Below are 57671 nucleotides of genomic sequence, written 5' to 3'. Positions count from 1 at the left end.
GCAGGCGCCCCCTCTCACAACCACGCCAATGCCGCCGCCCTCTCCAATACGTTCCGTACCGCCCCCTGGTCCCCCGTTTCGGCCCTCGGTACCTCCTCCGGGGCGTAGCGGCCGCCCACCAGGAGGCAGAAGTCGACCGGGTTCAGGGTCAGCTCGGCGGTGACGGGCTCGGCGTCGGAGCCCAGGACCCAGCGGGCCTCGGGCACGCCCGTGACCTCCAAGAACACCGGAGGGGCGCCCTGCAGGGCCAGGCCCAGGATGCGTACCGCCAGACGGACCAGCAGGCGCAGGTGCTCGTCGGGGGGCGGCGGTACGGGGAGTCCCACGGCGCGGCCGATGTCGTCCGTGTGGATCCAGGTCTCGAAGGCGCGCACCACGTAGTGGTCGGCGATGGGGAGCCTGAGGCCCATCAACGTCACCGCGCGGGCGGCGAGTTCGGGATCGCGGGCCTCGGGCGTGGCCAGCAGCGCGGTGGCCTGCGCGGCCCAGGTGGCGACCGTCTCCTCGGGCGTACGGCCGTGCTCGTGGGCGATGACGTCGGCGGTGCGCCGGTTCCAGGCTTCGCCCGGGCGGGACCCCTCCGGGATGCGTGAGGCGGGGACGCGCGCGTCGAGGCCGAGGCGTACGGCGAGGTGTTCGTCGGCGGCGACGAGGTGGGCGACGGTCGCGTGGGCGTCCCAGTCGTGCACGACCGGAGTGCTCCAGCGGCCGTCCAACTCCCCCACCAGCGCCTGGAGTCCGGCCACGGCGGCTGCGTACGGCGCGGCGTGCGGGGCGACCTCGGGGGTGCGGGGCCGGCGGGTGCGCAGGGCGAGGGCGAGGACGCCGTCCGCGCCGGCGGACGCGGGGCCGGGGTCGGGCGTGCCGTTCAGCAGCCGTACCGTCGCCCGGAGCCGTTCGGCCTCCGCCGCACAGGTCTCGCACCGGGCCAGGTGGGAGAAAACCGTCCGCTCGTCGCCGGGGAGCAGCGCGCCGACGGCCCAGGCGGCCAGCAGCTCCCGCACCCCGTCGTGGTCGTTGGTCATCGCGCGTCGCCCTTTCGCCCTGCCACTCCCACGATACGCAGGACCGGCCCGGCCTCGCCCGTTCCGCGCGCCCCCATCACACGCCCCTCGCCCGGGCCGTGTCCGGTGGATCCGCGAGGGACTCGGCGAGTCTGCGCAGAGCGGTGCGCAGCCGGGTCTTCGCGGTGCCCTCGGGGATACCCAGCTCCACGGCGGCCTGCCGGTAGGTGCGGCCCGCGAAGTAGGCGAGGTGGACCACCTCCCGCTGGGGGCGCGGGAGTTCGGCGAGGGCGGAGTGCAGCAGGAGGGAGCGTTCGCGGTCGACGACCGTCTCGTCCGGGCCGGGTCCGGTGTCGGGGATGGCGTGCAGCGCCGAGTCGTCCGTACCGGCGTCCTTGCGGTGCCGGGCCTCGCTGCGCACCCAGTCGACGGCCCGCCGGTGGGCGAGCATGGACAGCCAGGTGCGCAGGGAGCCTCTGCTCGCGTCGAAGCCGTACGGCCTGCTCCACAGCTGCGCGAAGACCTCCTGCGCCACGTCCTCGGCGGCGGCCGGGCTGCGCGTGACCCGGACGGCCACGCGCCTGACGAGTCCCCCGTACGCCGCGTACGCCTCGCGCAGCGCGGACTCGTCCCCGTAGACCAGCCGCCGATGCAACTCCACATCGTTGGACGGCTGTTCGAGCGTCGGCTCCACCGGCACCACCACCTCGTGCTGCCTTCCTAGCGTTCTCGCGGGGGCGGCGCCAGTGGTTCCGCCGGACCGGCGGTGGTTCGGCGCGTCGTGTCCGCCGGGGTTCACGCCGTGACCGCCGGGGGTGCGAGCCGCGCGACGCCCTCTAGGGCGTGTTTCGAAAGTCCCGTCTGCCCCGCGACGCCTGGCACGGCACCTCGCCGCGTTGTCGGGATCGTCCACGTACGCCCAGTACGCGGACGACCCTCCGCCTTGCGACGCACCGCACCAGACGCCGCGGGCCCCGCCCTCCGGGCGGACGACGCCACTTTCGAAACACGCCCTAGCCGGACAGGACGTCCAGCAGACGGTCGACGTCCGCGGCCGTGTTGTACAGGTGGAACGCGGCTCGCAGATTGCCCGCGCGGTTGGAGACCTCGATGCCCGCCGCGCTCAACCCGGGCTGCCTGACGCCCAGTCCTGGCACGGACACGATCGCCGAGCCGGGGGCGGGCACGGGGGCGTGGCCGAGCCTCGCGAGCCCGGCGCGGAAGCGGTCGGCGAGCGCGAGGTCGTGGGCGTGCACGGCGTCGACGCCGAGTTCCTCGATCAGCGCGAGGGAGTGGCGCAGTCCGGCATAGGTGAACAGGGCGTGGGTGAGGTCGAACCGCCGGGCGGAGTGGGCGAGTTCGGCCACCGGGCCGTAGCAGCTGTCCCACGGGTTCTCGCCCGCGACCCAGCCGGCCAGGATCGGCGTCAGCCCGCCGAAGTCCTCCGGTACGACGAGGAAGGCCGCGCCGTGCGGGCCCATCAGCCATTTGAAGCCGACCGCGGCGGTGAAGTCGTAGGCGTCGGCCTCCATGGGCAGCCAGCCCGCCGCCTGGGAGAAGTCGACGTACGTGCGAGCCCCGTGGTCCCGTGCCGCCTCGCGCAGGGCGGGCAGGTCGGCGACGCGGCCGTCGGCGGACTGGGCGGCGCTGACCGCGACGAGCGCGGTGCCCGGGCGGACGGACTCGGCGATCCGCTCCAGGGGCACCGTGCGCACCTTGAGGTCACCGCGGACGTGGAAGGGGTTCAGTACGGAGGTGAAGTCGTCCTCGGCGGTGAGGACCTCGGCGCCCGCGGGCAGCGAGGCCGCGACGACGCCGGTGTGGGCGGCGACCGAGGCCCCGGCCGCGACCCGGTCGGCCGGGACGCCGGCCAGCCGGGCGAAGGAGGCGCGGGCCTCCTCCACGTCGGCGTGCAGCGCGGTCAGGGGCCGGCCCTCGGCCCGTACCAGCGCGGCCTGCTGCAGAGCCGCGACGGTACGGGCCGGCAGCAGGCCGTTGCTCGCGGTGTTCAGATAGACGCTCTTCGGGGCGAACTCGGCTCGGACAAGGCTCTCGAACCTCTCGGCGGTCTCCATGGGACAACTGTGGGCCCCGGCGAACTCCCCGTCCATTGCGAATTTTCACGCATGATGCATAAGCAGTGCTTATACATCGCCCTCACCTGCCCTGATCAGACGCGCTGATCGCCGGATCAGAGACTGTCGTCAGCGCTGCGGCACCGCGCAGCCGTCGGGACCGCAGGCTTCGGCGTCCTCGGCCTGGATCAGCTTCAGCGGCGGGCGCTCGCCCCAGGCCTGGGTCAGGGCCTGGGCGAAGACCTCGGCGGGCTGGGCGCCGGAGACGCCGTACTTGCGGTCGAGGACGAAGAAGGGCACACCGTTCGCGCCCAGTTCGGCGGCCTCGCGCTCGTCGGCGCGGACCTCGGCGGCGTAGGCGTCCGGGTCGCCGAGCACCTTGCGGGCCGCGTCGGCGTCGAGCCCGGCCTCGACGGCCAGCTCGACGAGACGCGCGTCGGCGTCGGCGTAGACGGAGCGCTCCTCGGCGAAGTTCGCCCGGTAGAGGATCTGCAGCAGTTCGCTCTGCCTGCCCTGCTCCTTGGCGAAGTGGAGCAGACGGTGCATGTCGAAGGTGCTGCCGTGGTCGCGGCCCTCGGCGCGGTACGCGAGCCCCTCGGCGGCGGCCTGCTCACGGAGGTTGTGCTCGCCGGCCTGTGCCTGTGCCTCGCTCATCCCGTACTTCTTGCTCAGCAGGGTGAGCACCGGCTCGATGTCGCCCTTGGCGCGGTTCGGGTCGAGCTCGAAGGAGCGGTGCACCACCTCGACGCCGTCGCGGTGCGGGAAGGCCGCGAGCGCCTTCTCGAAGCGGGCCTTGCCCACGTAGCACCAGGGGCAGGCGATGTCGCTCCAGATCTCGACGCGCATGTCTCAGCTCTCTTCAGGTCGAACGGCCACGGAGACGCCCTCCGCTTCTTCGGTAGATGAACGTTCAAGCAGCCTGGGTCATTCCCCGGGGACGGTGTAGGTCAGGACGACGTGGTGGTCGCCCGGTGCGGGTGGGTCGTCCGGGTCGGGGGTCCAGCCGTGGGCGGTGTAGAAGGCCAGGGCGCGTCGGTTGTCCACGTGCACGGAGAGGGTGGCTCTGCGCTTGCCGTCGGCGCGCCACTGCTCGACGCAGGCGGCGTGCAGGTCCTTGCCGATGCCTCGGCGCCACAGGTCGGGGTCCACGTGGAACTGGAAGAGGTGCACCGTGTCGGTGGGGGCGCCCTCGTCCGTGCGGAAGGAGGCGATGGCGATGATCTGGCCGTGTTCGACGGCGCACAGCACGTGGCCGTCGGGCCGTTCGATGGCCCGGCGCCAGTTGGCGGCCCAGTCCGTGCCGTCCTCGGGCGTGCCGTCGGGGTAGTAGGTCGCTCTGGCCCGGGCATGGAGGGCGGTGACGGGGGCGGTCTCGGCGGGGAGGGCGGTTCGGATGACCCGGGCACCGGAGACGCGAGGTGGGGTGTTTTCGATCATACGGGGGAGGACGGTGGGGGTGGGGGCGTGGTTCCGGGGTGTCGTTCTCGCCCCCGCCGACGCGCCCGAGCACCCGAGCTCTCCCGCGTCAGCTCCCCGCCACAGCCGTCAGCTGCCGTCCCTCAAGCCCTCCGGCCAGGCGTCGCGGTACTCGATGTGGTCGAAGGTCACCACGCACCCCTCCCCCACCGGCGACTGGGTCATGAAGCCGATCAGGGCCGCCGAAGTCGCCGTCTCCCCGCCCAGGGTGAAGAGACGGGCGAAGATCCACTCCTTGCCGTCACGGGAGGCGTGGAAGGCGAAGGCGCGGCCTGTGCGGCTCACCCGCAGCCACACCGAACTGCCCTCCACCGTGAAGGAGTTGGCGTCGTCGGAGTGCCCACGGGTGACCACCGTGCACACGGTCGGCACATCCGGCGAGTACTCAAGGCAGAGCTTCGCCCAGGCCCGCTCCCCCACATGGACGTAGAGCACCCCCGCGTCGAACCCGGCGGCGAAGCCGACCGTGACCCGGGCGATCAGCTGGAAGTCCCCCTCCGGCGCGCCCAGCAGCCTGGGCGCGTCCGAAGCGGGGTCGAGTCCCTCGTCGGTGGGCGGCACGAACCGGTCCTGCCGAGCACCGGCCCACCCGGCGAGCACACCGTCCTCGTACGACCAGTGCCCGTCGGGCCCGTATGTACGGAGGGGGAAGGGGAGTTCGGGGAGTTCGAGATCCATTGGGGAAGTCTTCCAGCTCCCGGCCCCCACCCGCTCCGTTACGGGACTACCGCTCCAGGTTGCCGTTGAACCGCCGCGGCAGCCCCAGCGGGTTGTCGTCCCTCAGCTCCGGCGGAAGCAGCGCCTCCGGCGCCCCCTGGTACGCCACCGGACGCAGCCACCGCTCGATCGCCGTCCCGCCGACCGACGTGGACGTCGACGTCGTCGCCGGGTACGGACCGCCGTGGTGCTGGGCGGCGGCCACCGCGACACCCGTCGGCCAGCCGTTCACCAGGACACGGCCCGCCAGCGGGGTCAGCTCCGCGAGGATCTCCGGGCCGCGGCCCTCGCCGGCCGCCTCCTCACCGGAGAGGTGGACCGTCGCGGTGAGGTTGCCCGGCAGCCGGGACAGGACCGACTTGGCCTCGTCCTCGTCGTCGTAGCGGGCCACGACCGTGATCGGGCCGAAGCACTCCTCCAGCAGCAGGTCGTGCTCGCCCTCGGTCGCCAGCTTGGCGGCCGGGACCGTCAGGAAGCCGGGGCTGACCGTGTGCTCGCCACCCGCGCCGGCGGTCACCGGGGAGTCCACGTCGGGCAGCTCGGCCCGCTCGGCGACCCCGGCGAGGAAGTTGTCACGCATCCGGTGGTCCAGCAGGACACCCGCGTCGACGGCGCTGACCGCGTCGGTCAGGGACTTCAGCAGCTGGTCGCCCGCCGCGCCCGAAGGCGCCAGCACCAGGCCCGGCTTCACGCAGAACTGGCCGACGCCGAGGGTCATCGACCCGGCCAGCCCCGTGCCGATGGCCTCCGGGCGCTCGGCGGCCGCGGCCTCGGTGATGAGGACCGGGTTCAGGGAGCCCAGCTCGCCGTGGAACGGGATCGGCACCGGCCGCGCCGCCGCCGCGTCGAAGAGGGCCCGGCCGCCGCGTACGGAACCGGTGAACCCGGCGGCCGTGACCAGCGGGTGCTTGACCAGCTCGACGCCCGCCTCGAAGCCGTGGACGAGGCCGAGGACGCCCTCGGGGATGCCGTGCTCGGCGGCGGCCCGGCGCAGCACGACCGCGACCAGCTCGGACAGGGCCGGGTGGTCGGGGTGGGCCTTGACGACCACCGGGCAGCCGGCGGCCAGGGCGCTCGCCGTGTCGCCGCCGGGGACGGAGAAGGCGAAGGGGAAGTTGGAGGCCGAGTAGACGGCGACCACGCCCAGCGGCACCTTGTAGCGGCGCAGGTCGGGGATCGGCGGGGTCGCGGTGTCGTCGGGGTGGTTGATCACCACGTCGAGGAAGGCGCCCTCGTCGACGATGTCCGCGAAGGCCCGCAGCTGGAAGCAGGTGCGGGCCAGCTCCCCGGTGAGCCGGACCGGGCCGAGCGCGGTCTCCGCGTCGGCGGCCTCGACGAGCTGGTCCTTGGCCGCCTGGAGCTGGTCGGCGGCGGTGCGCAGGAAGGCGGCGCGGACCGTGCGGTCGGCGAGGGCACCACGGGCGGCGTGCGCCGCGCGGACGGCGGCGTCCACCTCCTGGGCTGTGGCCTCCACCGCAACCTGCTCGCGCTGCTTCCCGGTACGGGGGTCGACACTCCAGACTGGTGCTGCTGCCACCACGGGTCCCTTCACGTATAACTGGGTCATTCACCAGGTCGTTCGATATGCTGAACGCCGTCTCTGATGATGAATATGCTGTTGGAGACTATTTCCCGCCGAACGAAGGGGTCAAGGGCGATGTCGGCAGTCGAGACGGGCGGCGGAGCGCAGGTCAAGTCGGCGGTGCGGACCGTTGAGCTGCTCGAATACTTCGCCGGGCGCCCCGGAATGCACTCCCTGGCCGCAGTACAGGAGGCCGTCGGCTATCCCAAGTCCAGCCTCTACATGCTGCTGCGCACCCTCGTCGAGCTGGGCTGGGTCGAGACGGACGCGACGGGCACGCGGTACGGCATCGGCGTCCGGGCACTGCTGGTCGGTACGTCGTACATCGACGGGGACGAGGTGGTGACGCTGGCCCGGCCGACGCTCGACCGGCTCTCGGACGACACCACGGAGACCATCCACCTCGCCCGGCTCGACGGCACGAACGTGGTCTATCTGGCCACCCGCCAGTCCCAGCACTATCTGCGCCCCTTCACCCGCGTCGGCCGCCGACTGCCCGCGCACTCCACCTCGCTCGGCAAGGCGTTGCTCGCCACCCACACCGACGAGCAGGTCCGCAAGCTGCTCCCGGAGACCCTTCCGGCGCTGACCGAGCACACGATCACCGACCGCGAGAAGCTCATCGAGGAGCTGCGCCAGATCCGCGAGCAGGGCTTCTCCGTCGACCGCGAGGAGAACACGCTGGGGCTGCGCTGCTTCGGCGTGGCGATCCCGTACCGCACGCCGGCCCGTGACGCGATCAGCTGCTCGGTACCGGTGGCCCGGCTGACCCCGGCCCATGAACAACTGGTCAAGGACGCCCTGTTCGACGCCCGCGACCGGCTGACGCTGGCGACCCGCAGACTCTGACCCGGGCCCCTCAAAGCCCTCGGGGGCAACCCTGAGAGCGACCCCGGTTTCCTGAGGACCCCATAAGAAAACCGGGTGGAAGGGAACGGCCGCCCGCATCTCGCTCGTCTGACCGAGTGCGATGAACAAGACGATCAGGCGGACCGCCGTCTTCACCCTGCTGCTCGTGCTCGCCCTGTTGGTCAGGGCGACCTGGGTGCAGTTCTACGAGGGCACGGCGCTCGCGAACGACCAGAAGAACCGGCGCAACGCGATCATGACGTACGCGGCCCCGCTCGGGAACATCGTCGTGGCCGGAAAGTCCATCACCGGCTCCGCCCGGACGAAGGGCGGCGACCTCGCGTACAAGCGGACGTACACGAACGGCGAGCTGTACGCGGCGGTGACGGGCTACGCCTCGCAGGCGTACGCGCCCACGCAGTTGGAGGGCATCTACGAGGGCCTGCTGAACGGCACGGACAACCGCCTCAAGACCGTCATGGACACGGTCACCGGCAAGCGGGCCGACCCGGGCGACGTGATCACGACGATCGACCCGGATGTGCAGAAGGCGGCGTACAAGGCGCTCGGCGACAAGAAGGGCGCGGCGGTCGCGATCGACCCGGCCACCGGCAGGATCCTCGCGGTGGTGTCGACCCCGTCGTACGACCCGTCGTCGCTGACCGACGCCAACACCGCCGGTACGGCCTGGAAGAAGCTCAACGCCGACTCGGACAAGCCGCTGACCAACCGGGCGCTGCGTCAGCCGCTGCCGCCGGGGTCTACGTTCAAGCTGGTCGTGGCGGCGGCCGCGCTGGAGGACGGGCTGTACGCGTCGGCGGACGAGAAGACCGACAGCCCGGACCCGTACAAGCTGCCGGGCACGGAGAGGGAGCTGCGGAACGAGAACACGTCGGCGCCCTGCGAGAACGCCACGATCCGTACGGCGCTGCGGTACTCCTGCAACAACGTCTTCGCGAAGATGGCCGTCAAGCTGGGCCAGGACAAGGTGAAGGCGATGGCGGAGAAGTTCGGCTTCAACGACGAGGAGCAGGACGTGCCCGTACGGGCGTACACGAGCGTCTACCCCTCGGACATGAACGACCCGTCGACGGCCCTGACCGGTATCGGCCAGTACGACGTCACGGCGACGCCGCTGCAGATGGCCATGGTGTCGGCGGCGATAGCCAACGGCGGCAAGCTGGTCGCGCCGCACATGGTCTCCCAGATCACCGACAGCGGTGGCGATGTCCTCGAGGACTACGACTCCGACGCGGGCACCACGCAGGTCGTCAGCTCCTCCACCGCCGAGCAGTTGCAGTCGGCGATGCAGACGGTCGTCGAGGACGGCACGGGCACGAACGCGCGGATCAGCGGGGCGACCGTGGGCGGCAAGACCGGCACGGCCCAGCACGGCGAGAACAACAGCAAGACGCCGTACGCCTGGTTCACGTCGTACGGGAAGGCCGACGGCAAGGAGGTCGCCGTGGCGGTGGTGGTCGAGCAGTCGAACGCGGCCCGCTCGGAGGTCAGCGGCAACGGACTGGCCGCGCCGGTCGCCAAGGCCGTGATGGAGGCGGCGCTGGAGAAGTGAACCTCCGCCGCGCGAAGACCATCTGAAGAGAGGGGCCGCCCCATTCCCCCGAGGGGCGGCCCCTCACATCTCGGCTCCTACTTCACCCCGAACAGCTGCTGGATCGGGTCGATCGCGAAGTAGATCACGAACAGCGCCGAGGTCCCCCACAGCAGCCAGTGGACCTCCTTCGCCTTGCCGAGGACCGTCTTGATCAGGACGAAGGCGAGGAAGCCGGCGCCGATGCCGTTGGTGATCGAGTAGGTGAACGGCATCACGGCGATGGTCAGGAACGCCGGGATCGCGATCTCGTACTTGTCCCAGTCGATGTGCTTGACCTGGGTCATCATCAGGAAGCCGACCGCGACGAGCGCGGGGGCGGCGGCCTGCATCGGGACGATGGTCAGCAGCGGGGTCAGGAAGAGCGCGACCGCGAACAGACCGCCGGTGACCAGGTTCGAGAAGCCGGTGCGCGCACCCTCGCCGACACCGGCCGCCGACTCGATGTACGAGGTCGCCGACGACGAGGACGAGGCCCCGCCCGCGACCGCCGCCGCACCGTCGATGAGCAGGACACGGCCGAGGTTCGGGACCTTGCCCTCCTCGTCGAGGAGTCCCGCCTCGGCGCTGATGCCGACGACCGTTCCCATGGTGTCGAAGAAGTCGGACAGGATCAGCGTGAAGACCAGCAGGACGACGGTGATGACCGTGGTCTCGCCGAACGCGCCGAACAGGCTGAAGTCGCCGATCAGCCCGAACTTCGGGGCGGCCACGATGTCGTCGGGGACCTTCGGCGTGGTCAGGCCCCAACTCTTGATGTCGGCGATCGAGTTGATCACGATCGCAACGACGGTCATCACCAGGATGCTGATGAGGATCGCGCCCCTGACCTTGCGGGCGAGCAGTCCGACGGTCAGCAGCACGCCGAGGCAGAAGACCAGGATGGGCCAGCCGGAGAGCGCGCCGGTGGCGCCGAGCTGCACCGGGACGGTGGTGCCGGCGATGTCCGGGATGCGGCTGACGAACCCGGCGTCGACGAAGCCGATGAAGGCGATGAACAGGCCGATGCCGACGCTGATCGCCTGCTTGAGCGGCTGCGGGATGGCGTGCATGACGGCCTCGCGAAGGCCGGTCACCACCAGTACGCAGATCAGCAGACCTTCGAGGACGACCAGGCCCATCGCGTCGGACCAGCTCATCAGCGGGGCGATCTGGAAGGCGACGACCGCGTTGAGGCCGAGGCCGGCGGCGAGCGCGAGCGGCAGGTTGCCGCCGACGCCCATGATGATCGTCATCACGGCGGCCACGAGGGCCGTGGCGGTGACGAGTTCGGCGCCGTCGAGGGTGTGACCGAACTTGTCCTTCGCGTTCCCGAGGATGATGGGATTCAGGACAAGGATGTATGCCATCGTGAAGAACGTGGCGAAGCCGCCGCGTATCTCGCGGGCGAAGGTGGACCCTCGGGCGGTGATCCTGAAGAAGCGATCGACGCTGTTCGCCCCAGGTGGTTCGGCACTGGGCCGGGCGGCCACCTTCTGTGCGTCGGACATGGCGGTGCTCCTAGTGACATGCGTGTTCTACGCGCGGATGCTGGCTGGATTGTTCCCCCGTTGAACCCGATTCAGGTTTTCCCCGTGTTACGGAATCGGAGTTCGGCCTGCAAGACGGCGTTCGAAGTCCCGTACGAACGTCGCTAACGATCACTGCTACTCTTCCGGATCTCGCCCGGTCATTCCCGGACGATCACGTGTCATTCACATGACACGCACAGGCACCGGGCGCCCGGAGGGTGTCCGATCCCACATCCACAGCGAGGAGAGAGGTCGCCCGTGGGCACTGTCGTCGACGACGCAGCCTCCGTGGAGTTCCACGCCTTCTTCGAACGACACTATGCCGAACTGTCCCGGCTCGCCCACCTGCTGACGGGCGAGGCGGACGCCGCGGACGACCTGGCCGCGGACGCCCTGCTCGCGATGTGGCACCGCTGGGACCGGGTGCGTGCGGCCGACCATCCGGTGGCGTACGCCCGTGGCGTCGTCGCCAATCTGGCCCGCACGCGGATCCGCAGCGCGGTCAGGGAGCGGCGACGGATCACGCTGTTCTGGTCGCAGCGCGAGGAGAAGACGGAGAACCCCGACATACCGGGCGCCATCGACGTCCAGTCGGCGCTGCGCAAACTGCCGTTCCGCAAGCGGGCCTGTGTGGTGCTGCGGCATGCTTTCGATCTCTCCGAGAAGGACACGGCGCTCGCCCTCGGAGTCTCTGTCGGTACGGTGAAGAGCCAGACGTCCAAGGGCATGGCCGAGCTGCAGAAGCTGCTCGGCCCCGCGGACGCGCCGCGGCGGATGCATACTGCGGTGAGTGGCGGAGGAAGGGACCGATGACGGACGTGCACGAGGAGCTGCGGACCCGGCTGCACAAGGCAGCCGAGTCCCATGAGCCCGACCGCGCCCGCATCCTGGCCCGGATCGAGCGCGGCATGGTCACCCCCGAGGAGCGTCGGCGCAGCCGGAAGGCGACGCGTCCGCCGCTGTGGGGCTGGGTGCGGGTGGTGAGCGCGACGGCCGCGGTCGCCGCCCTGCTGGGGATCGGCGGGTACGCCGTCGCCTCGGCGGTGAAGGGCGAGCAGGAACCGGCCGACCGGACGGTCACGGTGTCGCCGACCCCGGAGCCGTCCCCGAACGCGACGAGCCGAGCGCCCGTCCAGCCGGCCCCGGACCCGAAGCCCACCGGCAAGGACGCGGACAAGAAGGCCGGTTCGACGCCGCCGAAGACCCCGGAGACGAAGGCCCCCGCCCCGCCGAAGCTGTCGACGTCGGCGGGCGAGGAGGACGGTCCGCTCTGGTCGGACGGCTCGGTCGACCCGCACAGCAACGACTTCTGGGCGCAGAGCAATGTCACCCTGAAGACGAGCGAGAAGCTCACCGAGCTGACCGTGCAGCTGCGGATCGCCGAGACCGGCGGGGTCTCCTCGGCCGGTGCCTGGCGCTCGCTGCCGGAGCAGGACTTCGACCTCACGATCGCCGAGGACGACGGTTTCCTGGTCTTCACCTGGGTGCTCAAGGACGGTCGTACGGTCCCGGAGGGCGAGTTCGTGTTCGCCGGGCAGTACAACCACGAGCGCGGCGGCCGTGACGCGGGCGCCGACACGTACGCGATGACGGCGAAGGCCGACGGTGAAGACCACGCGGTGGCGGGCGACTTCGAGGGCCAGGACGACGACGACTCGACAGACGAAGGCGATTCGTAAAAAGTTCTGAAGCCGCGGCAACCCTTTCCGCACCGGTGGCGACCACAGGGCACAGGAGTCACCACCACCAAGGATTCGGGTACATGACCGCACCTACAGAACAGCGCGTTCGGCACCGCCGTCGGGTCACGAGGCGGCGGGCCGTGATCGGCTCGGTCGCCGCGCTCGCCCTCACCGGCGGAGCCGTCGCCACGACGTCGCTGCTGTCCACGGCCGGCGCCGCCGCCGTCACCTGGCCCACGGCCAAGGGCAGCAAGGCCGTCTCCTCGACGATCGAGGTGTCGGGCACGTACGACGGCAGGCTGAGGAAGTTCTTCGGCAAGGGCGCGCTCGGCGACGGCAGCCAGGACGAGGGCCAGGACCCCATCTTCGAGCTGGCCGACGGCGCGGTCCTGAAGAACGTGATCATCGGTGTGCCGGGCGCGGACGGCGTGCACTGCAAGGGCAGCTGCACGCTGAAGAACGTCTGGTGGCTGGACGTCGGCGAGGACGCGGCCAGCTTCAAGGGCAAGTCGTCGAAGGCCGTGTACAAGGTCATCGGTGGTGGCGCGAAATCGGCGTCGGACAAGGTGTTCCAGTTCAACGGCGCCGGCAGGTTGAGCATCACGGGCTTCAAGGTGCGGAACTTCGGCAAGCTCGTGCGGTCCTGCGGGAACTGCGGGAAGCAGTACAAGCGGACGATCACCGTGAGCGACATCGACGCGACCGCGCCCGGGAAGTCGCTGGTAGGGGTCAACCAGAACTACGGCGACACCGCCACGCTCAGTAAGATCCGCATCCACGGCGACCCGAGGAAGAAGCTCAAGGTGTGCACCCGCTTCCAGGGCAACAGCTCCGGCGAGGAGCCCAGGCAACTCGGTAGCGGTGCGGATGGAACCAACTGCAAGTTCAAGCCATCTGACATCACGTACAAGTAAGTGATCTTTAAAACGATCCTTCGGCCGACCTTCCGAGAATGACGGAGCACCACCCTTGAGCACGCACAAGAGACGCCTCACGCGCAGACGTGTGCTCGGGGCCACCGCGATCGGCGTGGCCGCCACCGGCGCCGCCGTCGCGGGCGGCACCGGCCTCCTGACGTCCGCGTCCGCCGCCGGCTTCGGCCACTCCGACGACGGCAGGAACTTCGTCGTCGACACCGGCGCCGGCCTGGTCTTCAAGGTCTCCAAGACCACCGGCGACCTCACCTCACTCGTCCACAGGGGCAAGGAGTACGAGGGCTATGGCGGCAAGCACTCGCACGTCGAGTCGGGGCTCGGGGCCTCCACCGTCACCCTCAGGCAGTCCGGGTCGACGATCCTGATCAAGGCCGTGCACGGCGCGATCACCCAGTGGTACGCGGCCCGCAGCGGCCAGAACAACATCTACCTGTGGACGAACAAGGCGGACGCCTCCTTCACGGCGACCCGCTTCCTCGTCCGCCTCAAGCCGGGGATGTTCCCCAACGAGGGCTCCGACTCCTGGATCGAGGCCTCCGACAAGGTCATCGAGGCCGGGGACGTCTGGAAGCGCGCGGACGGCACGACCCACTCCAAGCACTACTCGGGAAAGCGGGTCATCGACTACGACCACATCGGCTTCACCACCGGCAAGGTCGGCCTGTGGATCGTCCGCTCCAACCACGAGAAGGCCTCCGGCGGCCCCTTTTACCGCTCGTTGCTGCGCCACTCCAACGACAAGGGCGCCGGGCTCTACGAGATCCTGCACTACAACCAGGCACAGACGGAGCCGGAACGTTTCGGCCTCCAGGGCCCGTACGTGCTCGCCTTCACCGACGGAGGGGCTCCCTCGTCGTCGTTGTCCCACGACAGGCTGGACACTTCCTGGGTCGACGGCCTCGGCATCACCGGCTGGGTCGGCAAGGCGAAGCGCGGCAGGGTGGCGGGCGTCGGCCTCAAGGGCATGGACGCCACGTACGCCTACACGGTCGGCTTCGCGAACGCGTACGCCCAGTACTGGGCGAAGGCCGCCGCCGGCACGGGTGCCTTCTCCTGCAAGGGGATGCTGCCGGGTACGTACACGCTGACCGTCTACAAGGGCGAGCTGGCCGTGCACACCCGGGAGGTGAAGGTGACGGCGGGCGGTTCGACCGCGCTGAACAGCATCACGATCTCCGGTGATCCGTCCACCGCGAAGACGCTCTGGCGACTCGGCGACTGGGACGGCACGCCGGGCGAGTTCAAGAACGCGAAGCTCATGACGTACGCGCACCCCTCCGACGGCCGCGCGGCGAAGTGGACGGGGAACGTCACGCTCGGCGGCGGCGACGCGGCCGCGTCGTTCCCCGCTTACATCTGGCAGGGCGTCAACGACGGTGTGCAGATCTTCTTCAAGCTGACCGCCGCGCAGGCCGCGGCCGCGCACACGCTGCGAATAGGTGTGACCGACGCCTTCTCCAACGGGCGTCCGCGAGTGACCATTAACGAGTGGGTGTCGGCCGTCCCTACGGCACCCAAACAGCCTTCGACGCGTTCCCTGACGACGGGTTCGTACCGGGGCAACAACCACACGTTCACCTACAACGTGCCCGCCGCCGCGTGGAAGACGAACGCCGGCGAGTACAACGTCCTGAAGATCAACATAGTCAGTGGTTCGAGCGGCACGGCGTTCCTCAGCCCGGGCACCTCGTTCGACTGCATCGATCTGCTGGCCTGAGCCCCCCTCAAGGCCGGCTGGTGCCGATTTGAGCCCCCCTCGGTCGGCACATGGAGCGCCCCCGCCGGTGACGACCGGCGGGGGCGTTCTTTTCCGTTGGCCGCAGGCTAGTTCATGATCGAGCCGATGGTCGTCACGCCCGTGGTCAGGAACGTGGTGGCCGGGAGTGAACCGTCCGACTCGCGTGAGCCGTACGCCGTCGCGGCGTTCGTCGACTTGAACGCGGGTGTCGCCACCCCGCTGTCCCAGTTGTTGGCGGCCGAGACCGTGCCCGAGCCCAGCCTGGACTTCCCCGACCCGTTGCCCACCGCCAGGTTGCGGGCCAGCCTGGCTTTCCCGGTCGCGAAATAGAAGCCGTTCTCCTTGTTGGCGTACGCGGTGTTGCGGTTGAGCCGGATCGCACCGGTGTTGGAGTTCTCGGTGAAGCCGTGCAGCGTGTTGTCCCAGGCCGCGTTGTTGTTGACGTCGTGCGCGACCGAGGCTCCGCCGCCGCCCAGCTTGAAGCCGTTGCCGTTGCCCTCGAAGGCTGAGTCGTTCCAGCGGTTCCTGCCGTTGCCGAAGGCCCAGGAGTGCTCGATGGTGACGGGCGAGGAGAACTGCCACAGGTCGAGGCCGTCGTCGGCGTTGTCGTAGAGCCGCGCGCCGGTGATCCTGTTGCCGGTGCCGGAGCCGAACTTGACGGCGATGCCGTCGGCGTTCTGCCCGTGGTTCGCGGCGTCGTAGTTGCCGTGACTGTCGAGGTTCTGCACGAGGTTGCCGGTGGTGCCGTCGCCGCGCAGGGTGAAACCGGAGTCGCCGTTGTCGGCGGTGACCAGGTTCTTGAAGACGCCGCCGACCGACGACGTGGCGACGAAGCCCTGGGCCGGGGAGTTCTGGAAGGTGATGCCCGAGACGGTCCAGTAGTCGCCGTAGATCCCGGCGAGCCAGGAGCCGGCGGCGAGCCTGGAGCCGTCTATCCGCACCTTCTCGCTGCCGTACGCGGTGAGCGTGATCCGCGCCGAGGCGGTGCCGTTCGCCGTGGACTTCAGGGTCTTGGCCGGCTTGTACGTGCCACCGCGCACCTGGATGACCGTACCGGCGGCGGCGCTCGCGACGGCCGACTCCAGCTGGGCGGTGCTGGAGACGGTGACCGTGGAGGCGGCGGCCACGGCGCCGTCGTCCGAGAGGCCGAGGTAGACCCCGCCCGCACCCGCGGCGACGGCCACGGCGGCGGCGATCGACAGGGTCCCGGTTCTTCGATGGCGTCCGATGCTCTGACGCACGGGCGTTCCTTTCTCGGGGACAGGTCTCAGAAAGACGAGGAACGAAGCGGGCCGGAGGGGCCGCCCCGGCCCGCTTCTGCTTCCTGGTCGCCGCCCGGGCGGGAAAGGTTGCCGCGTCCATGGCGAAAGCGTTCGAAATTTTCACTCAACTCTTCACACGTACACCGATTGACGCCCCCAGCCCCACTGATGACACTCCGAGGGCAGCACAACCAACACAATCCACCAGACCCCCACAGGATGTGTCATGAGTCGCACCGCCCGCACGATCATGCTCCCTCTGCTGGCCCTCCTCCTTGGCCTGCTGGCCGCGCCCCCCACTCCGGCCCACTCCGCCGACCGGCAGAAACAGGGAGCGAAGTACGCCGGTTACCTCTTCGCCTACTTCACCGGCGAGGGCACCGCGGACGGCGAGCAGATCCGCTACGCCCTCAGCCGTGGCAACGACGCCCTGCACTGGCGGGAGTTGAACGGGGGCAAGCCCGTGCTCACCTCCACCATCGGCGAGAAGGGCCTGCGCGACCCCTTCGTGATCCGCTCACCCAAGGGCGACAGGTTCTACATGATCGCGACCGATCTGCGCATGTACCAGAACAGCAGCGGCAGTTGGGACCAGGTCCAGCGGCACGGCAGCAAGTCGATCATGGTCTGGGAGTCCACGGACCTGGTCCACTGGACCGACCAGCGCCTGGTGAAGGTGTCCCCCGACAACGCGGGCAACACCTGGGCTCCGGAGGCCTACTGGGACAGGAAACTCGGCAGGTTCGTCGTCTTCTGGGCGTCGAAGCTGTACGCCGACGACGACCCGGACCACACCGGCTCGACGTACAACAAGATGCTGTACGCGACGACGAAGGACTTCCGCACCTTCAGCGCGCCCAAGGTCTGGAACGACCCCGGCTACTCGGTCATCGACTCCACGGTCGTCGAGCACAAGGGCACCTACTACCGCTACACCAAGGACGAGCGCGACCCGACCTCCTCCAGCCCCTGCGCGAAGTTCGTCACCGGGGAGAAGTCGACGTCGCTGACCTCGACGAAGTACGACTTCGTGGCGGACTGCATCGGCAGCGGCGCGATGGACCGCGGTGAGGGCCCGACGGTCTTCAAGTCGAACACCGAGGAGAAGTGGTACCTGTTCATCGACGAGTACGGCGGCCGGGGCTACCTCCCCTTCGAGACCACCGACCTCGACTCGGGCAGGTGGACCCCCTCGCAGAACTACCAACTGCCGAGCAGCCCCCGCCACGGCACGGTCATCCCGGTGACGCGCAAGGAGTACCAGCGGCTGCTGGCCGCCTATCCGGTGAGCCCGGCGCGGTCCTGAGGTCCGGGCGCGCCCGCGCCATCCGGCCGTGCCCCCGCCCGGCCCGAGGACCGGGCGGGGGCACGGCAACGCGCACGGCAACTCAGCTGACGAAGTACGTCGGGTTCGGCAGCTTGTACTTCTTGTCCGCGTAGCCGCCTTCGAGGTCGGTGTACTGGTCGCCGAAGTTGGCGATGATGTCGTACCCGAGGTCCTTCTCGATGTGCTTGCGGGTGCCGGACTTGTACTGCACCGTCGTGCAGGTCCAGGTGCCCGGGGTGGCGCAGGCGCTCAGATAGGACGGCGGGTTCGCCTTGTCCTTGAGGAACATGTGGTCGGCGTCGAGGTTCACATCGGCGCCGATCTTCTTCAGGTTGTCGACGGCGGCGGAGCGCTGCGCCTCGGCGAGGCCCGAGTTGTAGAAGACCGTCACGCCCTTCTTCTTGGCGTACTTGACCAGCTCGGGGCTGCCGAAGACGGCCGGGCGGTCGGCCTTGTTCACGTACTCGGCCCAAGTGGTCGAGTTGTAGGTGTAGTTCGTCTTCTTCTCGTAGTCGAGGCTGAGCAGCAACGTGTCGTCGATGTCGAAGACGACCGCGGGCTTCTTGCCCTTCTTCTTCGCCTTCTTGGCGGCCTCGGCCATGTACTTCTTCGCGGCCTTGTCGAGGGCGGCGAGGTCCTTGGCGTACGGGCTGTCCTTGGACGCCTGGTACACGCCGGCGCTGTCGAGCGTGGTGCCGTAATAGGTGTCGATGTCCTTGACCAGCAGCCCGATGTTGTAGGGCTCGTGGGTGGAGTTGGCCGTGGACTGTCCGGCCGTGGCGGCGCCGGCGCCGTAGAGACCGGCACCGGCGACGGCACAGGCCGCGGCGATCGCCGTGAAACGCAGTGACTTATGCATGACAGGTTTCTACGCGCGTCACCCCGGTGGGCGCGAGACCCGTTGCCTGATCGAGACCTCGTTCACGGGCAAAAATCGGGTCAAGCGCCCCGGGGCGGTGGGCCGACGGTCAGTCCATGGTGGCCCCGATGGTGGTGCTGCCGGTCGTCAGGAATGTGGTCGCGGGCAGCGCCCCGCTCGACTGGCGGGCGTTGAACGTCGTCGAGGCGTTGGTGGAGCGGAACGCGGGCGTCGAGATGCCCGAGTCCCAGTTGTTGCCGGACGACACGACCGACGAGCCCTTGCTCACCGAGCCACTGCCGTTGGAGACCGCCAGGTTCTTGCCGAGCCGGCCGGCGCCGGTGGCGAAGTAGTAGCCCCACTTGCCGTTGGCGTAGGCGGTGGTGCGGTTGATGGCGATGGCGCCCTTGTTGCTGTTCTCGGTGAAGCCGTTGCCCGCGTTGTCCCAGGCCGCCGAGTTGTTGATGACATGGGCGACGACCTCGCCGTCCCCGCCCAGCTTGTAGCCGTTGCCGTCGCCCGCGAACGCGGAGTCCGACCAGCGGTTCCTGCCGTTGCCCATGGCCCAGGTGTGCTCGACGGTGACCGGCGAGGAGAAGGACCAGAAGTCCAGGCCGTCGTCGGAGTTGTTGTAGAGGCGGGCGCCGGTGACCAGGTTGCCGCTGCCGGAGCCGAACTTGATGGCGAGGCCGTCCGCGTTCTCGCCGTGGTTGGCCGGGTCGTAGTGGCCGTAGGAGTCGAGGTTGCGGACGGTGTTGTTGGTGGTGCTGTCGCCGGTGAGCGTGAAGCCGGAGTCACCGCCGTTGATGGTCTTGATGTTGTCCCAGACCGTGGAGGCGCAGGACTGGCAGACGACCGCGCTGTCCGGCGAGTTCTGGAAGGTGATGCCGGAGACGGTCCAATAGTCGGCGGTCAGCTTGAAGATCCAGTCGCCGTCGGGGAGGTTCGAGCCGTCTATCTTCACGGTCTCGGAGCCGTACGGCTGGAGGTATATCCGGCTGGAGGACGTGCCGTTGGCAGTCGACTGGAGGGTCGCCGTCGGGTAGTACGTGCCGCCGCGCACCTGGATGGTGGTGCCGGCGGTCGCGTTCTTGATGGCGTTGGACAGGTCGGTGGAATTGCTGACGACGACGGTGGCCGCGTACGCCTGGGTGGGGAGTACGGCGAGGCCGGCACCGAGGCTCAGGGCTGCCAGGGTGGCGAGGGCGGTACGACGAGACATGGAGAGCGGTTCCCTTCTCGTGCGGGTGGGGGATGGTTCACAGAACGAGGTCGAACCAGTCGAAGACCTCGTCCTGCACGGGTGCGGTGCACTCATGGCCCAGGTCGGGCCAGGTCTTCAGGCGCAACCGCTCCTCGGCGTGGCGGGACCCCCAGACGGCGCGCAGCTTGTCGTACGCCACGCGAACGCCGTCGGCGGGGAACAGCGGGTCGAGCCCGCCGTTGAGGAAGAACATCGGCTTGGGGGCTCCGATGCTCGCCACGTCGGGGAAGTCGAGGTACCGGGAGAGCCCCGGGTGGAGCATGTAGTAGGAGGACTGGCCGCGCAGGATGTTGTTGCCGGGGACCATGACCTCCTTGAGGCCGGTCATCCAGCAGACGCTCGCCGCGGCGGCGATGTCGTCGCTGAGCGCGGCCGTCTGCCAGGCCCGGAAGGCGCCCATGGAGAAGCCGAAGGCGGCGACCCGGCGCCGGTCCACCCGGTCGAGCCCGGCCAGGAAGCCCGCGGCGCGCACGTCCTCCCTGGCCATGAGCCCGGCGAGCGAGGAGCCCAGGTTGTAGAGGTTGCCGGCGAGGGCCTGCTGCTGGTCGTAGGCGACCGGGCCCCGGTCGCCCCAGCCGAGCGCGTCCACGGCGAGGACGACGTAGCCGCGCCGGGCCAGTTCGTCGGCGACGAACCGTCCGCTGAAGTACCGGTCGGCCCAGGCCTGCGCGGCGGCCTGCCGGGTGTCGTCGTACCAGGGCCGGACCAGCTTCTCCTTCCCGATGTCGAACTTGGCTCCGTGGTCGTGCAGAAGGAGGACGGCGGGGAAGGGTCCGCTGCCCTGCGGGGTGAGCAGGGCGGCGCGCGCCCGGCCGTAGCGGGAGAGGGAGAAGGTGACCAGCTCACGGGTGTAGCCGTCGCCTTCGCCGCGCCGCTCGTCGAACTCCGGGTCGTACGGGGTGTCGTCCCGGCCTACGAAGAGGTGCTCCTCGACCTTCGCGCGGGCGGTCCGCCGCCAGGTGCGGAAGTCGCGGATCGGGGAGGTACCCCAGGCGAGCGGGAAGCGCAGCTCGTCCTTGAGGAGGGGATGGAAGTCGGGGAGGGCGCCCACCTCCGCGGCGACGGCCGGCTGGGCTCCCGCCCCGGCGAACAGGGCCGCCGCCCCCCGTCCCCACCACGAAGGCCCGCCGCCCCACCGGGTCACGGGCACCCATCGGGTCTCCAGTCCCCGAGATAGGTGCGCCTGGTGTGCAGCCGGGCCTCGGCGTCGGTGAGCTGGGGCCGGTTCTCCGGTACCGAGATCACCGCGCCCGGGCCGGAGTTGGCGTACTCGCCGAAGCGCATGGTCTGCCAGGGGTAGGCCTCGCGCATGTTGGTGTAGGGGGCGACGGCGTCGATCCCGGGGCCGACCCAGGTGTCCCTCACGACCAGGGAGGGCCAGGCGGTCGTCTCGTACGAGGGCACCCAGGGCCGGGCGATCTTGTACGCCGCGTCCTCGGCGCCGGAGGTGATCCGGCCGCGCAGGGCGAGGAAGCCGTAGGGGTTGGCGCGGGCGGTGGCGGGGGCGAACACCATGCCCTTGGGGGTGAAGGACACGTCCCGTTGGAGCGTGTGGAAGTGGCAGGACTCGAAGACGGCCCTGGCCCGCCCGAACACGAAGTCGACGTCGCCCTCGATGTGGCAGTCCCGGTAGTACTGCCGGTCGAAGGCGGTCAGGGCGGTGGTGTCCGCGAACAGCGTGTCCTGGTGGGCGAGCAGCCGTACGCGCTCGAAGTGCGACCGGTCGCCGGTGACGTACGCGGCGACGGCCTGGGTTCCGGTGATGTCGGGGTGGTCCGCGCGCAGCCAGTCGTTGGCGAGGGTCAGGTCCCGTACGGTCAGCCCGGGCGCCGCCGAGGTGAAGGTGGCGGACCCGGCGGTGCCGTACGTACCGCCCTCGGGGCGGGGTGTGCCGTTGGCCCGGTCGAAGACGATGACAGCGGCGCGGGGGTCGCGGGAGGCACCGCGAAGCGTCAGGTCGCCCTTGCTCGCGGGGATGTTGACGACTTCGCGGTACGTCCCCGGGTGTACGACGATCGTCCAGCCGGGGCCGTCGACGGCGTCCACGGCGGCCTGGACCGAGCCGCCGGGCCGGACGTGCAGGACCCGGCGGAGGGCTTCCCGTTCCGCTGCGAAGGCGGGGGTGGCGCCGGCTGCCACGAGGCCGCCGGCGAACCCGGTGAGCAGTGTGCGCCGGCGCATGTCAGCATCCCTTCAGCGGGGTCCAGTCGCCGAGGTACACCGCGCGGGTGTGGGCCTCGGCGTCCGTGGCCGTGAGCTGGGGGCGGTTCTCCGGTATCGAGATCACCGCGCCCGGGCCGGTGTTGCGGTACTCGGCGAACCTCTGGTCCTGCCAGGGGAAGCCGGCCGACATGTTGGTGTAGGGGGCCACCGCGTCGATGCCGGCGCCGAGACGGGTCTCGCGGACGGTCAGCATGGGCCGGGCGGTGGTGTCGGAGCTGGGCACCCAGGGGCGGGCCAGCTTGTAGTAGGCGTTCGGCGCCTCGCTGGTGACGCGGCTGCCGGTCACCAGATAGCCGCGCGGGTTGGCCCCCGCGGTGGAGGGTGCGAAGACGAACCCGTACGGGGCCCCGGTCAGGTCCGTGCGGGTCAGGGTGTGGAAGTGGCAGCGCTCGAAGACGGCGGTGGCCCGGCCGAACACGAAGTCCACGTCGCCCTCGGCGTAGCAGTCCCGGAAGTACTGGCGGGCGAACGTGCCGAGGGCCATCGAGTCGGCGTAGAGCGTGTCCTGGTGTCCGAGGAAGCGGCACCGGTCGAACAGCGACCGGTCGCCCTGCACCTTGATGGCGACGGCCTGGGTGCCGGTGATCTCGGGGTGGTCGGCGCGCAGCCAGTCGTTGGCGAAGGTGATGTCCCGGGCGGTGAACCCGGCGGCCTGCACGAGAGTGGTCGCCGAGCCCGTCGTGCCGTAGGTGCCGCCGCCGGGTTTCGGGGTACCGGCCGCGTTGTCGTACACGACGACCACGTCACGGGCGTTCCCCGAGGCCCCGATCCAGGTCATCTCCGTACGGGCGGTGCTCACGGCGACCGTCTCCCGGTAGACGCCGCGCGCGATGACGAGCGTGTACCCACTCCCGCTCGCGGCGGTCACGGCGGCCTGGACGGTGGTGAAGTCACCGGCGCCGCCCGCGTCCACGTACAGGGTCCGCTCGGTGAGCCGGGCGGCCGGTGACCCGTACCGCCCGAAGGGTGAGCGTGCCCGCGCGGCACGGGCGTCGGGTGTGACGCCCAGCGCGAGCGCCGCGCCGACGCTCGCCACGACGAACGACCGTCTGCCGATCCCGGCCGGCCGGGCGCTCATCAGCAGACCTTTCCGGCACCCGCGTGGGCGCCGACGATGCCCGGCACGGCACGCGGCGAGTCGACCTTCTTGCGCAGGGTCGGCGTCCACCCGGCACCGGACTGCAGGATCTCGCCGGGGACCTCGGCGTTGTGGACGGCGATCAGGTCGGTCAGCTTGCCGTTGACGTAGTTGTTCTGGGCGGTGAGCGGGGACTCGTTCCACTTCTTCAGCGCCTTGCCCACGCTCGCGCCGGACGGCAGCGAGATCGCGTTGTCACTGGCGTGGAGCTGCGAGCGGATGCCGACACCGAAGATGTAGTAGTCGTCCTTCTGTTCCTCGGTCACCACGTAGTGGTTGTTGTAGACGTCGACCTGTCCGAACCGCACCCGCGGGGAACGCTGCAGGATCCCGTCGAAGCGGTTGTGGTGCATGGTGACCTTGAGCTTGTCCGCGTCGGTGGTGGCGAGGCCGTCGCCGTTGCCGATCAGCATGTTCTTGTCGTGGTTCTGGAAGCGGTTCCAGGACACGGTCACGTAGTTGGAGCCCCGCACGATGTCCGTGAGCCCGTCGTGCTGCTGGAAGACCTTGCCGAAGTAGACCGGCCGCTCGCTGTCGGGGTAGCGCCCGTCGGTGAGCGTGTTGTGGTCGATCCACACGTGATCGGTGCCGTAGACGACCACGGCGTCGTACTCGGAGTTCCAGTTGCCGGTCCTGTTGTCGTCGGTCGGGTCCCACTTGGGGAAGCAGTCGAGGGGGGCCTCGATGGTGAGGTTGCGCAGGATGACGTTCGAGACGCCCTTGATCTGGAGGCTGCCGCCGAGGATGCCGGAGTTCTTGCCGACGCCGACGATGGTGGTGTTGCTGGGGACGGCGGCCTTGATCTCCGAGTCCTGGTTGGCGGCGGACGCGACCCGCGCGTCCTCCTGCGGGCCGCTGGCGACCTTGTCGTTGCCCCAGACGGCCGGGTCGTAGTCCTTGAGGTACTGCTGGAGGTCGTATCCCCCGGCGACGAAGGCCTCGCAGCCCTGGGAGACGGCGTCGATCATGCCCTTGACCTTGATGATCTTCGGCGCGTCTCCGCCGTCCCTGAGCGCGGCCTTGAACTGGGCCCAGGTGGTGACGGTGTACACGTGCGAGGCGTCGGCGGCCGAGCCACCGGTGGTACCGGCGCCCTCCGAGCCCCACCCGTCACCGGTGGTGAGAATTTCCCGACCGAGATCACGCGGGGCGGCGGACGCGACGCCGGTCCCGGTGACGCCGAGCACGAGCGCGGTGCAGCCGACGACGGAAGTCATGACATGGGCATGCCAGATACGGGGACGCATGGGTGCGGGTTCCTTTCGAAGCAAGGGGGTTCTTGAGGCGGTTCTGCGGGGGGGGACTACGCCTGGGGCCAGGTGATCCAGGACTCGGGGATCTCCTCGTCGAGCCGCCGTACATCCCGCCGGGCGAGCACCCGGCGACGCAGCAGCTCACTCACCACCAGCCGAGCCACCGCGATGGCCCCCGGCGGATTGAAGTGTGTGTTGTCCTGCTCGGTGGCGGTCCAGTTGAAGTACTTCTTGGTCTCCTCGACGCCGAGCCTCTGCCACAGGGCGATGGAGAGTGCCTGGATGTCGAGGAGCGCGACCCCCTCCTCCTCGGCGAGGGCGGTCATCGCTGCCGGATAGTCGCCGTGGGTCGGCACGGCGTTGCCGCCCGCATCGAACTTTCTGCGCTCGACGGAGGTCGCGAGCACGGGGCGGGCACCCCGGGCGCGGGCCCCGTCGATGTACTGGCGCAGGTAGTCCTGGTACGTGCTCCAGGGCTCGGTGTAGCGCGTGGGGTCGGCGACCTTGGAGTCGTTGTGACCGAACTGGATGATCAGGAGGTCACCGGGCCGGATGGCCTCCAGGACGACGTCCAGCCGCCCCTCGTCGATGAAGCTCTTCGAACTCCGCCCGTTGACGGCGTGGTTGGCGACGGCCAGTCCGGAACAGAGGAAGAACGGGAACGCCATGCCCCACCCGGTCTCGGGCGCGGCGTCGGCGTACTTCTGGGCGGCGGTCGAGTCACCGGCGATGAAGACGGTGCGCTCACGGCGGGCCCCGCCGGAGGAGGCGGCGTACGCGGGCCCGGTGGCGCCGAGGGCGAGGGGCACGGCCGCAAGGGCCGCGGTGGTGACCTGTCTACGGGTGAGGGACACGTGCGGGTGCCTTTCAAGAGTGGGGATGGTGCCCCCGCGCCCCTCTTCAGGGGCGCGGGGAACTGCGTGACCAGCCACAACCGAACCCGCAGCCGGCCACAGACGAACCGGACCGAGTTGTCAGCCCTTCTTCTTCTGCTCGCTCCACTCCTTCTGCGCCTCGTTCAGCTGATCGGCGAGCGAGTCGAGGAAGTCCTTCGCACTCGTCTGGCCATCCATCACCTTCTGGAACGCCGGCTCGTTGTCCGTCTTCGAGATCGTGTTCCAGTCCGGCAGGTAGTACGGCAACTGCACGATGGTCGTGGACCCGTCGCTCAGCGCCTCGGCGGCCAGCTTCGTCGGCTCGGCCTTCGAGATCCACGCGTCCTTCGCGGCCTCGGTGTTGGCCGGCACCTGCCCCGCCGACTCGTTGAACTTGGAGTTCTCCTCGTGCGAGGTGGCGAACTCGATGAACTTCCAGGCCGCTTCCTTGTTCTTGGAGCTCTTGAACAGACCGATGCCGTCGACCGGGTTGGAGACCTGGACCCGCTTGCCGCCGGGCCCGGTGGGCTGCGGGATGCCCCGGAACTTGTCGCCGAACGCCTTCACATGGTCCTGGTAGGAGCCCAGGTTGTGGTTGAGCATCCCGATCGTGCCGGAGTCCCACTGGGCGACCATCTTGGTGAAGTCGTTGTTGAGGTCGGCGGCCGGTGTGACCTTCTTGTAGAGGCCGACGTACTTCTCCAGCGCCGCCACGTTCTTCGGGTCGTTGACCGTGGTCTTCTCACCGCTCGCGTCCCAGAACGAGGTGATGCCGGACTGGCCGTACATCGCGTCCAGCGCCTGGGCGATCGAGCCGGCGCCACCGCGGATGGTGTAGCCGAACTCGTTCTTCTTCTTGTCGGTGAGCTTCTCCGCGGCCTCGTAGAACGTGTCCCAGGTGGTCGGCGCGTCGAGGCCCGCCTTCTTGAACAGGTCGGTGCGGTAGTAGAGGACGCCGTTGTTGGCGGAGGTCGGGATCGAGTACAGCTCGTCCCCGCCACCGGCCGACTTCAGCGACTCGACCATGGCCTCGTTGAGCTTGCCGTTCAGGGAGGACTTGGAGAGACGGCTGTCGAGGGGCTCCAGCGCCCTCTGCGCGGCGATCCCGGCGATCATCGCCGCGCCGACACCGCCGACGTCGGGGAGACCGCCGCCGTGGATGGAGGTGTCGACCTTCGACTGGTACTCCGTGGAGGCGATACCGACGTACTCGACGTCGATGTCCGGGTTCGCCTTCTCGAAGTCGGCGATGATCTCCTTCCAGATCTCGGTGCGCACACCGCCGTTGTTGTCCCAGAAGACGATCTTGCCCTTGCCGCTGCCTTCGGAGCCCTTGTCGCCGCCCGTCCCGCTGCCGTCGTCACCGCACGCGGTGGCGGTCAGCGCGAGCACGGAACCCAGGGCGACGGCCACGGCGGCACGCCTGCTTCTGCGATTGCTGATCTTCATTGAACGGCTCTCTTCTTCTGGATCCAACTGAGGGTTTATGAAGTTGTGGGGGGTCGCAGGCTGTAGGGCCTGGAGTTGTGGGGGCCTCTTCGAGGCGCGCCGGGCTCAGCGCCGGACGGTGTGCGGCGCCCAGCCGTCCACGCCCGCCAGGTACTTGCCGACCGTGTACGTCCCCGCGTCCGCCGCCGGCAGCTGCGGCCGGTCGGCGCCCGCGCCCGCGCCCGGCCCGTAGGCGCGGTACTCCGTGAACCGGGCGTCCTTCCACGAGAAGCCGCTCATGTCGGTCCACGGCGCGGACTTGATCGCGGCGGGCAACTCGGTGTCGCGGAACAGCACTTGGGCGATGGCGGCGGGCTCGCCGCCCGGGTGCCAGGGCCGGCCGAGGTGGAAGGACCCGGCAGGCGCGTCGCTGATCACCTTCGACTTCGTGATCAGGAATCCGTACGGGTTGTCCTTCCAGGTCGAGGCGGCCGTGATGTAGCCGTTGTTGGTGTCCGAGCCGCGGCTCAGCGCCTTGATGACGGACCGCTCGATGACCGTGGTCGCCCGGCCGTAGATGAAGTCGACATCGCCCTCGATGTACGAGTCGCGGATGTAGACCCGGCTGATCACGTCGAGCCGGGGGCTGTCGGTCATCAGGGTGTCCTGGTTGCCCAGGAACGCGGTGTCCTCGAAGACGATCCGGTCGCCGACCGTCTTCATCGCGAGGGCCTGCTCGCCGTTCAGCTCGTGCGCGGCCTCGTCGAAGTCGTTGCTGAAGGTGAGGTGGCGGGCCGTGACGTCGTTCGCGGCGATCCGTACCGTGGCGCTGCCGTTGGAGCCGCCGTACGCGGCGGGCGTGTCGTAGACGATGACGGTGTCGGCGCGATCCTGTCCAGTCCCCTGCAGCACCAACTTCGGCTTGCCCGCGGGAATGCGGACCTGCTCGCGGTAGGTGCCGGGCGCGATCCGGATCGTGACCGTGCCGTCGTTGCCGTCGGGCACGGCGTCCACGGCTGCCTGCACGGTCGGATACGCGCCCGGGACCTGAAGAGTCGTGTTCGTGCCGATCCGCTTCTGCGGCCCGGAGAAGCGGGTGACCAGCGCGGGCACGGCGGCGGCCGGGTCGAGCCGGTAGGCGTAGAAGTCCCTCGGGTCGAAGGCCTCACCCCAGACGTCCTGCCGCCCGCTGACGTTCTTCAGGATCGACCCGCGCTGCACCAACTCGGCTGTGGCATCCGCCTGGTAGGGATGCTGGACGCCGTCGTAGTAGCTGTTCTCGATGACCATCCTGGTCCTGCCGCGCGACCAGTTCCCGTACGTCCACACGGGGTCGCCGTCGGTCACCTGGGCCGAGAGGTAGTTGTTGTAGAGGTGCGCGTAGGCGCAGTTGTCGGCGGACGGGTTGCGCTGTTTGGTGCCGCTGAACCAGTTGTGGTCCACCGTGATCTCGGTCTGGACGTTGCTGGTCCAGCCGATGCCGAAGGCCTTGTTGTGGTTCTTGAACTGGTTGTAGGAGACGGTGATGTACCGGCTGTCCTTGCGGATGTCGAGCAGCCCGTCGCCCATGTGCTCGAAGCGGTTGTGGTCGATCCAGACGTGGTCGACGGTGTCCATCTGGATCGCGTCGAAGTCGGTCGTCTTGCCGTCCCAGTCGCCCTCGACGTAGGAGTCGCGGATCGTCAGATTGCGGATGATGACGTTGCTGGTGCCGGGGCCCAGGTGCAGCTCTCCGTGCACGATCTCGCCGGTGTCGCCGACGCCGATCAGGGTCTTGTTCGAGGCCACGACCACGTCCGAACCGAAGGGCTCGACGTCGATCGCCCCTTTGACCCGGATGACGTACGGCTCCGCAGCGGACGCGTACCTCACCAGGGACACCTGGTCGGTGACCGTCACCACCTTCCCTCCCTCGCCACCGGTGGTACCGCCGGCGAGGGACGCGAAGCCATGGGGCTCGTCGGCCCACCGGGGAGCCGCGGCGGGCTGAGCGGCCTCGGCGGGGGTGAACGCGCCGACGACGAACGAGGCCACCAGCACGGTGACGGCGGCGAGGGATCTCCCCCTGCCTGGCAAGCGCTTGCTACGGAGGTGCGTCATTGCGGCTCCCAACAGGCGGTACGGATGGCGTGCGTCGGGCTACGAGCGGGTGATGCGGAAGTGCGTGAACGTGGCCGCCCCGGCGTGGCCCCCGCCGGTGGGCGCGACCGCGAAGAGGCCGAGCAGGGCGCCGACCCAGCGCCAGGGGGTGGCGGCGAAGACCTGGCCCGAGGGCTCCCAGCCCTCCCCCACGTCGTACGAGAAGCGGCAGCGCGCCCCGGCGCCGGTCTCGATCCGCAGCCGGGCGCGGCCTTCTGGCGCCGGGCGCGGACGGCCGGCGTCCCGTTCCCGCTCGGCGACGGTCTCGGCGAACCGGTGGACGAGGTGCGCGGTCCCGTCGGCACCTCGCTGGAGCCCGATCCAGCTGAAGGCGTCGCCGAGCACCGCGAGCCCGGACCGCGCCCCCGGCTCCTCGCTGTCGAGCCGCAGCCCCACCTCGACGACGGCCGGGACGCCCGGCAGCCGCTGGGTGAGCACGTTCGGCAGTTTCCGCAGGTCATGGGCGTCGACATGGCGTACGCAGGTCAGCCGCAGCCCGTCCCCGGAGTGCTGGGTGGCCCAGCCGTCCTGCGGGTTGGCGGTCCACTGCCACTGCCGTCCGAAGCGGCCGCCGGGGAAGTCGTCGTCTGTGGCGGGCGCGGCGAGCGGCTGCACGGGCAGCGCCGGCTTGTCGTGTAGGGCGACGGGGGCGCCCGCGGCGCCGAGCACGGGCCAGCCGTCGTCACCCCAGGCCATCGGCTGGAGGTGGACGACCCGGCCGTACGCCCCCCGCTGCTGGAAGTGGAGGAACCAGTCCTGTCCTCCCCCCGTGCGCACCCAACCGCCCTGGTGGGGGCCGTTGACCTCGGTGTCGTGCTGCTCCAGGACGATCCGTTCCTCGTACGGGCCGAAGAACTCGCGGGAGCGTAAGACGCCCTGCCAGCCGGTCTCCACTCCCCCGGCGGGGGCGAAGATCCAGAACCAGCCGTCGTGGTGATAGAGCTTGGGGCCCTCCAGGGTGAACCAGCCCGGCAGCCGGTCCGCGTCGACGATCACCTTGCCCTCGTCGAGCAGGCCGGTGCCGTCGGGCCGCATCCGGTGCCCGGTGAGCCGGTTCTTGACACCGGAGCGGGACTTGGCCCAGGCGTGCACGAGGTACGCCTCGCCGGTCTCCTCGTCCCACAGCGGGCACGGGTCGATGAGCCCCTTGCCCTCCTTGACCAGGTGCGGGCGGGTCCAGGGTCCCCTGATCTCGGGGGCGTTGACCTGGTAGATGCCGTGGTCGGGGTCGCCCCAGAAGATCCAGAACCGGTCGTCGAAGTGCCGGAGCGAGGGCGCCCAGACTCCGCAGTCGTGGCGCGGGACCCTGAACTCGCTCGCGGGTTCGAGGAGTTGGAGCGCGTGGCCGACGAGCGTCCAGTTGACCAGGTCCCGGGAGTGGAGCAGGGGAAGACCCGGGACCCGGCCGAAGCTGGAGGCGGTCAGATAGAAGTCGTCGCCGACGCGCAGCACATCGGGGTCCGACCAGTCGGCGTCGAGGACCGGGTTGCGGTAGGTGCCGTCGCCCTGGTCGGCGGAGAAGGCGGGCGCGCTCGTGGACATGCCGGTCACCGGCTCACCGCCTTGCGTATGAGGGCCGCGGCCTCGCCCCGGTCGAGACGGCCGTCGGCGACGACGGTGACGACCCGGCGTACCAGGGTCTCCCCGGGCTCGATGGGCACGCGTTCGTCGTGCGCGAGGGACGAGCCGACGCCGGGGTACTCGTCGGCCCGGACGAACCACGGGTCGCGGCGGGTGGTGTCGGTGGCTCCGGCGAAGACGAGCGTCCAGTCCCCGCCGGCGAGGGCGAGCCAGTCGGCGCGGGTGCCGTGGACCTCCGGCTCGCCCTCGCTCTCGGCGGTGAACACACGCGGGGGCTCGGCCTCCTTCCTGGCCCGCCAGAAGAAGCCGCCGTACGCGGCTCCGGGGCGCCCGTTGGTGGCGGGGCTGCCGATGGAGACCGGCTCACCGGTGATGTTGGTGAGCGAGAAGGTGAAGTCCAACGCCCAGGCGGTATCGGTCAGTTCGGTGGCGGCGACCGTGCGGCGTTCGCGCAGCAGCTCGATGCCGGACGCCACCCAGCGCAGTTCCTCGACGAAGCCGTCGGGGTCGCGGAGCTGGAAGGCGGTGTGGCGCTGGGAGCCGTGGTTGTCGAGCTCGGTCGGGCCCTGGCCCTGGACGTAGGTCCGGCCGCCCCAGAAGTTGTACCCCTCGACGTCGGGAACGGCGACACCGACGCCGAGGTGGTGGAGGTGGTCGGCGGGGCTCAGCTCGGTGACCGCCGTACCGGAGAGGGTGGTGACCGGGTGGAGGTAGGGGCGTGGGGAGAGGCGGGCCGGCAGTTCGGACCGGGTGAGGTAACGGCCGACCGGGCGGCCCGCCACGCGCAGCACCAGGGAGTCGTTCGTCATCGTCACGTGCTCACCTCGTTCGCTGGAGCGTCGGGGAGCGCCCAGGGGGCGCCCAGCTCGGAGTAGAGGGCGAGGGTCTCGGCGGCGGATGTCACCAGGGAGTCGATGCCGTCGACGACCCGGCGGTTCTCCTCGGGGAGCAGGTGCCAGGCCGTGGCCGGGAGCGCGATCGGGTCCGGGGCGACGCGGATCGCCTCGACGACCTTCATGAACGCGCCGGTCGCGTCCGGCGGGACCAGCAGGTCGACGCCGTCGACGAGGTGGTCGACCAGGTTCTCCAGCAGGTCCGTGCGGCCGTAGTCGATCTCCTCCGGGCCGTGTCCGGCACGCTGGAGCAGTACGCGGTCCTGCTTGTACCAGAAGGTGATCCGGCCGCTGGTGCCGTGCACGACGACGTACGGGTCGTCGGGGTTCTCGGCGCACAGCGTGGCGGCGACGGTGATCCGGCCGCCGTCGGCCGTGGTGACGCGCACGCAGGACGTGTCGTCGGACTCGATGTCGTTGGCGCGCAGCAGCTCGGTCTCGATGCCGGTGACGTCCTCGGCGCGGGTGGCGCCGCCGAGTGCGAGCCCGGTGGCGACGGCGTGCGCGAGGGGGTTGGTCAGCGCCCCGTCGATCACGTCGACGCCGTTCATGCGCCGCTTGCCCGCCCAGGGCGCCCGCTTGTAGTAGTCCTCGGGCCGCGCCCAGGCCCCGGCGCCGCCGATGCCGACGACCTCGCCGATCGCGCCCTCGGCGACCAGCTCGCGGATCGCGGGCACGGCGTGGGAGCCCAGCGACTGGAAACCGATCTGACCGGTTACACCGGCGGCCGCCACCCCGTCCGCCATCCGGCGGAACTCGGCGTACGACGGGGCCGGGGGCTTCTCCAGCAGGATGTGCACGCCCCGCTCGGCCGCGATCAGCGCCAGGTCGGTGTGGGTGGGGATCGGGGTGCAGATGACCGCGATCGCCGCGCCGGTCGAGTCGAGGAGCGCGCCGAAGTCGGCGGACTGCTCGGGTGTGCCGAGGCCGTCCGGGATCTCGTCCGCGCCCAGCGGGGTCAGCTCGCAGATCCCGGCGAGCCGGACGATCCCCTTGTCCGCCAGCCGCCGGATGTTCTCCAGGTGCCAGCGGCCGTGGCCCCGGGCGCCCGCGAGGACGAGCGGAAGCGGAGTGTCGTACGAGGTCGTGTTCGGGTTCATCGGATCCTCCCTGCGCCCGCGCCGCGTGCCACCTCTCGGTCGGCCCTCTCGGCGCTGTCGATCTTTTGGTGCAGGGTAGGCGTCCAGCCGACGTCGGCCGTGAGATCACGCTCGCTGGCGGAGTTGTAGGCGTTGTAGATGGCCAGCAGGTCCACCGGATAGCCGTTGAAGAGGGTGCCGGTCTGGTGCAGGGCGGTGCCGTTCCAGCTCTTCACCAGGTCGGCGGCCTCGACATGACCGGGCGTGGTGAACGCGTTGTTCTCGGCGTACACGGCGGACTCGGTGGAGACCCCGACGGAGTAGCGGTAGTCATGGGCGTCGGCCGGGACGACGTACCGGTTGTTGTAGAGGTGCACCTGTCCGAAGCGGACGCGGGGCGCGCGCTGGACGACGTTCTCGAACTGGTTGTGGTGCAGGGTCACCCGCAGCTTGCCCCGGTCCCCGGTGGCCGTGTCGCCGTTGCCGATGAGGATCGCCTTGTCGTGGTCGGCGAAGCGGCTCCATGACACGGTGACCAGGTCGGAGGCGTTGGTGATGTCGAGCAGGCCGTCGTGACGGAGGAAGTTGCGGCCGAAGTAGGTCGGCTCGTCCTCGTCGAGATGGCCCTTGTCGGAGAGCGTGACGTGGTCGATCCAGACATGGCCGGCGCCGCGCACCCAGATGTTGTCGTACGCCGTCTTCCAGTCGCCCAGGCCGCCGGTGTTGGGCTGCCAGACGGGGAAGCAGTCGTAGGCGTCGCGGAGTTCGAGGTTGCGGACGATGACGTTGTCCGCGCCCCTGAGCTGGAGGCTGGCGCCCTTCAGGACCGCGCCCTTGAGGCCGACGATCGTGGTGTTGGAGCCCACGGCCAGCTCGACCCGTTCGGCCTGCTTGGCCGCCGAGGCCTGGCGGGCCTGCTCCTGCGGGCCGCTGGGCTTGGCGGAGCCCCAGGTGCGCGGGTCGTACGCGGCGAGGTAGGCGTCCAGGTCGTAGCCGCCGGTGGCGTAGTCGTCGCAGTCGAGCCGGTCGCCGTCGTCGGTGGTGTTGGCGTCGACGGTCCCCGCGATCCGGATGATCTTCGGGGTGGCGCTGCCGCCGTCGAGCGCGCGGACCAGCTCGCTCCGGGTGCGTACGGTGAAGACATGGGCGTCGTCTGCGGTGGAACCCCCCGTGGTACCACCGTCGGCGGCCGCCCAGCCGTCGTCCGTCGCGAGCGTGTCCCGGCTGATGTCCCGGGTGCCGGCCCCGGCCGGGGTGGTGAGCGCGAGGCCCAACATCCCTGCGAGGGCAGTGAGTTGTAGTGCTCTGCGGTGGGTTCTCATCCCTTCACCGCCCCGGCGCTGAAGCCCGTGATCAGCCACTTCTGGATGAAGGCGAAGACGATGACGACCGGTACGGCGGCGATGATGCCGCCCGCCGCCAGTGCGCCCAGGTCGACGCTGTCGGCGCTGAGCAGGGTGTTCAGGCCCACCGGGATGGTCTGCTTCTCCTGGTTGCTGAGGAACATCAGGGCGAACAGGAAGTGGTTCCAGGAGTGCACGAAGGCGAAGGAACCGACCGCGATCAGCCCGGGGCGCAGCAGCGGCAGTACGACCACCCGGAAGGCGGTGAACCGGTTGCAGCCGTCGACCCAGGCCGCCTCTTCCAGGGAGTACGGCACGTTCTTGATGAAGTTGCTGATCAGGATCATCGACAGCGGCAGCTGGAAGACCGTCTCGGCGAGGATGACACTGCCCAGCGAATTGATCATCTGCAGCTCGGCGAAGATCTGGAAGAGCGGGACGAGGAGCAGCGCGCCCGGCACGAACTGGGAGCACAGCAGCGCCAGCATGAACCCGCGCTTGATCTTGAAGTCGAAGCGGGCGAGGGCGTAGCCGCCGGCCAGGGCGACGACCGTGGTCATCACCAGGGTGGCGACACCGACGAGCACGCTGTTCTGGAAGTAGGTGCCGAAGCTGCGCTCGTTCCACACCTTCTCGAAGTGCTCGAAGGTGATGGGCCAGGGCACGAGCGAGGTCGAGCCGGGCTTGCGGAGCGCGAAGAGGAGGATCCAGTAGAAGGGGACGAGGGTGAAGACGAGATAGATGCCCAGGGGCGTGTAGATCTGCCAGCGCGGCACCTCGTCCCAGGCGCGGCGGTGCTTGCGGGGCCGCTGCGGGGGCTCCGTGGCCGAGGACGACGGCGCGGGTGTCACCGGAGCGGTCCTCTCGGCGTCCTTGGTGATCACTTGGACTCGCCTCCGAACTTGCTCAGCCGCAGATAGACGATCGAGCAGAAGAGCAGGATCACGAACGCGACCGTGGTCAGGGCGGACGCGTAGCCGAAGTTGTGGGCGTCGACGGAGGTGTTGGCGATGTACAGCGGGAGGGTCGTGGTCTCCCCCGCCGGTCCGCCGCCGGTCAGGGTGTAGAGGAGGTCGACGTTGTTGAACTCCCACACCGCGCGCAGCAGCGTGGAGAGGATGATCGCGTCCTTGAGGTGCGGCAGCGTGATGTGCAGGAACTGCCGGACGCGGCTGGCGCCGTCGACCTCGGCGGCCTCGTACAGGTCCTTCGAGACGGACTGGAGGTCGGCGAGGATGAGGATCGCGAAGAAGGGGACACCGCGCCACAGGTCGGCGACGATCGCCGCCGAGAAGACGGTGGAGGTGTCGGAGAGCCAACTGGTGCCGTACTCGCCGACGCCCATGTCCGCGAGGTAACGGGTGATGCCCGTCTGGGAGTTGTAGAGCAGCACCCAGATCGCGGAGGTCAGGACGCCGGAGACGGCCCACGGTGAGAAGACCAGCGCACGGCCGAGCGCCCGCCCCGCGAAGGTCTGGTTGACGATCAGCGCGAGGGCGAGACCGAACAGGAGCTGGAGGGAGACCTCGACGACGACCCACTTGGCGCTGAAGACCAGGGTGTCCCAGAACAGCGGGTCCTCGGTGAAGGCGTGGACGAAGTTGTCGAAGCCGGCGAAGCCGTTCCGCCAGGGCTTGGTGGGGTTGTAGTGCTGCAGGCTGTAGTAGAAGACGCTGATGACCGGGTAGGCGATGAAGCCCAGCATGAGCAGGGCGGCCGGGGCGATCAGCAGGTACGGGAGCCTGCGCGGGGTCGCGGAGGCACGGCGCCGCCGGGGTGGCGCGGGCGGTTTCGCCACGGCTGCGGCTTGGGCCATGACTGTTCTCCGTTTCTCGGTACGTCGTGCGTGCGTGGTGCTCCCGGCGTGCAGGAAGCGCTTTCTCGCTGTGCATGGGTGTGCGCGAAGTCGTACTTCGCACCGTTCAGCCCGCGTACGGGTCCTGCACCTTGCCCGGCCGGGCCAGAAACTCGAAGTCGCAGCCGGTGTCCGCCTGGGTGATCTGTTCGTTGTAGAGCGCGCCGTAGCCGCGCTCGTACCGGGTGGGCGGCGGGGTCCACTGCGCACGGCGGCGCTCCAACTCCTCGTCGTCCACGTTGAGTTGCAGGGTGCGTGCCGCTACGTCGAGGGTGATCGAGTCGCCCGTGCGGACCAGGGCGAGGGGCCCGCCGACGTGCGACTCGGGCGCCACGTGCAGGACGCAGGCGCCGTAACTCGTGCCGCTCATCCGGGCGTCGGAGATCCGCACCATGTCCCGTACGCCCTGCTTCAGCAGGTGGTCGGGGATGGGCAGCATGCCGTACTCGGGCATGCCCGGGCCGCCCTTGGGTCCGGAGCCCCGTAGCACGAGGACGCTGTCGGCGGTGATGCCGAGGTCCGGGTCGTTGATGGTCCGCTGCATGGTCCTGTAGTCGTCGAAGACGACCGCGCTGCCGGTGTGGCTGAGCAGGTGCGGCTCGGCGGAGATGTGCTTGATGACCGCGCCGTCCGGGCAGAGGTTGCCGCGCAGCACGGCGACTCCGCCCTCGGCCGCCACCGGGTTCTCCCGGGTGCGGATGACGTCGTCGTTGTGGACGAGCGCCCCGTCGAGCTGCTCACCCATCGTGTCGTACGAGACGGTCGGGCGGTCCAGATGCAGCAGGTCGGTGATCCGGGACAGGAACCCGGGCAGGCCGCCGGCGAAGTGGAAGTCCTCCATCAGGTACTTCTGGCCGCCGGGCCGGACGTTGGCCAGCACCGGGACGGTACGGGCGATGCGGTCGAAGTCGTCGAGGGTGAGCTTGACGCCCGCGCGGCCGGCCATGGCGATGAGATGGATGACGGCGTTGGTGGAGCCGCCGAGGCCGAGGACGGTGGTGACGGCGTCCTCGAAGGCCTCCGGGGTGAGGATGCTCAGGAGCTTCCGGTCCTTGTGGACCAGTTCGACGATCCGGAGCCCGGCGGCGGCCGCCATGCGGTCGTGCCCCGAGTCGACGGCCGGGATGCTGGAGGCGCCCGGGACGGTGACACCCAGCGCCTCTGCGGCGGCGGTGAGCGTGGAGGCCGTACCCATCGTCATGCAGTGGCCCGGCGAGCGGGCGAGACCGCTCTCCAGCTCGGTCATCTCGCAGTCACCGATCAGGCCCGCGCGCTTGTCGTCCCAGTACTTCCACATGTCGGTGCCGGAGCCGAGGACCTCGTTGCGCCAGTGACCCGGCAGCATGGGCCCGGCGGGCACGAACACGGTCGGCAGGTCGACGGAGGCGGCTCCCATGAGCAGGGCGGGGGTCGACTTGTCGCAGCCGCCCATCAGCACGGCCCCGTCGACCGGGTACGAGCGGAGCAGTTCCTCGGTCTCCATCGCGAGCATGTTGCGGTAGAGCATCGGGGTCGGCTTCTGGAAGGTCTCGGAGAGGGTCGAGACCGGGAACTCCAGCGGGAAACCGCCCGCCTGCCACACACCCCGCTTGACCGCCTGCGCGCGATCACGGAGGTGCACATGACAGGGGTTGATGTCCGACCAGGTGTTGAGGATCGCGATGACCGGCTTGCCCAGGTGCTCCTCGGGGAGGTAGCCGAGCTGGCGGGTGCGGGCGCGGTGGGAGAAGGAGCGCAGCCCCGACGAGACACCGCTGCCGTACCACTGGTGGCTACGGAGTTCCTCGGGGCGTTTTCCGCCGAGGGGCTCGTCCGTCGCGCCGTTCCTCGTGCTCTCGGTGTTCGTCACAGGGACCACCCGGCGGCTATCCCGGCGACCTCGGCCCGCTCGTCCTCGGGCAGTTCCCTGCTGGGCGGGCGGACCTCCCGGCGGCACAGGCCGAGCGAGGCGAGGGCCTCCTTGACGACGGTGACGTTGTTGGCGGAGCCGTTCGCCGCGCGCAGCTCCTCGAAGCGGCGGATCTGCTCCCAGACCTTCATGGCGCCCGGGAAGTCGCCCGATCGAAGCGCTTCGATCATGTTCAGCGAAACGGCCGGGGCGACGTTCACGAGCCCCGAGGTGAAGCCGGTGGCGCCGGCCGAGAAGTACGAGGGCGCGTACGGTTCCGCGAGCCCGGCCACCCATACGAAGCGCTCCAGCCCGGCGTCGCGGGCGAAGGCGGCGAAGCGGGCCGCGTCCGGGACGGCGTACTTGACGCCGATCACGTTCGGGCAGGCGTCGGCGAGTTCGGCGAGGCGGGCGCCGGTGAGCTGGGAGTTGCGGATGTACGGGACGACGCCCAGCTCGGGCACGGCCTCGGCGATGGCCCGGTGGTAGTCGACCCAGCCGCCCTGCGAGACGTACGGGTGGACGGGCTGATGGACCATCACCATCTGCGCGCCGACCGCGCGGGCGTGTTCGGCGGAGGCGATCGCGGTCGGCACGTCGTGCCCGACACCGACCAGGATCACGGCCCGGTCGCCGACCTCGTCCATGGTCAGCTCGGTGACCAGCCGCCGCTCCTCGGGCGTCAGCGCGTAGAACTCGCCGGTGTTGCCGTTCGGCGTGAGGGTGGTGACGCCTCCGTCGAGCAGCCGACGCAGCAGGGCCCGGTGGGCGCCCTGGTCGACGGTGCCGTCCTCGGCGAACGGAGTCACCGGGATCGCCACCACGTCGGCCAGGGCCGCCCGTTGGGTCTCGAACGTCACGCTGCTCATTGATGCCCTTCCTCTTCGAGGACTCGGAAACTCGTGGACTCGCGGACTCGTGGACTCAAGGACTCATGGACTCATGGACTCGGAGGATCACCGCTCCTCGTCGGCCTCGGGGAAGGCCCGTTCGACGAACGACGCGATGTGGGCGTGGAGGGCGGCGGCCGCGCCGTCGGCGTCGCCGTCGAGGGCGAGCCGCAGGATCTCGCGGTGCTCGCTCGCCTCCCGCTCCCAGGAGGGGTCGGCGGCCCAGGCGACGGCCGAGACGAGGGCCGCCTGGTCGCGCACCTCGTCGAGCATCCGGCCGAGCAGCGGGTTGCCGCACGGCATGTACAGCGAGCGGTGGAACTCCCGGTTGGCGAGCGAGCGTTCGGCGGTGTCCGTGGCCCGGTCGGAGCGGGCGAGCGCGTCCCGCGCCGCCTCCAGGGATGACCCGCGTCGCACGGCCCGCCGCAGGGCCTCCGGTTCGAGCAGCAGCCGTACGTCGTAGACCTCGCGCGCCATGTCCGCGTCCACCATGCGCACCGTGACGCCCTTGTACTGGCTCATCACGACGAGTCCGGTCCCGGCCAGTGTCTTCAGCGCCTCGCGCACGGGCGTCTTGGACACGCCGAACTGCGCGGCCAGCTCGGTCTCGACCAGGGCCTGACCGGGCGTCAACTGCCCGGTGAGGATGCGGTGCTTGATCGCGTCCAGCACGAACTGCGTGCGGGACGGGATCGGCGTGGGCACAGAGGTCATGCGCGCCTCTCGAATCTCACGTATGGGATCTCACGTATGGGATCTCCCATATCGCGTCTCATATATGACGTACGAAGTACGACGCGTTGAAGGTAGGAGGGGCCCTGTGTTTCGTCAATGCTTCTGACAAAAGAAGGTGCGGTTGCCGTCACACGATCTTGGTGTCGCCCTCACGCGCGGTGTCGGTCGGTCCCCCGAAGGCCATGGCGGCTCGCACCGTCGCCCGCTCCGGGGTGAGCGTCGGCCCCACGTGCGTGACGAGCAGTCGGCTCGCACCCTTCGCACAGGCGCCGGCGTCCTCGGGGGTGAGATGCACGCGGGGTTCGCCATCGCGATGCGCGTCGATGTCCGCCTCGCACAGGAACAGGTCGGCGCTCGCGGCGAGGGCGGGCAGCGCGTCGCAGGGCCCGCTGTCCCCGGAGTACGCGAGCACGCGCCCCTGGCATTCGGCGCGCAGCCCGTACGCCTCGGTGTCGTGGGCGACGGCGCGGGAGGTGAGGGTGAGGTTCCAGTGCTGGACGGTGTGCCCGTCGTACAGCGAACGGAAGTCGAAGACACTGTTCAGGAAAGCGGTGTCCGGCCGACCGAAGTATCCGGCGATCCGTCGGGCGCAGTCGGCGGGCGCGTAGACGGGGATCGGCGCGGGCAGGGTGAGCCCGCCGTACGCGAAGCCGTAGGCGGCGGCGAGCAGATCGGCACTGTGGTCCGCGTGCAGATGGGAGATCCAGATCGCGGTGAGCCGGGTGGGATCCGTGTGCCGCTGCAACTCGGCGAAGGTCCCGAACCCCGCGTCCACCCAGACCTCGGCACCCCCGCCGCGCACCAGATAGCCGGAGGCCGGGCGGCCGGGCTGCGGGTACGGGGAGGCGGTGCCGAGGACGGTGAGACTGAGGGGCATGGGGGGAGCGTACGGACACGGGACGGGGCTTGCGTCCCGTTTGGGTGTTCTTACGGCTTGCTGCTCCCGGGGGCCTCCTGCGCGCGCCCGGTGTGGTGCAGGATCTCGTCGGCCAGGCGGTCGTCGAGTGCCGTGGGCAGGGTGTGGCCCATGCCCTCGATCATGACCAGGCGGGCGCCGGGTATGGCGGAGGCGGTGGCTTCGGCGTGCGCGGGCCGGAACATCGGGTCCTCGGTGCCGTGCAGCACGAGCGTCGGCGCGGTGACGGAGGCCAGGTCCACGGTGGTGCCCGTGTCGGCGGCCCCGGCGAGCGTGTGGTTGAGCGCGGCCCGCAGATCACGCGCCCGCTCGTACACCTGCCGCTCCATCGCGCGGTACTCGTCCTCGGGGAACGGCAGCACCGGGCCGTGCAGCACCCGCCACAGCGGCATCCGGGCGGTGACGTATCCCTCCAGGCCCGCTTCCGGGTCGGGGAAGGCCGAGGCGAGCGCGGCCAGCAACTCGGGCCTGGGCGGCGGAAGTTCACCGGGGAGCGGAGGCAGCCCCGCCAGGACGCGCTGAACGGACGCCACCGTGTCCGTGCCGAGGGGCTGGGACGACAGGCTCGTCAGGGTCAGCACCCGGTGCGGGTGCGTGAGGGCCAGTCGCTGGGCGATGACGCCGCCGAGGGACGCGCCCACCAGATGGGCCCGTTCGGCTCCGAACGCGTCCAGGACTGCGAGCGCGTCGGAGGCCATGTCGGCGACGGTGTACGGCCGGGCCGCGAAGTCCACGACGGACGAGCGTCCGACGTCGCGGTGGTCGTAGCGGATGACCCGGCGCCCCCCGTCGACCAGCCGACGGACGATGCCGTCGTTCCACTGGACGCCCTGCGCCTGCGCGCCCATGACCAGCAGCACCGTCGGCCGGCCCGGGTCACCGAAGTCCTCGGCCCACAGTTCGAGGTCGCCCGCACGGACGATCCGCTCGCGCCCCGACAGGTACCCGTTCTTGAGTGTCTTCTCTTCATTTTCCTGCATGACCGTTCAAGATAATGACTTGGCGCGGAGACCGCACCCGATTTCCCGCATGTGCGCGAGGGGGCGAGGGGGCGAGGGGGCGAGTTGGACGCCATCGACGGATACGGGCACCCTGATCCCCATGGCCGGAGTCAAGGGGCAGGTGCAGAAGCGGGGCGTGGAGCGTCGCCGCGCCATGGTCGACGCCGCGATCGAGCTGTTCGCACGGCAGGGGGTGCGCGGCACCGGAGTGGCCGCGATCGCCGAGCGCGCCGGCGCCACCCCGTCCGCCCTCATCCACCACTTCGGCAGCAAGGACGGACTCGTACGAGCGGTCCTGGAGGAGGCCGACCGGCGCGCCCTGGCACGGCTGGACATCCCGCGGGACGCCGAACCCACCCTTGAGCAGGCCTTCGACTGGTTCCTGAGGGACGCCGAGCACACCGCCGCCACCGAACGCGAGCTGGCCGCCCTGCACACCACCCTCACCGCGGAGAACCTGGAGCCCGGTTCCGGGCTCCACACCTGGTTCCGGGACCGCGGCCGGGCGCTGCGGGCCCATCTGGTCTCCCTGTTCACGCGCGCGGTGGCCGACGGTTCGGCCCGCGCCGACCTGGACCCGGCGACCCTGGCCGCGGAGACGGCCGCGTTCATCGAGGGGGCCCATCTGCTGTGGCTCCTGGACCCCGAACAGGTGGACCTGACCGCCGTACACCGCAGCTATTTCGAGGGGTTGGCGTCCCGGCTCCGGCAACGCGACGACTCGGTGTTCTAGGGCACTTGCCCGATCCGCGCGGCGGCGCCTTAGCGCCACGATCACCTGCCATGACAGACACGAAGGCACGGCGGGCACGGGGGACCTGGGCGGTGGCGCGCGTCCTCAAGGACCGTGACGCGGGGCCGTATCTGGGTGCGGTGGTCGTCTCGGGCTTCGGTTCGTCGGCGATGTGGCTGGTGGCGGGCGTCTGGGTCAAGGACCTCACGGGCTCGGACGGCCTGGCGGCACTGTGCGCGTTCGCGCTCTGGGCCCCCACCCTCACCGGCCCGCTCCTCGGCACACTCGCGGACCGAGTGCGCCGCCGCCCCTTGCTCATCTGGACGAACCTGGCCCTGGCGGCCCTGCTCCTCCCCCTCGTCACCGTGGACTCGCGGGCCGCTCTCTGGCTCCTCTTCCCGGTCCTGTTGGTGTACGGCGCGGCGGGCGTCGTCCAGGACGCGGCCGAGTCGGCGCTGGTCGCCACGGCCGTGGACAAGGCGTTGCTGGGCGACTTCAACGGGCTGCGCATGACGGCCAACGAGGGCATGAAGCTGCTGGCGCCCCTGGCGGGCGCGGGCCTCTACACGGCGTACGGCGGCGCGACGGTGGTACTGCTGGACGCGACCACGTTCGTGGCGGCGGCGGGAGTGTACGCCTCGCTCCGCGTCCGGGAGCCGGAGCCGACGCCGCCGGTGACGGGCTGGCGCACCCGCACGGCGGAGGGCGCCCGCTTTCTGTGGCACCACGGGCGGCTGCGCCCCCTGGTCCTCGCCGGTGGCGCGACGATGCTGCTCTCCGGAGTCAACGGAGCGGCCGTGTACGCGCTGGTGGAGTCCCTGGGCCACACCCCCGCCTACGCGGGTCTCCTGTATGTGGCGCAGGGAGCGGGCTCGGTGGCGATCGGTCTGGCGGCGGGGCCCCTGCTGCGGCGGCTCGGCGAACGCCGCTTCGCCGCGTACGGGATCACCCTGACGGGCCTCGCCATGGCGCTCCGCGCGCTGCCCCACGACGTGGTGGCCCTCGCCTGCGCCGCGGCGATCGGTGTCGGGCTGCCGTGCGTACTGATCGCCGCGTTCACGGCGGTCCAGCGGGAGGCTCCGCCCGAGTTGCTGGGGCGGGTTGCCGCGACGGCCAACACGGTGCTGCTGGCGCCGACGGCGGTGGGGATGGCGGTGGGGGCGGCGCTGGTCGAAGTGGCGGAGGTGCGGGGGTTGTTGGTGGGGGTGGGGGTGGCGTGTGTGGTGCCGGTGGGTGGGCTGGTGTGGGGACGGGGGTGGTGGCGGGGGCCGAATGCCTCCGCACGGACATCGTCCTGAGAGAGCTTCGTCGCCCCCGCCGCCCCTGCCCGTCCCGTCCCTGGGGGCCACGCACCCAGACCCCGGGGAAGGTGTGTCGGCCGCCGCCCGGTGGGGCTTGTCGCGCGGTTCCCCGCGCCCCTGAAAAGCAACTGCGCGAGCAAGGCGGAACCCTTCGGATCACCCCACCTCCGCCAACGCCCCCCGCACAACCCCCAGATCCCCGTCCGACGCCAACCCCACGTGATAGAGCCGCAGTTCCGTCGCCCCCACGGATGCCGCCCGCACCGCGTCCTCCGCCAACGTCGCCGGGCTCCCGCCCATCCCCGACACGACAGGGAAGTTGGCGGCCAACACCGGCCCGGCAGCCGCCGCCCTCGCCTCCGCGAACGCGGCCACCGCCCCCACCCCACCCGCACACGGCACAACCACCCCGTCGGCCACCTCGAGGATGTGCGAGGCGTCCACCCCGGGGTTCGCCCCACAGCGATACGTCAACGGATCGGCGTGCAGCAGCACCTGGAAACCCGAAGGCGCGGCCGCCCGTACCGCCGTCACCGCCGCCTCCTGCAAGGAACGCGCGACCCCGTCCCGCCACACCCGCGTACCCGCCGCCCGCTCCGCACCGAGCAGCTTCTCCACCGACGCCCAGCCCTCGTCGGCCACCTCGCCCCGCCACACCGGCTCCAGGGCGTCACGGACGGCCGCCGCCAGCGCGTCGGCGGACAGGCCGACACCCTCGTACCCGTCCCGGCAGGTCCCGCAGAAGCACAGCGACATCAGGTACTGACCGGCGTCCCCGAGCCCCACCCCGCCCGTCTTGTCGTGGGCGTGCAGATGAGAGATGCCGTACCAGCCCAGGGACTCCAGCTCGGTGCCCAGCGCTCCGGGCCGGACCGCGGCCTCGACGGCCAGATCCACGAGGTACTCCCGCGTCGCCGGCTGCGCGATGCAGGGCGCCCACGGATACCGGTCCCCGTACGCGTTGACCACCGACGTCGACGGATGCTCCGCGCCCATCCGGGAGTTGTGCGCGAGGACCACCCAGGTGTGCACCTCCAGGCCGACGGACGACAGTGCCTCGGCCGCCTCCCCGAACGCGTCGCCGGGCGCCCACTCCCCCGCCGCGTACGGCCGCAGCGTACGACCCTCCCAGCGCTCGCCGACGGGGTACAGCACGGCCGCGTGCTCGGCGGTGACGATGCGGTGGCGGGGGTGCCGGGGGGTGAGCGCGCGTGTGGAGTGGTACGCGGAGGCGAGGGTCACCTGCCGTACGCCCAGCCCGGCGATCAGTTCCGCGGCCGCCGGGTCCCCGACCACGTCCCAGGGGTAGACGAACGTCGACGCCTTCACTTGTCCTCCCGCACCTTCTCTTGCTCCTCCAGCAGCGCGTACCCGCGCTCGATCAACCGGCCCAGCCGCTCGACGTGTTCCCCGGCCGGCTCGTGCAGCGGCGGCCGTACCTCTCCCACGTCCAACCCCCGTAGCCGTACCCCGGCCTTCACCAGCGACACCGCGTAGCCGCGCCCCTGGGAGCGGAGTTCGACGAAGGGCCGGTAGAAACCGTCGAGGAGCCGCCGCACCAACGCCTCGTCGCCCGACCGCAGCGCCTCGTGGAACGCCAGCGCGATCTCCGGCACGAAGCAGAACACGGCCGACGAGTACAGCGTGACGCCGAGGCCACGGTACGCGGGCTGGGTCAGCTCGGCGGTCGGCAGCCCGTTGAAGTAGAGGAAGTCATCCGGCGCCCCGTCCAGCCCCTCACCCGGCCCGTCAGCCGGCGCCTCGCTCCGCACCGCGCTCACGATCCGCTGCATCAGGTCCAGGTCGCCGACGCCGTCCTTGAGGCCGACGATCCCCTCCGTGCGGGCCAGCTCGACCACCGTCTCCGGTGTGAACACGGCGTTGTCGCGCTGGTAGACGATCACGGGGAGCGAGGTCGCGGCGGCCAGCGCGCGGTAGTGCCGCAGCAGCCCCTCCTGCGGCGCCACGACGAGGTACGGCGGCATGGCGAGCAGTCCGTCGGCGCCCGCCTCCTCGGCGAGGCGGGCGTAGCGCACGGCGAGCGCGGTGCCGTAACCCGCGCCGGCCACGACGGGCACCCGCCCGGCCGTCTCCGCCACCGCCGCCCGTACGCACTCCTGGAACTCCTCGGGCGTGAGCGCGTGGAACTCCCCGGTGCCGCAGCAGGCGAAGACGGCGGCGGCACCGGCCTCGACGCCCTGGCGCACATGCGCGCGGAACGCGACGAGGTCGACCGTGCCGTCCGGGCCGTACGCCGTGACGGGGAAGAACAGCGGCCCGCTGGGGACGCTGAGGCGGGCGGCGAGCGGGGCTGAGGTCACGGGCTCTCCCAAGTCCATGTGCGGTTCAGGTGTTCAGTCCACGCGGTCCATGCGGTCCATACGGTCCATACGACACATGCGGCCCATACGGCCCATGCGGTCCATGTGCCTGACCAGCGTCCATATTCATGAACATGACCACGCTAAGACGCCCTCTCGGGGCCGGTCAAGCGGACCGACCCCCGACACGCCAGCGGATCCCTCACCTCCGCGCCACACTTGACGCACGAGTCCCGCACTCCCTAGCGTGTCCACGAATGTGAATCATGGACGTACATGTGCACGGTTGACGATGCAAGGAGACCCGAGGATGCCCGCTCCCCGCACCGTTCTGCTCACCGGCGCCGCCGGCGGCCTCGGCACGCTGATGCGGGAGCTGCTCCCGGAGTACGGCTACGAGCTGCGCCTGCTCGATCTGCGCCCGATCGAGGGCGAGCCGGACGCGATCGTCGCCGACCTCGCCGACAAGGCGGCCCTGCGCGAGGCCGTACGGGGCGTCGACGCGATCATCCACCTCGCGGGCATCTCCCTGGAAGCCTCCTTCGAGAAGATCCTCAAGGCCAACATCGAGGGGACGTACAACCTGTACGAGGCGGCCCATGCGGAGGGCGTCGGGCGGATCGTCTTCGCCTCCTCCAACCACGCGGTCGGCTTCACGCCGCGCCCGCAGGGCGACGACCCCCTGATCCCCGTCGACACCCCGCACCGCCCGGACACCTTCTACGGTCTGTCCAAGTCCTTCGGCGAGGACCTCGCCCAGTTCTACTGGGACAAGCACGGCCTGGAGACCGTCTCCGTGCGTATCGGCTCCTGCTTCCCCGAGCCCACGAGCGTGCGCATGCTCTCCCTCTGGATGAGCCCGGCCGACGGCGCCCGTCTCCTCCACGCTGCCCTGACCGCCGAGCACGTCGGCCACACCGTCGTCTACGGCTCCTCCGCCAACACCCGCCTGTGGTGGGACCTGTCGAGCGCCCGCGCCCTCGGCTACGAACCGCAGGACGACTCCGAGCCGTACGCCGAGAAGCTCATCGCCGAGCAGGGCGAGCTGGACCCCGGGAACGTGGCCCACGCCAACCTCGGCGGCCACTTCGTGAGCGATCCCCCGATCTGGCCGTACTGAGACGCACGTGTGAGGTGGGCGGGTACCGAAAGGGCCCGTCCATCGTCGTGTTCGCCGCGGCCCCGTGCTGGACGTCCACGGCAACCGTTGACCCGAACGGCGTCGGGTAAGGGAACGGCAAAGCCGCTTGCATCGTTCACCAGGCATGACAGCTATGACCCCCGGCTCGAACACCCCGCTGCCCGTCGCCCGCGTCGCGGTGGACGTCGCCGCCCCCGTGCGGCTCGACGTATCGGGCCTGCTGCTCACCGCCGACGGCAAGGTGCGCTCGGACGACGACTTCATCTTCTACAACCAGCCGACCGGCCCCGGCGTGACGTACCGCTCCGGCGGCGGCACGACCCCCGACTCGATCACGGTCGACACGACGGCCGTCCCGCCGGGCATCGAGAAGATCGTCGTCACCGCCAGCCCCGACGCGGCGGGCCAGACCTTCCAGGGCATCGAGCCCACGGCCACGATCCGCAGCGCGGACGACGGCTCGGTGATCGCCACGTTCACCCCGCCCCAGCTGGGCACGGAGACCGCCCTGGTGGTCGTCGAGATCTATCTGCGCAACGGCGTGTGGAAGGCCCGCGCGGTCGGCCAGGGGTACGCCAACGGCCTCGCCGGCATCGCGACGGACTTCGGCGTCACGGTGGAGGAACCGGCGGCCCCCGCTGCCCCGGTCGCCCCACCCGCGCCCACCGTCCAGGCCCCGGTGACCCCGCCGGCCCCGCCCCTGGACCCACGCCTCGCGGCCGCGCCCCCGGTGCCCGCCGCCCCTCCGGCCGCGCCCGCCGCCCCCGCGCCCGGCTCCGGCAAGATCAACCTCGACAAGGGCCGCGTCAGCCTCCAGAAGAACCAGACGGTCTCCCTGGTCAAGGGCGGCCGCCCCTTCCTCTCCCAGGTCAAGATGGGCCTCGGCTGGGAGCCGGCGTACCGGGGCAAGGACATCGACCTCGACGCGTCCGTCATCGCGTACGGCCCGCAGCGCAACCACATCGACAGCTGCTACTTCGGCAAGCTGTCGATCGTGAACGGCGCGATCAAGCACTCCGGGGACAACCTCACGGGCGAGGGCGGCGGGGACGACGAGGTGATCGTGGTCGACCTCGGCCGCCTCCCCCAGGACGTCACCGGCCTGGTCTTCACGGTCAACTCCTTCTCCGGCCAGAAGTTCACCGAGGTCGCCAAGGCCTACTGCCGCCTCCTCGACGCCGCCACCGGCGAGGAACTGGTCCGCTTCGACCTCACCAACGCCGAGCCGCAGACCGGCGTGATGATGGCCAAGCTGATCAAGCAGTTCTCCGGCGAGTGGGAGATGACGGCCATGGGCGACTTCGTGAAGTCCCGCACGGTCAGAGGGATGGTGAAGCCGGCGGCCCAGTCGCTCTGAGGATCACAGGCGGGTGCGGGCGCCCACACCCGCCTGTGGTCACCTCGGCCATATCTTCGGCACCAGCGGCACCCGCCGAGGTGCCGGGCCAGTACGTCGTCGGGGTTCTCGCGGTATCCGACCCCCGCGTCCGCCTGATGGGAGAGCACATCGAGCGTCTCCCGACGACGGGGACCATCGGCTCGACCCGCTCGCCGCCCGGCCACCCCCGCGATCGTCCGCCCACACGCCGCGCACCGTGTCCGGCCGGCGACGGGCTCCGGCGGGAGCCGGGTCCGGGTCAGCCCCGCAGCAGCGCGGCCGAGGTCACTGGATCACCCCGCTGTACGCGTTCAGCGCGGGCTGTCCGCCGAGGTGGGCGTAGAGCACGGTGGACTCCCGCCCGATCTCGCCGCGCTCGACCAGGTCGACCATCCCGGCCATCGACTTCCCCTCGTACACGGGGTCGGTGATCATGCCTTCGGTGCGCGCGGCGAGCTGCATGGCCACGAGGGTGGCGTCGTCCGGGACGCCGTAGATCCCCCCGTGATAGCGCTCGTCCAACTCGACGTCGGCCACGGTCAAGTCCCGCTTGAGCCCGATGAGTTGACCGGTGTTCTGCGCGATGCGGGCGATCTGCTCGCGGGTGGGGGCCGGCTTCGCCGAGGCGTCGATGCCGAGGACCCGGCGCGGCCGTCCGCCCGCCTCCTCCAGCGCGGCGAAGCCGGCGACCATACCGGCCTGGGTCGAGCCGGTCACCGAGCACACGATCACCGTGTCGAAGAAGACGCCCAACTCCCGCTCCTGCTCGGCCACTTCGTACGCCCAGCCGGCGAAGCCGAGGCCGCCGAGGGGGTGGTCGGAGGCTCCGGCCGGGATGGCGTACGGCTTGCCGCCGCTCTCCTCGACCTCCCTGAGCGCCAGGTCCCAGCTCTCCTTGAAGCCGATGTCGAAGCCGGCCTGGACGAGTCGCACCTCGGCACCGGCCAGCCGGCTGATCAGGATGTTGCCGACCTTGTCGTACACGGCGTCGGGCCACTCGACCCAACTCTCCTGTACGAGCACGCACTTGAGCCCGGCACGGGCGGCGACGGCGGCGACCTGGCGGGTGTGGTTGGACTGCACACCGCCGATGGAGACGAGGGTGTCGCAACCCTGGGCGAGCGCGTCGGCGACGAGGTACTCCAGCTTGCGGGTCTTGTTGCCGCCGTACGCGATACCGGAGTTGCAGTCCTCGCGCTTGGCCCAGAGGGAGGCGCCGCCGAGGTGGGCGGTCAGGCGCTCCAGCGGGTGGACCGGTGAGGGCCCGAAGAGGAGGGGGTAGCGCTCGAAGGACGAAAGAGACACGGGTTCTCCCGGGTTGGTGGCGTGGGTCAGTGGTCGGCTCGGCCGCCGGGGGCAACGGCTTCGGGCGCATCGGCGAGCGCGGCGACGTCAGGTTCGCCGGCGTCACGCTCGTCGGCGTCACGTTCGTCGGCGTCACGTTCGTCGGCGTCACGCCCTGCGGCGACACGCTCGTCGGCGACACGCCCTTCGGCGTCGGATCCGTCGGCGAGTGCCGCCAATCCGCGCCAGATCTCCGCCGTGACCCGGACCGCCTCGTCCACGTCACCGGCCGCGCAGGCCTCGATCAACTGTTCGTGCAGGCCGGCCGAACGGCAGTTGCCGCCCTCACCGAAGCGGCGCCTCTCCAGGCGGCGGATGAGCGGGGTGTAGCGGGCGACGGTGGCGGCGGCCGCGCGGTTGCCGCTCACCCGGACGAGGACGTCGTGCAGCTCGTCGTCGGCGACCAGGGCGGCGTCGACGTCGCCCGCGCGGACGGCCGCCGCGAACCGCCCGTTGGCCGAGCGCATCGTCTCGACGTCCGCCGCGAACAGCCGGGGCACCGCGACCCGGGTGGCCAGCTCGTGCATGGCGCCGACCACGGCGGCGGCGTCCCGGACATCGGCGGCCACGACGGCCGTGACCCGCGTGTAGCTCTGCGGCTTGCTCTCCAGCAGCCCCTCGTCGACGAGCCGCGAGAACGCCTCCCGCACCGGCGCCCGGGACAGCCCGAGCAGCTCCGCGAACTCGGCGTCCCGCACCACCGCCCCGGGCTCGATCTCGCCGGTCACGATGGCGTCCCTGATGGCGAGGTAGGCCTGATCCCTGAGCAGGGTGCGGCCGACGGGTCGTATGGGCTCCATAACTGAAATGTTAGATGTCAGTGCGGGGCGCGAACAAGGGTGTGGCCCGTACCCCCACTGGGATACGGGCCACACTCACCGCGCTCCGTCAGACGGCCCACGGCCAGTCGGCGTCCCGCGCCGCCTCCAGCAGCGGAACCATCCGGAAGGCCGCGTCCGAGAGCCCGCCGAAGGTGTGACGGTTCGCCTTGCCCGAGGGGCCGTGGCCCGCCCGGTACCCGGCGAGGTTCCAGGTGTAGACCGGTACGTCGTCCGGCACCTGCCGGGTCGGGTCGCCGTAGTGGCTGTACGTGGCCTGCTCGTCGGTGACGATCAGCACCCGGTCGTGCTTCCGGTAGTGCCGGCGGACGGCCTCGGTGGTGTCGGTGCCGCCCAGGTCCCCGAAGCGGCCGATGATCTTCAGCACCGACTCGCCCTTGCGGAACTCCACCGGCTTGCTGGTGCTCCCGAACTCGACGAGATCCGCGTTCGCCGCCCGCAGCGCGAGCGCCGTACCGAAGATCGCCGCCGCGTCGGCGTACCTGAGCGACGAGCGGTCGGACAGCTTCGAGTAGAACATCGAGCCCGAGCGGTCGACCAGGACCAGGGTCCGGCCGGGCAGCGCGGGCACATTGGCCAGCGAGTGGCCGAGCGCCTGCTCCAGCGGGTACGCCCAGCGCAGCGAGGGCGCGTGCTGGTACGCGGAGAGATAGCGGAACGGGAACTGCCGCGAGCGCGCGACCTCGGCCGGGTCGCTGATCCTGGCCGCCACCTGCGCCGCGACCTCGTCCGAGACACCCGCCTCGTCGAAGTTCCGCAGGTTGCGCACCAGTGCCATCGCGCCCATGGACGGGATGACGGCCTCCCAGGCCGCCTTGTCCATCGGGCCCTGCAGCCAGCCCGCCAGCGCCTCCCAGGTGATCCCCGCGTCCGCGAGCCGCCGCGCGCCCTGCGCACCGGCCACGACCCTGCGCCGCTTGGCGGGCCGCAGCGCCATCAGGTCCCGGTGGGCCGCGAGCACGGGCAGCGACTTGGGTACGACGGCCGTGTCCGGGTTGTGCCGCCGGTCGAGCGCGTACTGGAAGAGGTCGCCCTGCCACGGCTTGGTCGGGTCCGGCGCGGCGTGCACCAGGTTGAGAATGTCGCCGAAGCGGTAGCCCTTGGATGCCGTGTCGTACTTCAGCAGCGACTTCGCGCTGTAGAGGCGGCGTACGGCGTCGGCCACGCCCCGCTTCACGGGCTTGGGGATGTTACGGCCGTAACGCGAGGTCCAGTACGCGAGCAGCTCGCCGGGCTCGTCGGGGCGCCGCAGCACGGAGTCCACGACCTGCCTGTTCGAAGGGCCATCAGTCGCTCCCGCGTCGAGCCGCGCCTTCACATACTCGGCGGCGCCCACGATCGAGGCCGTACGGAGGTTGCCCTCGCCGCGCAGCCAGGCGAGCAGACCGGCCGTCCACGTCGGGTCGGTGACGGCGAGCAGCCGGACGAGCGCGGCGAACCGGTCGTCCCGGTCCTCGCCGCTCTCGTAGAAGGTCTTCTGCGCGACGAAGTTGGCGATCGACAGCAGGAACAGCTCGGAACGCTCGTCCCGCTCACGGCCACGGCCGCCCTCGAAGGTACGGAGCACCCGCCCCGTCGACGTCACTCGCGACGTGGGCTGCGCCTTGGTTGCCTTGGTGTTGAATCGCGCCATGATGAATTCCCCCGAATTCGCCAGCACTTCGTGCATGGAATGATTGCTTCGGAGGGAGGCGCAGCAAAAGGAGGGCGCCCGAGGTCGAAGTCGGCGACGGTTGCTTATAACTGGCGCGTCTTCCGTTCCGCCACATCGACCAGAGGTCGATGACGGGATTCGAACCCGCATGAGGAGCAATCCCCACCAGTTCCCGAAGTATCCGCTGCCTGCGCACCGGGCACCCACCATATGCTGCGCCTCCCGAGATCAAGTCGGCGGCGGCATCGAATTCTTTTGGGAGAAGAAGTAGCCGCAGCCGGCGCACCGGGAGGTGCATGAAGTTTTGGGTGTCCAGAGATCGAAGCCGGCGGAACCGACGTAGGTGCTCTAACCCCTGAGCTACACCGGCAAGTTGTACCGGTGGCGGGACTCGAACCCGCGACCGCCCCATTATCAGTGGAAGTAGGTCCTGCCTTCGCACCTGGACGAGAATGACTCTAGGAGGCGAACCACGGGTCGGGCGAACGAATTAATCAGCGCTTCGGAGTCACCGCCTTGGGAAGTCACCGCTTCGGTGTCACCGCTTCTGGCGCTTCCACGGCCCGGTGATCGCCAGCATGATCCCCGGCTCCTGGATGTTGGCGTACAGCGTCCGCCCGTCGGGCGAGAAGGTGACGCCCGTGAACTCGCTGAACTCGGGCTCCTCCTCGGTGCCGATGTTGAGGTCGTTGCGGGCGATGGGGTACGTACGGCCGCTGTCGGTGGCGCCGAAGAGGTGCTGGACGCCCTCGCCGTCCTCGGCGATGACGAGGCCGCCGTACGGGGAGACGGTGATGTTGTCGGGGCCGTCGAAGGCGCCGTCCACGGCGGGGTCGGGGTTCACGCCGAGCAGGACCTTCAGGGTCAGGGTGCGGCGCTTGGGGTCGTAGAACCAGACCTGGCCGTCGTGCCGGACGGGGCTCTCGTCACGGGCGTACGAGGAGACGACGTACGCGCCCCCGTCGGCCCACCACATGCCCTCCAGCTTGCGGGCACGGGTGATCTCCCCGGCGCCGAACTGCTTGCGGACGGCTACGGTCTTCGCGTCCCGGTCGGGGACGTCGACCCAGTCGACGCCGTACACCGTGCCGATCCTGGTGGCGCGGGAGAGGTCGTCGACGAACTGGCCGCCGGAGTCGTAGCACTTGGGTGCCTGGAGGACACCGGCGTCGTCGGCGAGCTCACGGAACCTGCCGTGGCCGTACTCGAAGCCCTTGGGCGGGGTCCAGCGGTAGAGGAGGCCGTTGGGGCCCGCCGCGTCCTCGGTGAGGTAGGCGTGGCCGCGCTTGGGGTCGATGACGACGGCCTCGTGGTCGTAGCGGCCGAAGAACTTCAGCGGCTTGGGGTCGCGGTTGGCGCGGCGGTCGACGGGGTCGACCTCGAAGACATAGCCGTGGTCCTTCGTCATACCGTTGACGCCGGCCCGGTCGGAGTTCTCCTCGCAGGTCAGCCAAGTGCCCCACGGGGTGCTGCCACCGGCGCAGTTGGTGGAGGTGCCGGCGATGCCGACCCACTCGGCGACGTGACCGCCCGGGCGGACCTCGACGACCGTGCAGCCGCCGGCCGCGGCCGGGTCGTAGACGAGGCCCTCGGTGAGCGGGACGGGGTACGTCCAGTTGGCGCGGGGGCCCTTCAGCTCGTGGTTGTTGACGAGGAGGGTGGTGCCGCGGGGGCCGCAGAAGGTGGCGGTGCCGTCGTGCTTCCCGGGGGTGTACTCGCCGGAGTCCAGCTTGGTCCGGCCGGAGTAGGTGATGACGCGGTACTTGAAGCCGGCGGGGAGGGCGAGGATGCCGTCGGGGTCGGGGAGGAGGGGGCCGTATCCGACGCCGGCCGTGCCGTGACGGTCCGCGGCGGTGTCGCTCGCGCTCTCGGTGCCGGTGTCGGTCTCGGTGCCGGTGTCGGCGTCCGTGTCCGTGTCCGTGTCCGTCGATGCGAGGGCGTTCGGGGCGGTGGCGAGGGCGCCTACGCTGCCGACCAGTGCGACACCGGCGCCGGTGACCGCGGATGTTCTGGCGAAGTCCCTGCGGGTGAGCGACATGCTGTCTCCTGCTGACGGTGTGGTGACCCTGGGGTGGCAGTGGGGGGCGGTGGACCGGGGGGCGCCCATACGGTCGCGGGTGTGCCTGAACAGGGGTTGAACGCGGGGCGACGTCAGAGGGGTTTCTCGCCCCCACCGCCCCTACCCGTCCCATCCCCCAGGGGCTCTGCCCCTTCCACCCCGTACGCGCGGGAGAGGTCGGGTGGGTGGGGCGCGTGGGCGGGTGCGGGTGGGATGTGGTTGCTCGCGCAGTTCCCCGCGCCCCTGAAAAGACCGGGCTGCGCCCTGGTCTTTTCAGGCCCACAGGACCGTTGCCTTTACGCCCACAGAGCCGATGCTCGATGCTCCAGGCCCGCGGGGCCGCTGCTCTCACGCCCGCGGAGCCGGTGCTCGCAGGCCCGCGGGACCGTTGCTCTCACGCCTGCGGAGCGGGTGCTTTCAGGCCCGCCCGCAGGGGCCGTTGCTTCCAGGGGCGCGGGGAACTGCGCGACCAGCCCCCACCCACCCGCACCCGACAACACCGCCCTCCGACCACCGCCTCATAGGCGCGGCGGCACTCAATCCGCCCGCTGCGACCTCGCCTTGAACGCCGCCTTCCTCGCCTCCTTCGCCACCCGCTTGTCGGGGTGGATCCGACCCATCGCCTCCAGGACGTCGGGCGTGGCCGGATGGTCCACCCGCCAGGCCGCGGCGAAGAAGCCACCGTGCTGTTGCGCGAGCCCCTGCACCAGGGCCCGCAGCTCCGCGGAGTTGCCCTCCGCCGCCAGTTGCGCGGCGAGTGTGTCGATGGTGAGCCAGAAGACCATGTCCTGAGACGGCGCGGGCACGTCCGCGGCGCCCCGCTCGGTCAGCCAGACCCGGGCCAGACCGCCGAGTTCGGGGTCGTCGAGGACCTCCCGCAGCGCGGGCTCCGCGGCGGTGCCGACCAGGGACAGGGCCTGCTGGCAGCGCAGTCGGCGCAGCGGCGCCCCCTCGTCGGAACCGCGCGCGGCGGAGAGCAGTTCCCTGGCCGCGGCGAGCGACTCCCGGCGGGCGAGCCACTGCTCGGTCTCGGCCTGGGCAGCCGTGGGCGGAAACTCCGCCGTGCCGTCCAGCAGGGCGTCCGCGCCCTTGTCGGCGAGCTCCCCGACCGCCGGTGCCGCGACCCCCGCCTCCAGCAGCCGCGTCCGCATCCCGTACAGGCCGAGCGGGGTCAGGCGCACCATCCCGTACCGCGTGACATCGGTTTCGTCCACAGCGGAGGCACCCGCGCCCTCGGCGGTCCCCTCCGCGTCCGCCATCAGCGCCTCGTCGACCGGCTGGTACTCCACCAGCCCGATCGGCTCCAGCACCCGGAACTGGCCGTCGAGCCGCATCATCGCGTCCGACACCTGTTCCAGTACGTCGTTGGTGGGTTCGCCCATGTCGTCCGGCAGGATCATCGAGGCGGCGAGGGCGGGCAGCGGAACGGGGCTGTCGCCCGGCCCGTCCTCGTTGACGGTGAGGAGATAGAGGTTGCCGAGCACTCCGTCGAGGAACTCCGCCTCGGCCTCGGGGTCCCAGCCCAGCTCGGAGAAGTCGATCTCACCACCCGCCTCCACTGCGCCGACGATGCCGTCGAGGTCGGGCACGCTCGCGTCGGCGAGGACGGTCTCCAGTGCGGTGAGCCAGAGGGCCAGAACGTCCTGCGGTCCGCCGGAGGTCAGCAGTGCGAGTTCCTCGCCCGCGGCGACCGTGCCGCTCTCCTCGTCCACGATGTCGACGAGCCCGGTGTCCACCGCCACCCGCCAGGCCTCGCTCGCCCAGGCCGCCGCGTCCTCGCCGGTGAGACCGAGCGCCTCGGCCGCGGCGGGCAGTTGCTCCTCGACGAGTTCGCCACCGGCGCCGACGCGCGTGTCCGGCCCGGCCCAGCGGGCGAGGCGGGCGGCGCGCGAGAGCAGCGGGGCGGCAAGGGCGTCCCGCGCCAGCTCCGCGTCGGCGAGCAGCCGCACCGGCGGCAGAGGCGAGCTGTCTGACATCGGCTGAGTTCTCCTCCGGACGAACGATCACTGGGGAAACGCACCACGTGAACGCACCACGTGAAAGCGGCACATGAACACGGCACACGAACGCGATACCTGAACGTGATACCTGTACGCACTACGTGCGACACCACGGCAGCCGCTCAGCCTAGACGGATTTCGACCCATGCCACCCGGTTCATGTACCTGTCACGCGTCGTACATGGCTGAAACCTTGACAACTGGCCTGACCAGGCAGGAGATTGACGCGCGTAGAAACTCATGGGTAGCCCTGAGGAACCCTCAGGGTCGCCCACAGTCGACGCCGACTGGTCTCTACGCGCGTCGCACCGCCCCACCGGTCGCCGACAGCCTCAGCCCTGCCCCTCGTTCCACCCTCGTCCCGGCGCCCACTGACGTCCCCGGAGGGACCCCTTGCCGAGCAAGAGAACCGCGCGCATCGGCGCGCTCACCGTCGCCACGATCTGCTCCACGGTCTCCGCCGTGGCCCTGACCTCGCCCGCCCAGGCGGACGCGATACGCATCCACGACATCCAGGGCACGACCCGCACGTCCCCGCTCGTCGGCCAGAAGGTCACCGATGTGGCGGGCGTCGTCACGGGTGTGCGGACCTACGGTTCGTCGCGTGGCTTCTGGATCCAGGACCTCCAGGCGGACGGCAACCCGGCCACCAGTGAGGGCGTGTTCGTCTTCACCAGCTCCAAGCCGACCGTCTCCGTCGGCGACTCGGTCACGGTCGCGGGCACGGTGACCGAGTTCGTCCCCGGCGGCACTTCGACCGGAAACCAGTCCGTGACGGAGATCACCAAGCCGACGGTGACCGTGGTCTCCAGCGGCAACGCGGTCCCCGCCGCGACCGTGGTGAACGCCAAGTCGGTGCCGGGCGCGTACGCCCCGGAGGGCGACACGGCCGCGGGCGGCTCGATCAACGGCCTGACCCTGGACCCCGCCAAGTACGCCCTGGACTACTACGAGTCCCTGGAGGGCATGAACGTCCAGGTCGCCGACACCCGTGTGGTCACCGCGACCGACCCGTTCACCGAGCTGTGGGTCACGGTGAAGCCGCGCGAGAACGCCACCCGCCGCGGCGGCACGGTGTACGGCTCCTACACCTCGCAGAACACCGGCCGACTGCAGATCCAGTCGCTGGGCGCGGTCGCGGACTTCCCGAAGGCGAACGTCGGTGACGTCCTGAAGGGCACCACCGCGGGCCCGCTGGACTACAACCAGTTCGGCGGCTACACGCTGGTCGCCAACGAGATCGGCGCCCTCCAGCAGGGCGGTACGGAGCGCGAGACGACCCGCAAGCAGGGTCGTGGCGAGCTGGCGGTGGCGACGTACAACGTCGAGAACCTGGACCCGTCCGACAGCAGCTTCGCGGACCACGCGGCCGCGATCGTGCACAACCTGCAGTCGCCCGACATCGTGGCCCTGGAGGAGATCCAGGACAACAACGGCGCGACCAACGACGGTACGGTCGCCGCCGACCAGACCGTGAAGAAGCTGGTCGAGGCGATCGCGGCGGCCGGCGGCCCGACGTACGACTGGCGCTCCATCGACCCGGTGAACCTCGCGGACGGCGGCGAGCCCGGCGGCAACATCCGCCAGGTCTTCCTGTTCAACCCCGAGCGGGTCTCCTTCACCGACCGCGCGGGCGGCGACGCCTCGACCGCCGTCGGTGTGACGAAGTCCTACGGCAAGGCCCATCTGACCGTCTCCCCGGGCCGTATCGACCCGGCGAACGACGCCTGGAAGAACAGCCGCAAGCCGCTGGCCGGCGAGTTCGTCTTCC

Annotated in this window: 45 protein-coding genes and 3 pseudogenes (1 of these 48 running past the window's edge); 12 read left to right on the top strand and 36 right to left on the bottom strand. The window is 70.4% G+C overall.

Annotated elements, in window-relative coordinates:
* Window positions 1-14: 14 nt before the first annotated feature.
* The 7 genes from SGFS_RS43075 to SGFS_RS43045 form a co-directional block, all read right to left on the bottom strand.
* Window positions 15-1025, bottom strand: coding sequence for a maleylpyruvate isomerase family mycothiol-dependent enzyme (locus SGFS_RS43075; RefSeq protein WP_286257819.1), 1011 nt, complete (start codon window positions 1023-1025; stop codon window positions 15-17).
* 76 nt (window positions 1026-1101) lie between these two features.
* Window positions 1102-1710, bottom strand: coding sequence for an RNA polymerase sigma factor (locus tag SGFS_RS43070; protein WP_286257818.1), 609 nt, complete (start codon window positions 1708-1710; stop codon window positions 1102-1104).
* Window positions 1711-2017: 307 nt separating this feature from the next.
* A complete protein-coding gene (locus SGFS_RS43065) occupies window positions 2018-3079 on the bottom strand; it encodes an aminotransferase class V-fold PLP-dependent enzyme (RefSeq protein WP_286257816.1) in 1062 nt (353 codons plus the stop codon).
* Between the two features lie 129 nt (window positions 3080-3208).
* Complete coding sequence (locus SGFS_RS43060) at window positions 3209-3925, bottom strand: DsbA family oxidoreductase (RefSeq protein WP_286257814.1); 717 nt, start codon at window positions 3923-3925, stop codon at window positions 3209-3211.
* A gap of 78 nt (window positions 3926-4003) precedes the next feature.
* Complete coding sequence (locus tag SGFS_RS43055; protein ID WP_286257813.1) at window positions 4004-4516, bottom strand: GNAT family N-acetyltransferase; 513 nt, start codon at window positions 4514-4516, stop codon at window positions 4004-4006.
* A 108-nt stretch (window positions 4517-4624) separates the two neighbouring features.
* Complete coding sequence (locus tag SGFS_RS43050; protein ID WP_286257812.1) at window positions 4625-5233, bottom strand: DUF1349 domain-containing protein; 609 nt, start codon at window positions 5231-5233, stop codon at window positions 4625-4627.
* Between the two features lie 46 nt (window positions 5234-5279).
* Window positions 5280-6809 (bottom strand): aldehyde dehydrogenase (NADP(+)), encoded by a 1530-nt coding sequence (locus tag SGFS_RS43045; protein ID WP_286257811.1) that lies wholly within the window; start codon window positions 6807-6809, stop codon window positions 5280-5282.
* Window positions 6810-6929: 120 nt separating this feature from the next.
* Between SGFS_RS43045 and SGFS_RS43040 the strand changes: the two genes are divergently transcribed.
* Both SGFS_RS43040 and SGFS_RS43035 read left to right on the top strand, forming a co-directional pair.
* On the top strand, window positions 6930-7703 hold the full coding sequence (locus tag SGFS_RS43040; protein ID WP_286257809.1) for an IclR family transcriptional regulator: 774 nt from the start codon (window positions 6930-6932) through the stop codon (window positions 7701-7703).
* A 121-nt stretch (window positions 7704-7824) separates the two neighbouring features.
* Window positions 7825-9276 (top strand): peptidoglycan D,D-transpeptidase FtsI family protein, encoded by a 1452-nt coding sequence (locus tag SGFS_RS43035; protein ID WP_286257808.1) that lies wholly within the window; start codon window positions 7825-7827, stop codon window positions 9274-9276.
* 77 nt (window positions 9277-9353) lie between these two features.
* On the opposite strand, the gene SGFS_RS43030 is transcribed toward SGFS_RS43035, so the two are convergent.
* A complete protein-coding gene (locus SGFS_RS43030) occupies window positions 9354-10805 on the bottom strand; it encodes an NCS2 family permease (RefSeq protein WP_286257807.1) in 1452 nt (483 codons plus the stop codon).
* A 279-nt stretch (window positions 10806-11084) separates the two neighbouring features.
* Here SGFS_RS43030 and SGFS_RS43025 point away from each other — a divergent pair, with 279 nt between their 5' ends.
* From SGFS_RS43025 to SGFS_RS43010, 4 genes are all read left to right on the top strand, one after another.
* On the top strand, window positions 11085-11639 hold the full coding sequence (locus tag SGFS_RS43025; protein WP_286257806.1) for a SigE family RNA polymerase sigma factor: 555 nt from the start codon (window positions 11085-11087) through the stop codon (window positions 11637-11639).
* The gene (locus SGFS_RS43020; protein ID WP_286257804.1) at window positions 11636-12505 is read left to right on the top strand and encodes a hypothetical protein; all 870 of its coding nucleotides are present in this window, start codon (window positions 11636-11638) and stop codon (window positions 12503-12505) included. Before SGFS_RS43025 ends, SGFS_RS43020 begins: the two co-directional genes overlap by 4 nt.
* 83 nt (window positions 12506-12588) lie before the next feature.
* Complete coding sequence (locus SGFS_RS43015) at window positions 12589-13422, top strand: pectate lyase (protein ID WP_286257803.1); 834 nt, start codon at window positions 12589-12591, stop codon at window positions 13420-13422.
* 55 nt (window positions 13423-13477) lie between these two features.
* Complete coding sequence (locus SGFS_RS43010; RefSeq protein ID WP_286257802.1) at window positions 13478-15160, top strand: rhamnogalacturonan lyase B N-terminal domain-containing protein; 1683 nt, start codon at window positions 13478-13480, stop codon at window positions 15158-15160.
* Between the two features lie 107 nt (window positions 15161-15267).
* On the opposite strand, the gene SGFS_RS43005 is transcribed toward SGFS_RS43010, so the two are convergent.
* A complete protein-coding gene (locus tag SGFS_RS43005; RefSeq protein ID WP_286257801.1) occupies window positions 15268-16422 on the bottom strand; it encodes a right-handed parallel beta-helix repeat-containing protein in 1155 nt (384 codons plus the stop codon).
* Window positions 16423-16669: 247 nt separating this feature from the next.
* On the opposite strand from SGFS_RS43005, the pseudogene SGFS_RS43000 reads away from it, so the two are divergent.
* Window positions 16670-17737, top strand: a pseudogene (locus tag SGFS_RS43000) (glycoside hydrolase family 43 protein); the annotation flags it as partial.
* 94 nt (window positions 17738-17831) lie between these two features.
* On the opposite strand, the gene SGFS_RS42995 reads toward SGFS_RS43000, so the two are convergent.
* The 20 genes and pseudogenes from SGFS_RS42995 to SGFS_RS42900 form a co-directional block, all read right to left on the bottom strand.
* Window positions 17832-18629, bottom strand: a complete 798-nt coding sequence (locus SGFS_RS42995; protein WP_286257800.1) for an HAD family acid phosphatase — start codon at window positions 18627-18629, stop codon at window positions 17832-17834.
* 109 nt (window positions 18630-18738) lie between these two features.
* Window positions 18739-19851 carry a right-handed parallel beta-helix repeat-containing protein gene (locus SGFS_RS42990; RefSeq protein ID WP_286257799.1) on the bottom strand — a complete coding sequence of 371 codons (1113 nt, stop codon included), beginning with the start codon at window positions 19849-19851 and terminating at the stop codon, window positions 18739-18741.
* A 37-nt stretch (window positions 19852-19888) separates the two neighbouring features.
* Window positions 19889-21047, bottom strand: a pseudogene (locus SGFS_RS42985) (dienelactone hydrolase family protein).
* Window positions 21034-22074, bottom strand: coding sequence for a pectinesterase family protein (locus SGFS_RS42980; RefSeq protein WP_286257798.1), 1041 nt, complete (start codon window positions 22072-22074; stop codon window positions 21034-21036). Before SGFS_RS42980 ends, SGFS_RS42985 begins: the two are co-directional and overlap by 14 nt.
* A gap of 1 nt (window position 22075) precedes the next feature.
* On the bottom strand, window positions 22076-23194 hold the full coding sequence (locus SGFS_RS42975; protein ID WP_286257797.1) for a pectinesterase family protein: 1119 nt from the start codon (window positions 23192-23194) through the stop codon (window positions 22076-22078).
* Complete coding sequence (locus tag SGFS_RS42970; RefSeq protein ID WP_286257796.1) at window positions 23194-24501, bottom strand: pectate lyase family protein; 1308 nt, start codon at window positions 24499-24501, stop codon at window positions 23194-23196. Before SGFS_RS42970 ends, SGFS_RS42975 begins: the two co-directional genes overlap by 1 nt.
* Window positions 24502-24557: 56 nt before the next feature.
* Window positions 24558-25361: a rhamnogalacturonan acetylesterase gene (locus SGFS_RS42965; RefSeq protein ID WP_286257795.1), complete on the bottom strand. Its 804-nt coding sequence runs from the start codon at window positions 25359-25361 to the stop codon at window positions 24558-24560.
* A gap of 120 nt (window positions 25362-25481) precedes the next feature.
* Window positions 25482-26831, bottom strand: coding sequence for an ABC transporter substrate-binding protein (locus tag SGFS_RS42960; RefSeq protein ID WP_286257794.1), 1350 nt, complete (start codon window positions 26829-26831; stop codon window positions 25482-25484).
* Between the two features lie 105 nt (window positions 26832-26936).
* A complete protein-coding gene (locus SGFS_RS42955) occupies window positions 26937-28910 on the bottom strand; it encodes a pectinesterase family protein (RefSeq protein ID WP_286257793.1) in 1974 nt (657 codons plus the stop codon).
* 39 nt (window positions 28911-28949) lie between these two features.
* Window positions 28950-30491, bottom strand: a complete 1542-nt coding sequence (locus SGFS_RS42950) for a glycoside hydrolase family 43 protein (RefSeq protein ID WP_286260347.1) — start codon at window positions 30489-30491, stop codon at window positions 28950-28952.
* Between the two features lie 5 nt (window positions 30492-30496).
* Window positions 30497-31339 carry a DUF6807 domain-containing protein gene (locus SGFS_RS42945; protein ID WP_286260345.1) on the bottom strand — a complete coding sequence of 281 codons (843 nt, stop codon included), beginning with the start codon at window positions 31337-31339 and terminating at the stop codon, window positions 30497-30499.
* Window positions 31340-31341: 2 nt separating this feature from the next.
* Window positions 31342-32523 carry a Gfo/Idh/MocA family protein gene (locus SGFS_RS42940; RefSeq protein WP_286257792.1) on the bottom strand — a complete coding sequence of 394 codons (1182 nt, stop codon included), beginning with the start codon at window positions 32521-32523 and terminating at the stop codon, window positions 31342-31344.
* Window positions 32520-33824, bottom strand: coding sequence for a pectate lyase family protein (locus SGFS_RS42935; protein ID WP_286257791.1), 1305 nt, complete (start codon window positions 33822-33824; stop codon window positions 32520-32522). Before SGFS_RS42935 ends, SGFS_RS42940 begins: the two co-directional genes overlap by 4 nt.
* The gene (locus SGFS_RS42930; RefSeq protein ID WP_434028146.1) at window positions 33821-34729 is read right to left on the bottom strand and encodes a carbohydrate ABC transporter permease; all 909 of its coding nucleotides are present in this window, start codon (window positions 34727-34729) and stop codon (window positions 33821-33823) included. The genes SGFS_RS42935 and SGFS_RS42930 overlap by 4 nt, the downstream gene beginning before the upstream one ends.
* The gene (locus SGFS_RS42925) at window positions 34726-35661 is read right to left on the bottom strand and encodes a carbohydrate ABC transporter permease (RefSeq protein ID WP_286257790.1); all 936 of its coding nucleotides are present in this window, start codon (window positions 35659-35661) and stop codon (window positions 34726-34728) included. Before SGFS_RS42925 ends, SGFS_RS42930 begins: the two co-directional genes overlap by 4 nt.
* 106 nt (window positions 35662-35767) lie before the next feature.
* Window positions 35768-37549, bottom strand: a complete 1782-nt coding sequence (gene araD / locus SGFS_RS42920; RefSeq protein WP_286257789.1) for an L-arabinonate dehydratase — start codon at window positions 37547-37549, stop codon at window positions 35768-35770.
* Entirely contained in the window at window positions 37546-38457 is a 912-nt protein-coding gene (locus SGFS_RS42915; protein ID WP_286257788.1) for a dihydrodipicolinate synthase family protein, read from the bottom strand. Before SGFS_RS42915 ends, araD begins: the two co-directional genes overlap by 4 nt.
* A gap of 87 nt (window positions 38458-38544) precedes the next feature.
* A complete protein-coding gene (locus SGFS_RS42910) occupies window positions 38545-39192 on the bottom strand; it encodes a GntR family transcriptional regulator (protein WP_286257787.1) in 648 nt (215 codons plus the stop codon).
* A 148-nt stretch (window positions 39193-39340) separates the two neighbouring features.
* Window positions 39341-40090, bottom strand: a complete 750-nt coding sequence (locus tag SGFS_RS42905) for an MBL fold metallo-hydrolase (protein WP_286257786.1) — start codon at window positions 40088-40090, stop codon at window positions 39341-39343.
* Between the two features lie 50 nt (window positions 40091-40140).
* Window positions 40141-41109, bottom strand: coding sequence for an alpha/beta fold hydrolase (locus SGFS_RS42900; protein WP_286257785.1), 969 nt, complete (start codon window positions 41107-41109; stop codon window positions 40141-40143).
* A gap of 121 nt (window positions 41110-41230) precedes the next feature.
* On the opposite strand from SGFS_RS42900, the gene SGFS_RS42895 reads away from it, so the two are divergent.
* Window positions 41231-41863 (top strand): TetR/AcrR family transcriptional regulator, encoded by a 633-nt coding sequence (locus SGFS_RS42895; RefSeq protein ID WP_286257784.1) that lies wholly within the window; start codon window positions 41231-41233, stop codon window positions 41861-41863.
* A 50-nt stretch (window positions 41864-41913) separates the two neighbouring features.
* On the top strand, window positions 41914-43161 hold the full coding sequence (locus tag SGFS_RS42890; protein ID WP_286257783.1) for an MFS transporter: 1248 nt from the start codon (window positions 41914-41916) through the stop codon (window positions 43159-43161).
* Window positions 43162-43320: 159 nt separating this feature from the next.
* Here the strand turns inward: SGFS_RS42890 and SGFS_RS42885 are convergent, their stop codons facing one another.
* The gene (locus SGFS_RS42885; protein WP_286257782.1) at window positions 43321-44493 is read right to left on the bottom strand and encodes a hypothetical protein; all 1173 of its coding nucleotides are present in this window, start codon (window positions 44491-44493) and stop codon (window positions 43321-43323) included.
* The gene (locus tag SGFS_RS42880; protein ID WP_286257781.1) at window positions 44490-45503 is read right to left on the bottom strand and encodes a 5-dehydro-4-deoxyglucarate dehydratase; all 1014 of its coding nucleotides are present in this window, start codon (window positions 45501-45503) and stop codon (window positions 44490-44492) included. The genes SGFS_RS42885 and SGFS_RS42880 overlap by 4 nt, the downstream gene beginning before the upstream one ends.
* 292 nt (window positions 45504-45795) lie before the next feature.
* On the opposite strand from SGFS_RS42880, the gene SGFS_RS42875 reads away from it, so the two are divergent.
* Both SGFS_RS42875 and SGFS_RS42870 read left to right on the top strand, forming a co-directional pair.
* Complete coding sequence (locus SGFS_RS42875) at window positions 45796-46605, top strand: NAD-dependent epimerase/dehydratase family protein (RefSeq protein WP_286257780.1); 810 nt, start codon at window positions 45796-45798, stop codon at window positions 46603-46605.
* Window positions 46606-46759: 154 nt separating this feature from the next.
* The gene (locus SGFS_RS42870; RefSeq protein ID WP_286260342.1) at window positions 46760-47983 is read left to right on the top strand and encodes a TerD family protein; all 1224 of its coding nucleotides are present in this window, start codon (window positions 46760-46762) and stop codon (window positions 47981-47983) included.
* 306 nt (window positions 47984-48289) lie between these two features.
* Here the strand turns inward: SGFS_RS42870 and SGFS_RS42865 are convergent, their stop codons facing one another.
* From SGFS_RS42865 to SGFS_RS42845, 5 genes and pseudogenes are all read right to left on the bottom strand, one after another.
* A complete protein-coding gene (locus SGFS_RS42865; RefSeq protein WP_286257779.1) occupies window positions 48290-49309 on the bottom strand; it encodes a 1-aminocyclopropane-1-carboxylate deaminase in 1020 nt (339 codons plus the stop codon).
* 200 nt (window positions 49310-49509) lie between these two features.
* Window positions 49510-50148, bottom strand: a pseudogene (locus SGFS_RS42860) (GntR family transcriptional regulator); the annotation flags it as partial.
* A gap of 88 nt (window positions 50149-50236) precedes the next feature.
* Window positions 50237-51820 carry a TROVE domain-containing protein gene (locus SGFS_RS42855; protein WP_286257777.1) on the bottom strand — a complete coding sequence of 528 codons (1584 nt, stop codon included), beginning with the start codon at window positions 51818-51820 and terminating at the stop codon, window positions 50237-50239.
* A 559-nt stretch (window positions 51821-52379) separates the two neighbouring features.
* Entirely contained in the window at window positions 52380-53879 is a 1500-nt protein-coding gene (locus tag SGFS_RS42850; protein WP_286257776.1) for an alkaline phosphatase PhoX, read from the bottom strand.
* Window positions 53880-54436: 557 nt separating this feature from the next.
* Window positions 54437-55876, bottom strand: a complete 1440-nt coding sequence (locus SGFS_RS42845; RefSeq protein WP_286257775.1) for a hypothetical protein — start codon at window positions 55874-55876, stop codon at window positions 54437-54439.
* 417 nt (window positions 55877-56293) lie between these two features.
* On the opposite strand from SGFS_RS42845, the gene SGFS_RS42840 reads away from it, so the two are divergent.
* On the top strand, window positions 56294-57671 hold the 5' portion of the coding sequence (locus tag SGFS_RS42840) for an endonuclease/exonuclease/phosphatase family protein (RefSeq protein WP_286257774.1). Its footprint extends 449 nt past the window's final position; the window shows 1378 of its 1827 coding nt (coding positions 1-1378); its start codon is at window positions 56294-56296; its stop codon lies off the right edge, out of view.

The sequence above is a fragment of the Streptomyces graminofaciens genome (genome assembly GCF_030294945.1).
GTDB classification, from domain to species: domain Bacteria; phylum Actinomycetota; class Actinomycetes; order Streptomycetales; family Streptomycetaceae; genus Streptomyces; species Streptomyces graminofaciens.
Note: the sequence above shows the minus strand (reverse complement) of the source record. Positions and strands in the feature narration are given on the sequence as shown.

Excerpts from the sequence above, each read along its gene's own strand:
- SGFS_RS43075 (WP_286257819.1), bottom strand. The coding sequence starts at position 1,025 with ATGACCAACGACCACGACGGGGTGCGGGAGCTGCTGGCCGCCTGGGCC.
- SGFS_RS43065 (WP_286257816.1), bottom strand. The coding sequence starts at position 3,079 with ATGGAGACCGCCGAGAGGTTCGAGAGCCTTGTCCGAGCCGAGTTCGCC.
- SGFS_RS43060 (WP_286257814.1), bottom strand. The coding sequence starts at position 3,925 with ATGCGCGTCGAGATCTGGAGCGACATCGCCTGCCCCTGGTGCTACGTG.
- SGFS_RS43055 (WP_286257813.1), bottom strand. The coding sequence starts at position 4,516 with ATGATCGAAAACACCCCACCTCGCGTCTCCGGTGCCCGGGTCATCCGA.
- SGFS_RS43050 (WP_286257812.1), bottom strand. The coding sequence starts at position 5,233 with ATGGATCTCGAACTCCCCGAACTCCCCTTCCCCCTCCGTACATACGGG.
- SGFS_RS43040 (WP_286257809.1), top strand. The coding sequence starts at position 6,930 with ATGTCGGCAGTCGAGACGGGCGGCGGAGCGCAGGTCAAGTCGGCGGTG.
- SGFS_RS43035 (WP_286257808.1), top strand. The coding sequence starts at position 7,825 with ATGAACAAGACGATCAGGCGGACCGCCGTCTTCACCCTGCTGCTCGTG.
- SGFS_RS43030 (WP_286257807.1), bottom strand. The coding sequence starts at position 10,805 with ATGTCCGACGCACAGAAGGTGGCCGCCCGGCCCAGTGCCGAACCACCT.
- SGFS_RS43020 (WP_286257804.1), top strand. The coding sequence starts at position 11,636 with ATGACGGACGTGCACGAGGAGCTGCGGACCCGGCTGCACAAGGCAGCC.
- SGFS_RS43015 (WP_286257803.1), top strand. The coding sequence starts at position 12,589 with ATGACCGCACCTACAGAACAGCGCGTTCGGCACCGCCGTCGGGTCACG.
- SGFS_RS42995 (WP_286257800.1), bottom strand. The coding sequence starts at position 18,629 with ATGCATAAGTCACTGCGTTTCACGGCGATCGCCGCGGCCTGTGCCGTC.
- SGFS_RS42990 (WP_286257799.1), bottom strand. The coding sequence starts at position 19,851 with ATGTCTCGTCGTACCGCCCTCGCCACCCTGGCAGCCCTGAGCCTCGGT.
- SGFS_RS42980 (WP_286257798.1), bottom strand. The coding sequence starts at position 22,074 with ATGCGCCGGCGCACACTGCTCACCGGGTTCGCCGGCGGCCTCGTGGCA.
- SGFS_RS42975 (WP_286257797.1), bottom strand. The coding sequence starts at position 23,194 with ATGAGCGCCCGGCCGGCCGGGATCGGCAGACGGTCGTTCGTCGTGGCG.
- SGFS_RS42970 (WP_286257796.1), bottom strand. The coding sequence starts at position 24,501 with ATGCGTCCCCGTATCTGGCATGCCCATGTCATGACTTCCGTCGTCGGC.
- SGFS_RS42960 (WP_286257794.1), bottom strand. The coding sequence starts at position 26,831 with ATGAAGATCAGCAATCGCAGAAGCAGGCGTGCCGCCGTGGCCGTCGCC.
- SGFS_RS42955 (WP_286257793.1), bottom strand. The coding sequence starts at position 28,910 with ATGACGCACCTCCGTAGCAAGCGCTTGCCAGGCAGGGGGAGATCCCTC.
- SGFS_RS42950 (WP_286260347.1), bottom strand. The coding sequence starts at position 30,491 with ATGTCCACGAGCGCGCCCGCCTTCTCCGCCGACCAGGGCGACGGCACC.
- SGFS_RS42945 (WP_286260345.1), bottom strand. The coding sequence starts at position 31,339 with ATGACGAACGACTCCCTGGTGCTGCGCGTGGCGGGCCGCCCGGTCGGC.
- SGFS_RS42940 (WP_286257792.1), bottom strand. The coding sequence starts at position 32,523 with ATGAACCCGAACACGACCTCGTACGACACTCCGCTTCCGCTCGTCCTC.
- SGFS_RS42935 (WP_286257791.1), bottom strand. The coding sequence starts at position 33,824 with ATGAGAACCCACCGCAGAGCACTACAACTCACTGCCCTCGCAGGGATG.
- SGFS_RS42925 (WP_286257790.1), bottom strand. The coding sequence starts at position 35,661 with ATGGCCCAAGCCGCAGCCGTGGCGAAACCGCCCGCGCCACCCCGGCGG.
- SGFS_RS42915 (WP_286257788.1), bottom strand. The coding sequence starts at position 38,457 with ATGAGCAGCGTGACGTTCGAGACCCAACGGGCGGCCCTGGCCGACGTG.
- SGFS_RS42910 (WP_286257787.1), bottom strand. The coding sequence starts at position 39,192 with ATGACCTCTGTGCCCACGCCGATCCCGTCCCGCACGCAGTTCGTGCTG.
- SGFS_RS42905 (WP_286257786.1), bottom strand. The coding sequence starts at position 40,090 with ATGCCCCTCAGTCTCACCGTCCTCGGCACCGCCTCCCCGTACCCGCAG.
- SGFS_RS42900 (WP_286257785.1), bottom strand. The coding sequence starts at position 41,109 with ATGCAGGAAAATGAAGAGAAGACACTCAAGAACGGGTACCTGTCGGGG.
- SGFS_RS42895 (WP_286257784.1), top strand. The coding sequence starts at position 41,231 with ATGGCCGGAGTCAAGGGGCAGGTGCAGAAGCGGGGCGTGGAGCGTCGC.
- SGFS_RS42890 (WP_286257783.1), top strand. The coding sequence starts at position 41,914 with ATGACAGACACGAAGGCACGGCGGGCACGGGGGACCTGGGCGGTGGCG.
- SGFS_RS42880 (WP_286257781.1), bottom strand. The coding sequence starts at position 45,503 with ATGGACTTGGGAGAGCCCGTGACCTCAGCCCCGCTCGCCGCCCGCCTC.
- SGFS_RS42875 (WP_286257780.1), top strand. The coding sequence starts at position 45,796 with ATGCCCGCTCCCCGCACCGTTCTGCTCACCGGCGCCGCCGGCGGCCTC.
- SGFS_RS42870 (WP_286260342.1), top strand. The coding sequence starts at position 46,760 with ATGACCCCCGGCTCGAACACCCCGCTGCCCGTCGCCCGCGTCGCGGTG.
- SGFS_RS42855 (WP_286257777.1), bottom strand. The coding sequence starts at position 51,820 with ATGGCGCGATTCAACACCAAGGCAACCAAGGCGCAGCCCACGTCGCGA.
- SGFS_RS42850 (WP_286257776.1), bottom strand. The coding sequence starts at position 53,879 with ATGTCGCTCACCCGCAGGGACTTCGCCAGAACATCCGCGGTCACCGGC.
- SGFS_RS42845 (WP_286257775.1), bottom strand. The coding sequence starts at position 55,876 with ATGTCAGACAGCTCGCCTCTGCCGCCGGTGCGGCTGCTCGCCGACGCG.